The organism is Micromonospora musae, assembly GCF_003626545.1.
Taxonomy (GTDB): Bacteria; Actinomycetota; Actinomycetes; order Mycobacteriales; family Micromonosporaceae; genus Micromonospora; species Micromonospora musae.
On sequence record NZ_RAZS01000001.1, the window covers coordinates 739,268 to 794,969 of the forward strand.

General features: G+C 72.6%; 55 protein-coding genes (2 of these 55 cut by a window edge). 21 read left to right on the forward strand and 34 right to left on the reverse strand.

What is annotated here, in order from left to right; genetic code table 11:
* Window positions 1-59 carry the final stretch of a C39 family peptidase gene (locus tag D7147_RS03455; RefSeq protein ID WP_120673748.1) on the forward strand. It extends 1,303 nt beyond the left edge of the window, so 59 of the gene's 1,362 nt are visible here — the last part of the coding sequence; the start codon falls outside the window, past its left edge; the stop codon is at window positions 57-59.
* A gap of 54 nt (window positions 60-113) precedes the next feature.
* Here the strand turns inward: D7147_RS03455 and D7147_RS03460 are convergent, their stop codons facing one another.
* The 4 genes from D7147_RS03460 to mqnE form a co-directional block, all read right to left on the reverse strand.
* Window positions 114-596: a hypothetical protein gene (locus D7147_RS03460; protein WP_120673749.1), complete on the reverse strand. Its 483-nt coding sequence runs from the start codon at window positions 594-596 to the stop codon at window positions 114-116.
* Window positions 597-674: 78 nt separating this feature from the next.
* Window positions 675-959 (reverse strand): DUF4229 domain-containing protein, encoded by a 285-nt coding sequence (locus tag D7147_RS03465; protein WP_120673986.1) that lies wholly within the window; start codon window positions 957-959, stop codon window positions 675-677.
* Between the two features lie 64 nt (window positions 960-1,023).
* The gene (locus tag D7147_RS03470; RefSeq protein ID WP_120673750.1) at window positions 1,024-1,446 is read right to left on the reverse strand and encodes a hypothetical protein; all 423 of its coding nucleotides are present in this window, start codon (window positions 1,444-1,446) and stop codon (window positions 1,024-1,026) included.
* A gap of 24 nt (window positions 1,447-1,470) precedes the next feature.
* On the reverse strand, window positions 1,471-2,640 hold the full coding sequence (gene mqnE, locus D7147_RS03475; protein ID WP_120673751.1) for an aminofutalosine synthase MqnE: 1,170 nt from the start codon (window positions 2,638-2,640) through the stop codon (window positions 1,471-1,473).
* A gap of 331 nt (window positions 2,641-2,971) precedes the next feature.
* On the opposite strand from mqnE, the gene D7147_RS03480 reads away from it, so the two are divergent.
* The 4 genes from D7147_RS03480 (at window position 2,972) to D7147_RS03495 (ending at window position 8,661) form a co-directional block, all read left to right on the forward strand.
* Window positions 2,972-4,519 carry a C40 family peptidase gene (locus D7147_RS03480; protein ID WP_120673987.1) on the forward strand — a complete coding sequence of 516 codons (1,548 nt, stop codon included), beginning with the start codon at window positions 2,972-2,974 and terminating at the stop codon, window positions 4,517-4,519.
* A gap of 162 nt (window positions 4,520-4,681) precedes the next feature.
* Window positions 4,682-5,926, forward strand: coding sequence for a hypothetical protein (locus tag D7147_RS32850; RefSeq protein ID WP_158609265.1), 1,245 nt, complete (start codon window positions 4,682-4,684; stop codon window positions 5,924-5,926).
* Window positions 5,927-6,185: 259 nt separating this feature from the next.
* Complete coding sequence (locus D7147_RS03490) at window positions 6,186-7,904, forward strand: DEAD/DEAH box helicase (protein WP_120673752.1); 1,719 nt, start codon at window positions 6,186-6,188, stop codon at window positions 7,902-7,904.
* Between the two features lie 127 nt (window positions 7,905-8,031).
* Window positions 8,032-8,661 carry a putative glycolipid-binding domain-containing protein gene (locus D7147_RS03495; RefSeq protein WP_233562887.1) on the forward strand — a complete coding sequence of 210 codons (630 nt, stop codon included), beginning with the start codon at window positions 8,032-8,034 and terminating at the stop codon, window positions 8,659-8,661.
* An 88-nt stretch (window positions 8,662-8,749) separates the two neighbouring features.
* Here the strand turns inward: D7147_RS03495 and D7147_RS03500 are convergent, their stop codons facing one another.
* Window positions 8,750-9,208, reverse strand: a complete 459-nt coding sequence (locus D7147_RS03500; protein WP_120673753.1) for an Lrp/AsnC family transcriptional regulator — start codon at window positions 9,206-9,208, stop codon at window positions 8,750-8,752.
* A gap of 268 nt (window positions 9,209-9,476) precedes the next feature.
* Between D7147_RS03500 and D7147_RS03505 the strand changes: the two genes are divergently transcribed.
* Window positions 9,477-9,743, forward strand: coding sequence for a BldC family transcriptional regulator (locus D7147_RS03505; protein ID WP_120673754.1), 267 nt, complete (start codon window positions 9,477-9,479; stop codon window positions 9,741-9,743).
* An 81-nt stretch (window positions 9,744-9,824) separates the two neighbouring features.
* Here D7147_RS03505 and D7147_RS03510 read toward each other — a convergent pair whose 3' ends face one another.
* The 3 genes from D7147_RS03510 to D7147_RS03520 are packed head-to-tail and all read right to left on the reverse strand — an operon-like array spanning window position 9,825 to window position 12,846.
* On the reverse strand, window positions 9,825-10,469 hold the full coding sequence (locus D7147_RS03510; protein ID WP_120673989.1) for a UbiX family flavin prenyltransferase: 645 nt from the start codon (window positions 10,467-10,469) through the stop codon (window positions 9,825-9,827).
* A 5-nt stretch (window positions 10,470-10,474) separates the two neighbouring features.
* On the reverse strand, window positions 10,475-11,386 hold the full coding sequence (gene mqnP, locus D7147_RS03515; RefSeq protein ID WP_120673755.1) for a menaquinone biosynthesis prenyltransferase MqnP: 912 nt from the start codon (window positions 11,384-11,386) through the stop codon (window positions 10,475-10,477).
* Window positions 11,386-12,846 (reverse strand): menaquinone biosynthesis decarboxylase, encoded by a 1,461-nt coding sequence (locus tag D7147_RS03520; RefSeq protein WP_120673756.1) that lies wholly within the window; start codon window positions 12,844-12,846, stop codon window positions 11,386-11,388. Before D7147_RS03520 ends, mqnP begins: the two co-directional genes overlap by 1 nt.
* Window positions 12,847-13,007: 161 nt before the next feature.
* Between D7147_RS03520 and D7147_RS03525 the strand changes: the two genes are divergently transcribed.
* Window positions 13,008-13,826, forward strand: coding sequence for an alpha/beta fold hydrolase (locus D7147_RS03525; RefSeq protein ID WP_120673757.1), 819 nt, complete (start codon window positions 13,008-13,010; stop codon window positions 13,824-13,826).
* Window positions 13,827-13,861: 35 nt separating this feature from the next.
* Here the strand turns inward: D7147_RS03525 and D7147_RS03530 are convergent, their stop codons facing one another.
* From D7147_RS03530 to hemL, 7 genes are all read right to left on the reverse strand, one after another.
* Complete coding sequence (locus tag D7147_RS03530; RefSeq protein WP_233562888.1) at window positions 13,862-14,275, reverse strand: carboxymuconolactone decarboxylase family protein; 414 nt, start codon at window positions 14,273-14,275, stop codon at window positions 13,862-13,864.
* A 132-nt stretch (window positions 14,276-14,407) separates the two neighbouring features.
* Window positions 14,408-15,394 (reverse strand): c-type cytochrome biogenesis protein CcsB, encoded by a 987-nt coding sequence (gene ccsB / locus D7147_RS03535; RefSeq protein WP_120673758.1) that lies wholly within the window; start codon window positions 15,392-15,394, stop codon window positions 14,408-14,410.
* On the reverse strand, window positions 15,394-17,058 hold the full coding sequence (gene resB / locus D7147_RS03540; protein WP_120673759.1) for a cytochrome c biogenesis protein ResB: 1,665 nt from the start codon (window positions 17,056-17,058) through the stop codon (window positions 15,394-15,396). The genes ccsB and resB overlap by 1 nt, the downstream gene beginning before the upstream one ends.
* Complete coding sequence (locus D7147_RS03545; protein WP_120673760.1) at window positions 17,058-17,918, reverse strand: cytochrome c biogenesis CcdA family protein; 861 nt, start codon at window positions 17,916-17,918, stop codon at window positions 17,058-17,060. Before D7147_RS03545 ends, resB begins: the two co-directional genes overlap by 1 nt.
* Window positions 17,918-18,496 (reverse strand): TlpA family protein disulfide reductase, encoded by a 579-nt coding sequence (locus D7147_RS03550; protein ID WP_120673761.1) that lies wholly within the window; start codon window positions 18,494-18,496, stop codon window positions 17,918-17,920. The genes D7147_RS03545 and D7147_RS03550 overlap by 1 nt, the downstream gene beginning before the upstream one ends.
* Window positions 18,496-19,143 (reverse strand): histidine phosphatase family protein, encoded by a 648-nt coding sequence (locus D7147_RS03555; protein WP_120673762.1) that lies wholly within the window; start codon window positions 19,141-19,143, stop codon window positions 18,496-18,498. Before D7147_RS03555 ends, D7147_RS03550 begins: the two co-directional genes overlap by 1 nt.
* Window positions 19,144-19,148: 5 nt before the next feature.
* Window positions 19,149-20,486, reverse strand: a complete 1,338-nt coding sequence (gene hemL, locus D7147_RS03560) for a glutamate-1-semialdehyde 2,1-aminomutase (protein WP_120673763.1) — start codon at window positions 20,484-20,486, stop codon at window positions 19,149-19,151.
* A 139-nt stretch (window positions 20,487-20,625) separates the two neighbouring features.
* On the opposite strand from hemL, the gene D7147_RS03565 reads away from it, so the two are divergent.
* Window positions 20,626-20,961: an STAS domain-containing protein gene (locus D7147_RS03565; RefSeq protein ID WP_120673764.1), complete on the forward strand. Its 336-nt coding sequence runs from the start codon at window positions 20,626-20,628 to the stop codon at window positions 20,959-20,961.
* 151 nt (window positions 20,962-21,112) lie between these two features.
* Here D7147_RS03565 and D7147_RS03570 read toward each other — a convergent pair whose 3' ends face one another.
* Together D7147_RS03570 and D7147_RS03575 are read right to left on the reverse strand one after the other, a co-directional pair.
* Window positions 21,113-21,667 carry a response regulator gene (locus D7147_RS03570; protein WP_120673765.1) on the reverse strand — a complete coding sequence of 185 codons (555 nt, stop codon included), beginning with the start codon at window positions 21,665-21,667 and terminating at the stop codon, window positions 21,113-21,115.
* The gene (locus tag D7147_RS03575; RefSeq protein WP_120673766.1) at window positions 21,664-26,028 is read right to left on the reverse strand and encodes a HAMP domain-containing protein; all 4,365 of its coding nucleotides are present in this window, start codon (window positions 26,026-26,028) and stop codon (window positions 21,664-21,666) included. Before D7147_RS03575 ends, D7147_RS03570 begins: the two co-directional genes overlap by 4 nt.
* Before the next feature lie 181 nt (window positions 26,029-26,209).
* On the opposite strand from D7147_RS03575, the gene D7147_RS03580 reads away from it, so the two are divergent.
* Complete coding sequence (locus D7147_RS03580) at window positions 26,210-28,273, forward strand: SpoIIE family protein phosphatase (protein ID WP_120673767.1); 2,064 nt, start codon at window positions 26,210-26,212, stop codon at window positions 28,271-28,273.
* Between the two features lie 168 nt (window positions 28,274-28,441).
* Complete coding sequence (locus tag D7147_RS03585; RefSeq protein ID WP_147437324.1) at window positions 28,442-28,873, forward strand: hypothetical protein; 432 nt, start codon at window positions 28,442-28,444, stop codon at window positions 28,871-28,873.
* A 178-nt stretch (window positions 28,874-29,051) separates the two neighbouring features.
* On the opposite strand, the gene D7147_RS03590 is transcribed toward D7147_RS03585, so the two are convergent.
* Entirely contained in the window at window positions 29,052-30,404 is a 1,353-nt protein-coding gene (locus D7147_RS03590; RefSeq protein WP_120673990.1) for an FAD-binding oxidoreductase, read from the reverse strand.
* Between the two features lie 102 nt (window positions 30,405-30,506).
* Here D7147_RS03590 and D7147_RS03595 point away from each other — a divergent pair, with 102 nt between their 5' ends.
* A complete protein-coding gene (locus tag D7147_RS03595) occupies window positions 30,507-32,603 on the forward strand; it encodes a S9 family peptidase (protein WP_120673991.1) in 2,097 nt (698 codons plus the stop codon).
* A gap of 54 nt (window positions 32,604-32,657) precedes the next feature.
* On the opposite strand, the gene D7147_RS03600 is transcribed toward D7147_RS03595, so the two are convergent.
* Window positions 32,658-33,611, reverse strand: coding sequence for a threonine ammonia-lyase (locus tag D7147_RS03600; protein WP_120673769.1), 954 nt, complete (start codon window positions 33,609-33,611; stop codon window positions 32,658-32,660).
* A gap of 156 nt (window positions 33,612-33,767) precedes the next feature.
* Here D7147_RS03600 and D7147_RS03605 point away from each other — a divergent pair, with 156 nt between their 5' ends.
* Complete coding sequence (locus D7147_RS03605) at window positions 33,768-33,959, forward strand: hypothetical protein (protein WP_120673770.1); 192 nt, start codon at window positions 33,768-33,770, stop codon at window positions 33,957-33,959.
* 41 nt (window positions 33,960-34,000) lie between these two features.
* Here the strand turns inward: D7147_RS03605 and D7147_RS03610 are convergent, their stop codons facing one another.
* From D7147_RS03610 to D7147_RS03635, 6 genes are all read right to left on the reverse strand, one after another.
* Complete coding sequence (locus D7147_RS03610; protein ID WP_233562889.1) at window positions 34,001-36,145, reverse strand: bifunctional polysaccharide deacetylase/glycosyltransferase family 2 protein; 2,145 nt, start codon at window positions 36,143-36,145, stop codon at window positions 34,001-34,003.
* A complete protein-coding gene (locus D7147_RS03615) occupies window positions 36,142-36,564 on the reverse strand; it encodes a superantigen-like protein SSL4 (protein ID WP_120673771.1) in 423 nt (140 codons plus the stop codon). Before D7147_RS03615 ends, D7147_RS03610 begins: the two co-directional genes overlap by 4 nt.
* 112 nt (window positions 36,565-36,676) lie before the next feature.
* The gene (locus D7147_RS03620; protein ID WP_120673772.1) at window positions 36,677-38,206 is read right to left on the reverse strand and encodes an ABC transporter permease; all 1,530 of its coding nucleotides are present in this window, start codon (window positions 38,204-38,206) and stop codon (window positions 36,677-36,679) included.
* Window positions 38,203-38,904 (reverse strand): ABC transporter ATP-binding protein, encoded by a 702-nt coding sequence (locus D7147_RS03625; protein ID WP_120673773.1) that lies wholly within the window; start codon window positions 38,902-38,904, stop codon window positions 38,203-38,205. The genes D7147_RS03620 and D7147_RS03625 overlap by 4 nt, the downstream gene beginning before the upstream one ends.
* A complete protein-coding gene (locus D7147_RS03630; protein ID WP_120673774.1) occupies window positions 38,882-39,436 on the reverse strand; it encodes a PadR family transcriptional regulator in 555 nt (184 codons plus the stop codon). Before D7147_RS03630 ends, D7147_RS03625 begins: the two co-directional genes overlap by 23 nt.
* 58 nt (window positions 39,437-39,494) lie before the next feature.
* On the reverse strand, window positions 39,495-40,067 hold the full coding sequence (locus tag D7147_RS03635) for a TIGR03086 family metal-binding protein (protein ID WP_120673775.1): 573 nt from the start codon (window positions 40,065-40,067) through the stop codon (window positions 39,495-39,497).
* 31 nt (window positions 40,068-40,098) lie between these two features.
* Here D7147_RS03635 and D7147_RS03640 point away from each other — a divergent pair, with 31 nt between their 5' ends.
* Complete coding sequence (locus D7147_RS03640; protein ID WP_120673776.1) at window positions 40,099-40,920, forward strand: helix-turn-helix domain-containing protein; 822 nt, start codon at window positions 40,099-40,101, stop codon at window positions 40,918-40,920.
* A gap of 574 nt (window positions 40,921-41,494) precedes the next feature.
* Here D7147_RS03640 and D7147_RS03645 read toward each other — a convergent pair.
* From D7147_RS03645 to D7147_RS03670, 6 genes are read right to left on the reverse strand one after another with little or no spacing between them, the layout of a single operon-like run.
* A complete protein-coding gene (locus tag D7147_RS03645) occupies window positions 41,495-43,033 on the reverse strand; it encodes a response regulator (protein ID WP_120673777.1) in 1,539 nt (512 codons plus the stop codon).
* 1 nt (window position 43,034) lies between these two features.
* Window positions 43,035-44,393, reverse strand: coding sequence for a sensor histidine kinase (locus tag D7147_RS03650; RefSeq protein WP_120673778.1), 1,359 nt, complete (start codon window positions 44,391-44,393; stop codon window positions 43,035-43,037).
* The gene (locus tag D7147_RS03655) at window positions 44,390-45,361 is read right to left on the reverse strand and encodes a SpoIIE family protein phosphatase (RefSeq protein WP_199734071.1); all 972 of its coding nucleotides are present in this window, start codon (window positions 45,359-45,361) and stop codon (window positions 44,390-44,392) included. Before D7147_RS03655 ends, D7147_RS03650 begins: the two co-directional genes overlap by 4 nt.
* 38 nt (window positions 45,362-45,399) lie before the next feature.
* Window positions 45,400-45,819, reverse strand: coding sequence for an ATP-binding protein (locus D7147_RS03660; RefSeq protein WP_120673779.1), 420 nt, complete (start codon window positions 45,817-45,819; stop codon window positions 45,400-45,402).
* Complete coding sequence (locus D7147_RS03665) at window positions 45,816-46,241, reverse strand: STAS domain-containing protein (protein ID WP_120673780.1); 426 nt, start codon at window positions 46,239-46,241, stop codon at window positions 45,816-45,818. Before D7147_RS03665 ends, D7147_RS03660 begins: the two co-directional genes overlap by 4 nt.
* Window positions 46,241-47,098 (reverse strand): STAS domain-containing protein, encoded by an 858-nt coding sequence (locus tag D7147_RS03670; RefSeq protein ID WP_120673781.1) that lies wholly within the window; start codon window positions 47,096-47,098, stop codon window positions 46,241-46,243. The genes D7147_RS03665 and D7147_RS03670 overlap by 1 nt, the downstream gene beginning before the upstream one ends.
* A 165-nt stretch (window positions 47,099-47,263) precedes the next feature.
* Between D7147_RS03670 and D7147_RS03675 the strand changes: the two genes are divergently transcribed.
* Window positions 47,264-47,620, forward strand: coding sequence for an STAS domain-containing protein (locus tag D7147_RS03675; RefSeq protein ID WP_120673782.1), 357 nt, complete (start codon window positions 47,264-47,266; stop codon window positions 47,618-47,620).
* A 10-nt stretch (window positions 47,621-47,630) separates the two neighbouring features.
* Here D7147_RS03675 and D7147_RS03680 read toward each other — a convergent pair whose 3' ends face one another.
* Window positions 47,631-48,914 carry an MFS transporter gene (locus D7147_RS03680; protein WP_120673783.1) on the reverse strand — a complete coding sequence of 428 codons (1,284 nt, stop codon included), beginning with the start codon at window positions 48,912-48,914 and terminating at the stop codon, window positions 47,631-47,633.
* 50 nt (window positions 48,915-48,964) lie between these two features.
* Between D7147_RS03680 and D7147_RS03685 the strand changes: the two genes are divergently transcribed.
* The 4 genes from D7147_RS03685 (at window position 48,965) to D7147_RS03700 (ending at window position 50,923) form a co-directional block, all read left to right on the forward strand.
* Window positions 48,965-49,648 carry a FadR/GntR family transcriptional regulator gene (locus D7147_RS03685; protein ID WP_120673784.1) on the forward strand — a complete coding sequence of 228 codons (684 nt, stop codon included), beginning with the start codon at window positions 48,965-48,967 and terminating at the stop codon, window positions 49,646-49,648.
* A 39-nt stretch (window positions 49,649-49,687) separates the two neighbouring features.
* Window positions 49,688-50,158: a large conductance mechanosensitive channel protein MscL gene (gene mscL / locus D7147_RS03690; RefSeq protein ID WP_120673785.1), complete on the forward strand. Its 471-nt coding sequence runs from the start codon at window positions 49,688-49,690 to the stop codon at window positions 50,156-50,158.
* A gap of 81 nt (window positions 50,159-50,239) precedes the next feature.
* Window positions 50,240-50,491 (forward strand): hypothetical protein, encoded by a 252-nt coding sequence (locus D7147_RS03695; RefSeq protein WP_120673786.1) that lies wholly within the window; start codon window positions 50,240-50,242, stop codon window positions 50,489-50,491.
* 63 nt (window positions 50,492-50,554) lie between these two features.
* Window positions 50,555-50,923, forward strand: a complete 369-nt coding sequence (locus tag D7147_RS03700; protein ID WP_120673787.1) for a hypothetical protein — start codon at window positions 50,555-50,557, stop codon at window positions 50,921-50,923.
* Between the two features lie 12 nt (window positions 50,924-50,935).
* Here D7147_RS03700 and D7147_RS03705 read toward each other — a convergent pair whose 3' ends face one another.
* Entirely contained in the window at window positions 50,936-52,150 is a 1,215-nt protein-coding gene (locus D7147_RS03705; protein ID WP_120673788.1) for a benzoate/H(+) symporter BenE family transporter, read from the reverse strand.
* Window positions 52,151-52,209: 59 nt separating this feature from the next.
* Between D7147_RS03705 and D7147_RS03710 the strand changes: the two genes are divergently transcribed.
* Window positions 52,210-52,767 (forward strand): helix-turn-helix domain-containing protein, encoded by a 558-nt coding sequence (locus D7147_RS03710; RefSeq protein ID WP_233562890.1) that lies wholly within the window; start codon window positions 52,210-52,212, stop codon window positions 52,765-52,767.
* Between the two features lie 64 nt (window positions 52,768-52,831).
* Here D7147_RS03710 and D7147_RS03715 read toward each other — a convergent pair whose 3' ends face one another.
* Window positions 52,832-53,929, reverse strand: a complete 1,098-nt coding sequence (locus D7147_RS03715) for a response regulator transcription factor (protein WP_120673790.1) — start codon at window positions 53,927-53,929, stop codon at window positions 52,832-52,834.
* Between the two features lie 62 nt (window positions 53,930-53,991).
* Here D7147_RS03715 and D7147_RS03720 point away from each other — a divergent pair, with 62 nt between their 5' ends.
* Together D7147_RS03720 and D7147_RS03725 are read left to right on the forward strand one after the other, a co-directional pair.
* Complete coding sequence (locus D7147_RS03720; protein WP_120673791.1) at window positions 53,992-54,714, forward strand: PP2C family protein-serine/threonine phosphatase; 723 nt, start codon at window positions 53,992-53,994, stop codon at window positions 54,712-54,714.
* Window positions 54,714-55,702, forward strand: partial view of a GNAT family N-acetyltransferase gene (locus tag D7147_RS03725; RefSeq protein ID WP_120673792.1) — the 5' portion only. The gene runs 211 nt beyond the window's last position; 989 of the gene's 1,200 nt are visible here — the first part of the coding sequence; the start codon lies at window positions 54,714-54,716; its stop codon lies off the right edge, out of view. The genes D7147_RS03720 and D7147_RS03725 overlap by 1 nt, the downstream gene beginning before the upstream one ends.

The following is a 55,702-nucleotide window of genomic DNA, read 5'->3' on the forward strand; positions in this document are numbered from 1 at the left end:
ACCTGATCAAGCCGGTCAACAAGCCCTGGCCACGGGTGCCCGGCTCGACCAACTGGTGAGAACGAGCGAGCCCGGCGCGGTCGCAGTCGACCGTGCCGGGCTCACCGTTACGTTCAGTTCAGCCCGGTGGCGGCGAGGAAGGCCTCGTCCGTCGCCCTCCGCTCGCGGCGCCGACGGACCTCCCGCAGGATGACGATCACCCAGGCCACCGCGGCCACCAGCCCGGCGAGGGTGAGCCCGGTGACGAGCAGCCAGGTGGAGCCGCCGCTGGTGGAGAAGACGCCGTCCCCCGCGCCCGTGTCCCGGGCCGGAGCGGTCTCACCTGCCGAGAGCCCGTCCGGCGCGTCGTAGAGGATCACGTCGGTGCGCGTCGCGCCCGCGTCGGTCGTGAAGTCGCCGTACCAGGTGCAGCTACGCCGGGAGCACTCCTGGCGCTCCGCGGTGAAACTGCCGGAGGTGCCCCCACCGCCGTGCGCCTGCCACGCCGGCACGAGGTCACCGGTGCCCGCCACGAACCCGATGACGGCGATGATCGGGAGGCCGACCCAGAGGAAGAACTTGGCCCGCCAGTCACTGATCTTGCTGGAAATTCCCACGGCGGCAGACCCTAGCGGGGCGGTCCCGGTCGCGATGACCCGTTTTTCCGCCGGCCCCGCCCGACACGAGCAGCCCCGCTACCGAGGCTGGCCCTCCTGCCGCTCGCCCTCGTTCGGCTCGTCCTCGCCCGCCAGCGCGGAGCGCAGGCGCTCCTTCTCCGCCCGGCGACGCTGCGACGCGCCGGCCATCTCCTCGGCCATCTCGTCCCGCCAGCCCTTGAGCAGGAAGAACGAGAGCGCCGCGGAGAAGACCAACGCCAGCATCAGCTTCAGGAAGACGTTGATGTCGACCAGCCAGAGGGCCGCCAGCACGACGACGAACAACCCGAGCCGCCCCAGCGTGTACTTGACCGCCGCGCTCACCTGCACCACTCCGTTCTCGCTCCGCCGGTCGGTCCGGCGAACGCCTCAGCCCGCGGGGGGCGGTTCAGCCCGTCCGACGGGCCAGCCAGCGGACGCCGGTGAACCACACCACGGCGTACACCACGGTGAAGGCGGCCGCCGCCAGCGCGCCGGAGAGCAGCCCCGGCAGGCCCGCGGCCAGACCGGCCACCAGCAGCCCGACGACCACCCCGACGGCGGCGGCGAAGACTCCCGCCACCACCCGGGCCGCGCCGAACTCCCAGGCGCGGAAGTCCTCCCAGAAGAGCCAGACCGGAAGGATGATCGACAGCCACCCGTTGGCCCGCCCGAAGCCACCCGCCCCGAACGTGGCGAACGCCCAGTCGAAGAGCACCAGGGTGAGCACCCCGATCACCCAGCCGGCCAGGCTGATCCCAAGCAGATCGCCGAGGAAACGTATCCGCCCGTCGGCGTCCCGCCGAGGAAAACTGCTCTGCTGCTCCGTCATCGCCCTACGAGAGTACGTGGCCGCTCAGGCCCACACCTGCTGCGGCTCGGCACGGCGCTCCGCCAGCGTCGGCGCGGGGTCGTACTCGCGTACCACGTTGTACCGGGTGTCCCGTTCGACGGGGCGGAAACCCGCCTCCCAGATCAGGTTGAGCAGATCCTCCCGGTGCATGGTGTTCGGGGTGCCGTACGAGTCCGCGTCGTGCGTGATCTTGTATTCGACGACCGACCCGTCCAGGTCGTCCACGCCGAAGTTCAGGGAGAGCTGGGCTACCGAGAGGCCGTGCATCACCCAGAAGCACTTGACGTGCGGCACGTTGTCGAAGAGCAGCCGGGAGACCGCGAACGTCTTCAGCGACTCGGCCGGCGAGGCCATCGTCGTACGCGCCTGGATGCGGTTACGGATCTTGCCGTCCGCCGAGTCGACGAAGTCGTGCTGGTAGCGCAGCGGAATGAAGACCGCGAAGCCCCCGGTCTCGTCCTGGAGCTCCCGCAGCCGCAGTACGTGGTCGACCCGGTGTCGCGGCTCCTCGATGTGGCCGTAGAGCATCGTGGCCGGCGTCTTCATGCCCTTGCGGTGGGCCAGCGCGTGGATCCGGGACCAGTCCTCCCAGTGACACTCGTGGTCGACGATGTGCTGCCGGACCTCCCAGTCGAAGATCTCCGCACCACCACCGGTCAGCGACTCCAGGCCGGCGTCCATCAGCTCGTCGAGGATCGCGTCGGCGCTCAACCCGCTGATCTTCTCGAACCACTGCACCTCGGTCGCGGTGAAGCACTTGAGCTTGACGTTCGGCAGCGCCGCCTTCAGCTCGCGCAGCACCTTCGGGTAGTAGCGCCACGGCAGCGTCGGGTGCAGGCCGTTGACGATGTGCAGCTCGGTGAGCTGCTCGTCCTCCATCTCCTTCGCCTTGCGGACCGCCTCGTCGATACGCATCGTGTAGGCGTCCTTCTCGCCCGGCTTGCGCTGGAACGAGCAGTACGCGCACGACGCGGAGCAGACGTTGGTCAGGTTCAGGTGCCGGTTGACGTTGAACATCACCCGCTCGCCGTTGAGCTCCGTACGCCGGTGGTGTGCCAGCCGCCCGAGCCAGACGAGGTCGTCGCTCTCGTAGAGCGCGATCCCGTCCTCCCGGGTCAGCCGCTCCCCGGCGTAGACCTTCGCCTCGAGCTCACGCTTGAGTCCGGCGTCCATGGCACGTCCCTTCCACACCCGCGATCCCGATCGAGCGTACGTCGGGCGGCCGACGACTCCGCCGGCACGGTCACGAGCAGGACGACCGGTTAACCGCATTCTCAGCCATCCGTAACCCGACCACACATCGACAAGGCTGCGCCGACTGAGGTAAGACAGGGTGGGGAGGGACACACCGCACCCTTGCTCACCCCGATCGGTCCATCGTGGCCGCGGGAGGAGGCTCCGGGGCGTGGACAACGCGCGGCCACGGCCGCCCAGGGTCCACTGGTAGCGTCCCCACGGCCGCGCCTACCCCGGCGCGGTGACTGCACGGCAGATGGGGAGCGGCATGGTCGACAGCGGGCATGGGCGACGGCGACGGCGACGGAGCCCGGTGGTCTCGCCGGTACTGCGGCCACGGCTCTGGGCCGCGCTACTGGGCGCGATAGCCGCCGCGGTGCTGGCCACCCCGGTCTACGCCGACCCCGCACCGCCCGCCGCCGTGCCGGACTCCGGGGCCCGCCCCACCGTCACCGGCACCCTTCAACTGCCTCCGGGCACGTCCGGCACGACTCCCCCGACGACCGGCGTACCGGGCGGCAACCTCGGCAACGGCCCGTTGGCCAGTCAGATCTACGCCGCCGAGACCCAGGTCGGCACGCTCGGCGAGAACCTGCTCCAAGTACGACAGAAACGCACCGAAGCGCAGACGCAGCTCACCACCGCCGACCGGGAGCTGAAGCTCGCCCGCGACGCACTGGCCCAGGCGCAGGTGACCGCCGACCAGGCGGCCGCCGACGCGTTCAAGGCCGCCGCGGCGCTGCCGTCCGCCGAGTTCGCCGAGGAGCTCGACGGGCTGAGCCGGCTCCAGCGGATCACCCGCGGCGAGAAGGTCGAGGGCTCGACCACCGCGGCGACCGGTGAGCTGGCCCGGGCGCAGGCCGCCGAGCAGGCGGCCTACCAGGCCTACACGACGGCCGAGGCGCAGCTGCGCGGCGTGGCCACGGAGTTCAGCACCGGCGAGACGGCCCTGCGCACCGCCGAGACGAAGCTCCTCACGCTGCGCAAGAACAACGAGGCGCAGCTCCTCCAGCTCGAACGCCAGCAGGAGGCGAGCGAGCAGCAGCTCGGCGCCCAGTACCTGGACGGCCAGAGCGCCAACGGGCTGACCGCCCACCCGCGCGCCCTGGCCGCCGTGCGCTACGCGCTCGCCCAGCTCGGCGACCCGTACGTCTGGGCCGCGGAGGGACCGGACCGGTTCGACTGCTCGGGTCTGATGTGGGCGGCGTACCGGTCGAAGGGCGCCGACTACTTCGACCTGCCCCGCGTCTCCCGCGACCAGTACTACGCGACCCGCGGCCGCACTGTGTCGCGCAACGCGCTGCTCCCGGGCGACCTGCTCTTCTTCGCCTCCGGCAGCAGCTGGACGACGATCCACCACGTCGCGATGTACATCGGCAACGGCAAGATGGTGCAGGCGCCGACCACCGGCGACGTCGTCAAGATCTCCACGGTCTCCTGGTCCCGGCTCTACGCGGCGACCCGGGTGATCGGCGCTGTGCCGACTCCCCCGACGACCCCCCGGCCGCCGACGACGCCGACGCCCACCCCGTCGACCACGCCGAAGCCCACCGGTTCGCCAAAGCCCACCGGCTCACCCAAGCCGACCGGCTCGCCGACGCCGACCGGGTCCACGACGCCGACGCCCACCGGTTCGCCCACGACGAGCCCGACGCCCTCCACGGACCCGAGCCCGAGCGAGACGCCGGATACCACACCGTCCACCAGTCCGACGCCGAGCTCCTCGGCCTCGAACTCCCCCTCACCCAGCCGCAGCTCGGAGACGAGCGGCAGCCCGTCCGCGAGCGGTTCGAAGAGCCCGAGCAGCATCGGCTGAGAGACTGTCGGGAAACCCCGGGGCGAGCAGGGTTTCTCGACAGTCTCTGAACCGCAAGCCCGGACTCCGGGTGTCCCACCCGGGTGTGATGTGGCACCGTGACACCCAGAAACCCGGTCCCGGCCGGGTGCGGTGCGCAGGCGTGGGGGCGGAGGGGCGGAGATGGCCGAGCAGAACGATCCGGCGGAGGTGGCGGAGCCCGAGACAGCGCCCGTCGACCGGGCCGGCAGCCCGCCGGGTGAGCAGCGCGACTCCGCTCCTGCGGCGAGCCCGGTTCGGGCGCGGGCCAGCGTCGCCGGTGCCGCCGCGCCGACCTCGGGCGGGACGCCGGTGGCGAACCCGGGCCCCGGCACGACCTACCGGGCGACGAGCTCCGCCACGCCGACGGCGACCCCCTCCGGCCCGGCCGGGGAGCTGCCAAGCCAGCGGGACAGCTCGGGCGAGACCGCCCGGGCCGACGCCACCGTCCCGGAGCCGACCCGGGCCACCGCCGAGGCGGCGCCGGCCGCCCGGGCCAGCGCCGCCGTACCGACCGTGCGGGCCACGACCGACGAGTCGGCGGCCGCCCGAGCCAGTGCCGCCGTGCCCGCGACCGGCCGGGTGACGGCGTCGGAGGCGCAGGCCGCCGGCGGGGCCCGCTCCGGCGCAGCGGCGGTGTACCGGTCCGGACCGGTCGAGCCGGAGCCACCCGCGCCGGCGCAGCCGCCCCAGCCCGCACAGCCGCCGAAGCCACCGATCCCGGAACCGGAGCCGGCACCCGCGCCCACCCCTCCGCTGCCCGGGCCGACCCCGCCGTCACCCAACCCGCCGGTGCCGACGCCGGCCCCGCCGACGCCGGGCCCCTACCCCCCGGGGCCGCGCCCCGGGCCGCCGCCCGGACCGGTGCCGCCCGGACCGGTGCCACCTGTGCCGGGACCGCCCGCCCCGCCGCCGGGGCCGCCCGTCCCTCCGCCACCGCCGCCACCCGGCCCCACGCCGGCACCGCCGTTCCCCCCGCCCCCGTCGACCGCGTGGCCGACGACGTCCGCCACACCGGCTCCGGCGCAGCCCGGCTCGGGCAGTCGCACCGGCCGCGCCCCGGGAAGCGGCGGTACGGGCACGACCCACGCCGGGCGGTACGACGGCGGGCCGGACCTGGCCGGCACGGTCTACGGCGGCAACGCCACCGAGGGCGCCGGCTTCACCACGGTCGCGCTGCCGAACAACGCGGTCGAGAACTCGGGCTCGTTGACCGGGCACATCCTGGCCCAGGGCTGGGCGGAGACCCCGACCGAACGGTCCCGCAACACCCGCGTGGTGGTGGTGCTCGCCACCGCCCTCGGCCTGCTCGTGCTGATCAGCGTGCTGGTCGTACTGGTCGCCGGCGACGCGGTCGACGGTCTCATCGGCAACGTGCTCAACAGCTGACCGCCCCGGCTCTCCGCCGGTGCGCGACGGGCGTGCGCCGAACCCCTGATCGATGAGCCCGGGCCGGGGCGGCCGGACGGTGAGTCCGCCCACTGCGGTTTCCGCACGGGTGGCGACTCGCCGTGGTCGCCGTACACTTGTTGGGTTCATTCACCCGGTGCGCGCACTGCGCACCCCATGGGCGGTCTTGCGGGCGATTCGCGCGGCGTAGAGCTGCGGCGGGCCATCGCGAAGATGCGCCCCGCTCGAAAGGCACTTCTTGTCCACGTTTGCTGATCCCAGCACGTTTCCGTCCGCTTTCACCGCCCCACCCGTCGACGACCAGCCCAGCCGCGAGGAGACCGCGGAGCAGACCGCCCCGGCCACCGCCGTGCCGGACTTCGCCGCGCTCGGTCTGCCTCAGCCGCTGGTCCGCGCGCTCGCCCGGCAGGGCATCACCACCCCGTTCGAGATCCAACGCGCCACCGTCCCGGACGCGCTCGCCGGCCGGGACGTGCTCGGCCGTGGGCAGACCGGCTCCGGCAAGACCCTCGCCTTCGGCCTGCCGCTGCTCGCCCGGGTCGCCGCCGGGGACCGGGCCCGGCCGCTGCACCCGCGCGCCCTCGTCCTGGTTCCGACCCGGGAACTGGCCATGCAGGTCAACGACGCCCTGCTGCCCCTGGGCAAGGCGGTCGGCGTCTTCCTCAAGACCGCTGTCGGCGGTGTGCCGTACGACCGGCAGATCGACGCGCTGCGTCGCGGGGTGGAGATCATCGTCGCCACCCCGGGCCGGCTCGGCGACCTGATCGAGCGGGGGGTCTGCCGGCTCGACGACGTCGAGACCACCGTGCTCGACGAGGCCGACCAGATGGCCGACATGGGCTTCCTGCCCGAGGTCACCGAGCTGCTCGCGAAGACTCCGGCGGGCGGACAGCGGCTGCTCTTCTCGGCCACCCTCGACGGCGACGTGGACACGCTGGTCAAGCGGTTCATGACCGACCCGGTCACCCACTCCACCGCCCCGCCGACCGCCGCGGTCTCCACCATGGACCACCACGTGCTGCTCATCCCGCCGCAGGACAAGTTCCCGGTGGTGGCGTCGATCGCCGCCCGCAAGGGCCGGACCATGGTCTTCGCCCGTACCCAGCTCGGGGTGGACCGGCTGGTCGGCCAGCTCGCCGCCGTGGGCGTACGCGCCGGTGGCCTGCACGGCGGCAAGACCCAGCGGATGCGTACGCGCACCCTCGCCGAGTTCCGCGAGGGTCGGACGAACGTGCTGGTCGCGACCGACGTGGCCGCCCGCGGCATCCACGTCGACGGGGTCTCCCTGGTGCTGCACGTCGACCCGCCGAAGGACCCGAAGGACTACCTGCACCGGGCGGGCCGCACCGCCCGCGCGGGTGAGTCCGGCGCGGTCGCCACGCTGGTGCTGCCGAAGCAGCGCCGGACCACCCTCGCGATGCTGGAGAAGGCCGGCGTCGAGCCGGCGGAGACCCGGGTCCGGGCCGGTGACGCCACGCTCGCCGAGCTGACGGGCGCGCGGGAGCCGAGCGGGGTACCGGTGCGCGAGGAGCCGGAGGAGCCGCGCCGTCCGGGTGCTCGCTCCGGTGGCCAGCGCCGCTTCGGTGACCGTCCGGAGCGCCGCTTCGGCGAGCGCGGCGGTGAGCGGCGCTACGGCGACCGCCCGCGCGGTGAGCGCCGCTCCGACGACCGGGCGGGGTACCGCACGACGGACGGGCCTCGCGACGAGCGGCGCTACGGTGACCGGCCGCAGGGCGACCGCGGGTACGGCGAGCGGCGTCACGGCGACCGGCCGCAGGGCGAGCGCGACGAGCGGCGCTTCGGCGACCGGCCACAGGGCGACCGCCCGTACGGCGAGCGCCGGTACGCCGACCGCGCCGGTGACGCCCGGGGTGAGCGCCGGGGTGCTTTCCGGACGGAGGGCCGGGGTCGTGACGACCGTGGCTACGGCGACCGGGCACCGGCCCGCACCCACTGAACGTCGTCGAGCCGGACGGGATTCACCGCCGGCATCGACGCACCCGAACGCCGCCGTGGAGTTTCCGCTCCGCGGCGGCGTTCGCGCATGCGCTGCCGGTGACGGTCCGGTCGCGTAACGTCGGCTCATGCCGAGCATGCCGAAGTCGCTCTTCTGGACCCGGACGGACACAGCCGGGGCCGAGCACGCCCTCTTCGACGACGGTCAGGGGCTGGCGGCCAGGGGCACGATGCTCGCCGTCGACCCCGTCCCGTGGACCGGCCGCTACCAGGTCAGCACCGATCCGGCGTGGGCCACCACCCGGGTCGAGGTCGAGGTGGAGGGCACCGGCTGGCTGCGCAGCGTACGGCTGGAACGGGCGGCCGACAGGTGGCGCGTGACCACCGCCGAGCAGGGTGACCTGGACGGGGCGCTGGCGGCGGCCGGGTACGCCCCGGCCGGGCTGCCCGGCACCGACGACCCGGACCGGCTGGCCGACGCGCTCGACGTCGACCTCGGCGGCTCCCCGCTCTTCAACGCGCTGCCGGTGCACCGGCTCGGGCTGGCCGGCGCACCCGCCGACCGGTCGCACCGGATCACGGTCGCCTGGGTGCTGGTGCCGAGCCTGATGGTGGTCGCCGCCGAGCAGGTCTACACCTCGCTCGGGCCGGGACGGGTCCGGTTCGCGAGCGACACCTACAGCGCCGAGGTGGAGCTCGACGGCGAGGGGTACGTGCTGCGTTACCCGGGGCTCGCCGAACGGATCGACCCGCGCTGAGGCGGGCGCGGCGCTCCCCGGCGGGGCCGGCGTCCCCGGCGGTTCCCGCTGGGCGGGGTCAGGCGAGACGGGTTCGGGCGGGGCGGGGTCAGGCGGCGGGCGGGCTGACCGGCCGGGGGCGGTTCTCCCACTTCGTGGAGAGCGCGATGCCGGTCCGGGTGGAGGCCACGCCGGGTGTCCGGTTCAGCCGCACGATCAGCTGCTCCAGCTCGGCGATGGTGCCGACCCGCGCCTTGAGCAGGAACGACTCGACGCCGGCCATGAAGTAGCAGGACTCGATCTCGGGCATCTTCCGGAACGCCGCCAGCACGTCGTCCGTGTCGGCGCCGGAGTCCTCCACGATGCCGATGAGCGCGGTCACGCCCAGCCCGACCGCCTCCGGCTCGACGTCGGCCCGGTAGCCCCGCAACACACCGCTGGTCTCCAGCTTGCCGACCCGCTCGTGTACGGCCGGCGCGGAGAGGCCGACCTGGCGCGCGAGTTCGGCGTACGAGAGCCGGGCGTTGGTGCGCAGCAGGTCCACGAGGTTGAGGTCGATCGCGTCCACGGAAGGTGACCCTAGCTCGTCGGGCGTAACGCGAGGACTTCGGCATCCGTTGGACATGACAGTAGGTAACAGTTCACGTACGCAGGGTCAAAGGAGCGCATCGCCGGTACCATTGACTAACTTCCCACTCAGTGCGTTTTTCGCGTTTGGCGGACAGGCCAGGTCGCTGGTGCTGTAATTGCCATACGTCCCTCATGACGGCTCTGGGCTCGCACCAGCCGGGGGCAGTGTGTTCAGCCGGGGGCTTCGTCGACGCGAGGAGGGGGCTGTGGACACTGGAGATCGCCTGCTGACACCGGGTGAGGTCGCCGCGCTGTTTCGGGTAGACCCGAAAACTGTGACGAGATGGGCGGCGGCGGGCCGGATCGGCAGCATCCGGACTCCAGGCGGGCATCGCCGGTTTCGGGAATCCGAGGTGCGGGCCCTGCTTGAAGGGGAGGGCATGCTGGAGGAGACCGACGAGGCGGGCAAGCCACGCAACACCGGCCCGGCTGCCGCGACCGGTCCCGGTCCGGCGAACGCCGGCATGTACTGAGTTTGGTGCGAGGTCACAACGTGAGCCGGGGCCCGACGGTGCCCGGTTCGCGTACCACCCGCGGCCCGGTGGCCGGCGACGTCAGTCCCGGGCCGCGCCGAGCTCACCCGACCAGCGGCGGAACAGCGTGTGCGGCACGCCCAGGGCGTCCAGCACCTTTCCCGCGATGAAGTCGACGAGCTGCTGCGCCGAGGCGGACGCCCCGGCCCCGTAGAAGCCAGGGCTGGCGGGCAGCACCACCGCACCGGCGTCGTGCAACGAGATCAGGTGCTCGAGGTGGCTACGGGTCACCGGGGTCTCCCGGGGCACCACCACCACCGGACGGCGTTCCTTGAGGTTCACCTCCGCCGACCGTTGCAGCAGATCCTTCGACAGGCCGATCGCGATGCCCGCGCACGCCGCGGTGCTCGCCGGCACCACCGCCATCCCGCGCACCCGGTACGAGCCACTGCTCGGCCCGGCCGCCAGGTCCCCCGCGGGCCAGTGCCGCACGTCGGCGTCGCCGAGGTCCCGGCCGAGCCAGCCGGCGAGGTCGTCGACCCAGTGCGCGTCGCGGAACGGTCGCCCGGTCTCGTCGAGCAGCGTGAGCCGGGCGGCCCGGGACACGATCAGGTCGACCGGCTCACCCGCGTCGAGCAGCCCGGAGATGACGGCGGCCGCGTAGGGCGTCCCGGACGCGCCGGAGACACCGACAACCCAGGGCTCGCGTACGCCGTCGCGCCGCACCCCGGTCACGGCCGCAGGCCGAGCCGGACCACCAGGTCGAGCAGGGCGAAGACGAAGAGCGCGATACCGACGAACCCGTTCGCCGTGAAGAACGCCCGGTTGACCTTGCTGAGGTCGGTCGGGCTGACCACCACGTGCTGGTACGCGAAGGCGACCGCGGTCAGCGCCAGGCCGATCCACCAGAGCCAACCGAAGCCGACGAGCGCACCGAACCACAGGAAGAGCGCGAACGTCACCACGTGCGCGACGGTCGAGGCGTGCAGCGCGAAGCGTGCGCCGTACCGGGCGGGGACGCTGTGCACCCCGATCTGCCGGTCGATCTCGATGTCCTGGCAGGCGTAGATCAGGTCGAAGCCGCCGATCCAGAGGCCGACTGCCGCGCCGAGCAGCCAGGCCGGCCCGGAGCCGGCGAAGGTGCCGGTGACGGCGAGCCAGGCACCGACCGGCCCGACCGCCTGGGCGATCCCCAGGATGGCGTGCGGCCAGTTGGTGAACCGCTTGCCGTACGGGTAGACGACCAGCGGCACCACCGCGAGCGGGGCGAGCGCCAGGCAGAGCGGGTTGAGCAGCGCCGCGGCGGCCAGGAAGACCACGAGCGCGACCGCGGCGCCGGTCCAGGCCGTCCGTACGCTCACCGCACCGGTGACCAGCTCCCGCCGGGCCGTACGCGGGTTCCGCCCGTCGATGCGCCGGTCGAGGATCCGGTTGGCGGCCATCGCGAACGTCCGCGCCCCGACCATCGCGACGGTGATCAGCAGCAGGTCGAGCCAGCGCACCCGCCCGCCGTTCACCTGCATGGCGGTGAGCGCGGAGAGGTACCCGAAGGGCAGCGCGAAGACCGAGTGTTCGATGGTGACCAGGCGCAGGAACGACTTGACCCGACCCGGGCGTTCCACCGGCGCGTCGAGAACCGCCATCAGATCCCGTACTCCTTCCAGCGCTTGTCGACCAGGGAGACCACCTCGGGCGACATCCGCATCTCCTCCGGCCAGCCCCGGCTGTAGCCCTCCTCGGGCAGTTTCCGCGTCGCGTCGACGCCCGCCTTGCCGCCCCAGAACTGCTGGTACGACGAGTGGTCGAGGTGGTCCACCGGGCCCTCGGTGAGCAGCAGGTCGCGAGCGTAGTCGACATTGCCGAAGGCGCGGAACGCCACCTCGTTGTAGTCGTGCACGTCGCAGTCCTCGTCGACGATCACGATCAGCTTGGTCAGCGACATCAGGTGCGCTCCCCAGATCGCGTTCATCACCTTCTGCGCGTGCTTCGGGTAGCGCTTGCGGATCGACACGATCGCGCAGTTGTGGAAGACGCCGGCGGCCGGCAGGTCGTAGTCGACGATGTCCGGGATCAGCAGCTTGAGCAGCGGCTGGAAGATCCGCTCGGTGGCCTTGCCCAGGCCGTGGTCCTCCTGGGGCGGCTTCGAGGTGACGATCGAGTGGTAGACCGGGTCGCGCTGCATGGTCATCGCCTCGATGTGCAGCACGGGGAACGGCTCGACCGGGGTGTAGAAACCGGTGTGGTCGCCGAACGGGCCCTCCGGCAGCCGCTCGCCGGGCTCCAGGTAGCCCTCCAGCACCACCTGCGCGTTCGCCGGCACCTGGAGCGGGACGGTGAGGCAGTCGACCATCTCGACCCGCTCGCCGCTCAGGAAGCCGGCGAACAGGTACTCGTCGATGTCGCTGGGCAGCGGCGCCGAGGCTGCGTACGACACCACCGGGTCACAGCCGATCGCGACCGCGACGGGCAGGCGCTGGCCGAGCCGCTCCGCGACCGCGTGGTGCGCGGTGGAGTCCTTGTGGATCTGCCAGTGCATGCCGAGCGTGTTGCGCGAGTGCTGCTGGAGCCGGTAGAGGCCCAGGTTGCGCTTGCCGGTCTCCGGGTGCTTCGTGTGGGTCAACCCGAAGTTGTGGAAGATCCCGCCGTCGTCGGGCCAGACCTGGAGGCCGGGGAGCCGGTTCAGGTCGACGTCGTCGCCGCGGTAGACCACCTGCTGGCACGGCGCGGTCTTCACCTTGCGCGGCGGCAGCGACTTGAGCTGCATGACCTTGCCGAGCCCTTCGCGGATGCCCGACCAGCCGACCGGCAGCTCCGGCCTGATCAGCTCGCCGATGCGGGCGCCGACCTCGTCGAGCGACTCGACGCCCAGCGCCATCGCCATCCGCTTCTCGGTGCCGAAGAGGTTGATCGCCACCGGCATCTCACCGCGCGTCGGGCGTTCGAAGAGCAGCGCCGGCCCGCCCTCACGTACCGTCCGGGTGACGACCTCGCTGATCTCCAGGGTCGGGTCGACCGGGACGCTCACCCGCCGTAGTTCGCCCGCGCGCTCCAGCGCCGCGAGGAAGTCCTTGAGGTCGGTGTACGGGAAGCCACGAGCCGCCATGCCCGCCAGTCTCCCGCACCGGCGCTCCGACCGCCGCCACCGGGTCGGTGATGTCGCCGCCCCGGTGTGGGCTCCCCCACATCACAGCGCCGAAGGGGGTGATCATGTCGGTGCGCCCCGGCACCATACGGTGCCCCGTAGCCGAGCGAAGGAGAGTCACGATGCCGCGTCGCACGTCCGTCTCGCTGAACGTCGTCGAGCGAGGCGCGGGTGTCCCGGTGCTGGCGCTGCACGGCTGGACGCCCGACCACCGGCTGATGCTCGGCTGCCTCGAACCGGTCTTCGCCGCCCGCCCCGGCTATCGCCGCCTGTATCCGGACCTGCCCGGCATGGGCAAGTCACCGGCTCCGCCGGAGATCGCCGGCTCGGACGACGTGCTCGCCACCCTCCAGGACCTTGTGGACGACCTCCTCGGCGACACACCCTTCCTGCTCGTCGGTGAGTCCTACGGCGGTTACCTCGCCCGCGCCCTGACCCGGTCTCGGCCGAGGCAGGTGCTGGGGCTGGCGCTGATCTGCCCCGTCGGCACGGCCGTGGAGAAGGAGGAGCGCCGGGTGCCGCAGCCCACGGTGCTGCGGCCCGACCCCGACCTGCTCGCGGCGACCGACGCCCGGACGGCGGGCGAGTTCGCGGACCTGGCGGTCGTGCAGACCCCGGAGACGCTGCGCCGGTTCCGTGAGGAGGTCCTGGCCGGTCTCGACGTCGCGGACACCACGGCGATGGCCCGCATCCGGCAGCGGTGGACGCTCACCGAGGACCCGGAGGGCGGCGCGCCGTTCACCCGCCCGAGCCTGATCCTCACCGGGCGGCAGGACCACGCCACGGGCTACCTCGACCAGTTCGCGCTGCTGCCGCACTACCCACGGGCGACGTTCGCGGCGCTCGACGTCGCGGGTCACAACCTCCAGATCGAGCAGCCCGCGCTCTTCGACGCCCTGATGAGCGAGTGGCTCGACCGGGTGGCGACCGAAGCCGGCTGACCGGCCCGCTCAGCGGCCCTCGACTCCGTCGAGGCCTAGGCCGAGGCCGTTGGTACGGGATCGGCCGGCGTCCAGGCGTACGCGGCCAGCGGCGGGTCGAGCGGCGCGTCGACGAGCCGGTTGGCGAAGGTCGAGATGGTGTACGTCCCGACGCCGAGCACCACGTCCAGGGCGTTGCGAGGCAGGTAGCCGGCGGCCAGGAAGGCGGTCAGCTCCTCCTCCGGGACGCCGCCCCGCCGGTCGAGCGCGGCGAGCGTGAAGCGCCGCAGGGCCTCGAGCCGGTCGCCGGGCAGGGCGGTGCCGGCGCGCAGCGCGGCGATCAACTCGGGGGCGGCGCGGTGCCGGGTCAGGGTGGCGGTGTGCATGGCGAGTCGGCCTCGGCGGTCGATGATCGACTCGGGTTCCTTGAAGTCGGGGTGTCCCGCCCACCGTGATGCCACGACTTCCATGAAGTCGAGTCGATCAAGCCCCGCGCGGACCGACCCAGCCCCGCGCGGACCGACCCCCTACGGATCGACGAGCTGCTCAGCAGGCGCGGCGGCCGATCACGTGGCCGCCACCCGCCCGCGTAGCGCCTCGGTTCAGAGGCCGCCGTACGAGTGCAGGCCGGTGAAGAAGATGTTCACCCCGAACAGGTTCATCAGCATGGTGAAGAAGCCGAGCACGGCGATCCAGGTCGCCACGTTCCGCTTGACGCTCGGGGTGGCCCGGGCGTGCAGGTAGCCCGCGTACACCACCCAGGAGATGAACGCCCAGGTCTCCTTCGGGTCCCAGCCCCACGGGCGGCCCCAGGCCGCCTCGGCCCAGATCGCCCCGGCGATCACCGCGAAGGTGAAGATCGGGAACGAGAAGGCGTGCAGCACGAAGGTGAGCCGCTCCAGCGCGGCCGCCGCCGGCAGCCGCTTGGCCAGGGTGTACGGGAAGCTGCGCTTGCCCGCCTCGTACCCGCGGCGCATCAGGAACGCCACCGCCGGCACCACGCCGAGCAGGAAGATGCCGGAGCTGAACACGATGGTCGAGACGTGGACGACGAACCAGTACGAGTTCAACGCCGGGACCAGCGGCACCACCGGCACGTAGAGCACCAGCTCGGCGGTGGCCACCAGCAGCACCATCACCAGGGTGAGGAAGAGGCCGAGCTTGCGCAGCGACGGCCGCTTGACGAGCACCACCAGCCAGGCGGCGACACCGATGAAGGTGACCGTGAGCACGAACTCGTACATGTTGCCCCACGGCATCCGGTCTGCGGCGAGGCCGCGGGTGACCAGTGCGACGAGGTGCAGCACGGCGGCGACCGCGGTGGCCACCACGGCAACCAGACCGGCCAGCCGGGCCCGACCGGCGGCGCGGTCGGCCACGGGCGTCACCGGCGGCGTCGGCTCGGCGGACTTGACGATCATCCCACCGGGCGCGCCGGCACCGGCGCCCACCAGCTCCCGTTCCCGCTGGGGTGCCGCGGCGGCCCGGACCCGGCCGTTGCCGAGGGCGAACTCGACGGCGTGACTGATCATCGCGACCAGGTACGCCAGGATCGCGAACGTCACCAGCTGGTCGGAGAGTGCGGACATCAGTCGGTCCCTTCCCGCATCCCGGCCCGATCGCTTCCGTCGCGATCCGTGCCGGCCCGCTCGTCCGGCCGCCCGTCACCGCTGACCGCGGCGACGAGCTGCGCGAACTCGTCGACGAACCCTGGATAGTCGGTGCGCGGCAACCCACCGGCCTCGACCAAACTACTACCGGCCGTCGGAGTTTCGCCTGTGGGGTCCGCGGATCCACCGGACGTCACCCGGAAGAAGACCCGACGTCGCCGTCCGAAGAGCGACCCCATCAGCCCGGCCAGCAGGAAGCCGCAGCTCACCAGCAGTACGCCCGAGCCGGGATCGTGCCGGACGGAGAGCGTGATGTAGCGCCGGGTGCCGAGGAACTCGACAGTGCTGCCGTCGTCGAGCTTCCAGCTCTCGCCCTGCTTGAGCACCTTGTCGCCGACCTGCTTGACCTTGCCCATCCGGACCTGCCGCTGGTCGAGCTGGTAGACCGAGCCGGGGATGCCGGCGTCCAGGCCGAGGTTGCCCCGGTAGGCGACCAGGTTGAGCAACGGGTTGCGCTCGGTCGGATACTCCGAGCGCACGTACGGCGGGGCGTCCGGCGCGGTCGGCAGGTAGAGACCGGTGAAGGCCACCTGCTGGTTCGAGTCCTTCTTGCCGGTCTTCGGGTCGAGGTTGGCGTCCGGAAAGGCGGCCAGCCCCTCACTGGTCAGACCCATGTCACCGGTGGTGAGGAAGGGCTCCACGCTGGTCTGGCTGCGCCCGTACCGGTCGGTGTAACGGATGATCGGGGCGTACCCGTGACCGAGGAGGTACAGGTTGGCGCCGTCGAGCCGCAACGGCGAGTTGACCGAGAAGTCGGCGGTCCGGGTCGACTTACCGGGCTCGTCCACGGTCACCGTGGCGTTGAAGGACGACGGCTGCCCCGATTCGAGGAACCGGGCGTGGAACTCGTCCAGGGTCACGCAGAAGCCGGGCAGATTCCCGGTGTCCACCCGCGGGCCGAGCTTCGCCTCGGCGTACTGCTGGCGGGTGTTGCAGAAGGACTTGTCCTCGCCGGCGACGAGCAGCCGGTTGCCGCTCCAGCCGTACCAGTGGCCGAGCGCGACGCCGACCAGGACGACCAGCAGCGAGGTGTGGAAGATCAGGTTGCCGGTCTCCTTGAGGTAGCCCTTCTCGGCGGAGACCTCGTTGCCCCGGACCGTCACCCGCCAGCGGCGGCGGCGCAGCACCTCGGCGATCGCCGCCACGCCCCCGGCCGGGAGGGTCAGCACCGAGTGCTGCGGCAGCCGGTCGAGTCGCTTCGGCGCGGCCGGCGGCTTCGACCGCAGGGCCCGGAAGTGGTCGCGCAGCCGCGGCGTGATGCAGCCGATCAGCGAGGTGAAGAGCAGCAGGTAGATCGCCGAGAACCAGACCGAGCCGAAGACGTCGAAGCCGCCGATCTGGTCCAGCCTCGGTGCCAGGTCGGGGTGCTCGGTGAAGTACTCGTTGACCTTCTCCGGGCTGACGTTGCGCTGCGGGAGCACCGAGCCCGGAATCGCCGCGATCGCGAGCAGGAAGAGCAGCACCAGCGCCGTACGCATGCTGGTCAGCTGCCGCCACGAGTTGCGCAGCAGGGCCAGCAGACGGTTCGGGCGGCGACGCGGCGCCTCGGCCGGGGGAGCGGGCCGCTCGTCCAGGACGGTCATCAGATGCTCACCTCACCAACGCCGACGGTGGTCTGCAGCCAGATCACGACGTTCGTCCAACCGCCGGTGACCAGCGCGAGGCCGATCACGATCAGCAGTGCGCCGCCGACCCGGGTGACCCAGCGGCTGTTCCGGCGGATGGCGCGGAACACCCCGAGCAGCCGCTGGAAACCCAGCCCGAAGACGACGAACGGGATGCCCAGCCCCAGGCAGTACGCCACGGCGAGCACCACGGCCCGGTCGACCTGCCCGCTGACCGTGGCCATCCCGGTGACCGCGGCGAGCGTCGGGCCGACGCACGGCACCCAGCTGAGCGCGAAGACCGCGCCGAAGACGGGCGCCCCGAGCAGGCCGGCGGCCGGCAGCCGGTGGATCCGGAACTCGCGCTGCATACCGGGGACGATGCCGACGAAGGCGAGCCCCATCAGGATGATCAGCGCCCCGATGACGATCTCCAGCGTCCGCTCGTACTCGAAGAAGACCTTCCCCACGCTGGCGAAGAGGACCGCGGTGGCGGTGAAGACCACGGTGAAACCGGCGATGAAGAGCATTGTCCCGGCGAGCACCCGGCCCTTGACCGCGGCCACCGCGCTGCGGGGGGTCGCCAGGCGGGGCGCCGCGACGGCGACCCCGCCGCCGGAGCCGCCGCCGTCCGGCACGTCGACGCCACCCACCGGCGGCGTCTGCCGCGCCCGGCCCTCCAGGTCGGCGCCGGCCAGGCCGGTGACGTAGGAGAGGTAGCCGGGGACCAGCGGGAGCACGCACGGGGAGAGGAAGCTCACGACGCCGGCGAGCACCGCCGCGCCGATGGCGAGCAGCAGCGGCCCGGAGAGGGCTACCTGCCGGAACGTCTCGCCCATCAGTTCGGACCGCTGGTCGGCTGCTCGGCGGCGATCCGCTCGACTATCGGCTTCAGGCCCTCCTGCTTGACCGCGGCCCGGATCACCACCGCGATCCGGCCCTCACGATCGAGCACCACCGTCGCCGGGATGGTGTTCGGCGGGATGTCCAGAGCGAGCGCCATCCGGCTGGCCGGGTCGAAGAGGCTCTGGTAGGTGACCCCGAAGCTCTGCTCGAACGCGAGCGCCTTGTCCTTGTTGTCCTGGACGTTGATGCCCAGGAAGGTCACTCCGCTGGCCTTGGTCGCCTGGTAGGTGGCCTCCAGGTCGTCGGCCTCGGCCCGGCACGGCGCGCACCACGAGCCCCAGAAGTTGAGTACGACCACCTGGCCCCGGGCCTGGGAGACGTCGTAGTTCCCACCGGTGAGCAGCTCACCGGCGACCTTCGGGGGTGCCGACCGCTGGTCGGGCGCGCACTCGATGACGCCTTCCGGGCTGGTACCGCAGGCCTTCTCCTCGCTGGGCGAGGTGCAACCGGCGAGCGCCACCGCGGCGACGGTGGCGAGCAGACCGGCGGTCCACCTCCGGGCGCGCGTCATCAGGCCCCCTTGGCCGTCCGGGCGGTCGGCGACATGGCGACCAGGTGCGCGGCGGGTTCGGAGTAGCCGATGCCGGCCACCTTCGCCCCGTCGAAGTGGAAGGAGGTGAGGCTGGCCAGGGAGCACTGCCGCCGGCGCGGGTCGTGCCAGAGCCGCTTGCGCTCGACGTACCGGCGCAGCGTCCAGATCGGCAGCTGGTGCGAGACCAGCACCGCCTCACGCCCCTCGGCGGCGATTCGGGCGGCGTGCAGCGCGGCGAACATCCGCTCCGCGATCGCCTGGTACGCCTCGCCCCACGAAGGGGTGATCGGGTCGCGGAGCACCCACCAGTTACGCGGGTCACGGAACGATCCGTCACCCGGGGAGACCCGCTTGCCCTCGAACCAGTTGGCGCTCTCGATGAGCCGCTCGTCCACCCCGACCGGCAGCCCGAACTGCCCGGCGATGGGCTCGGCGGTCTGCTGCGCGCGCTCCAGCGGGCTGGCGACGACGTGCACCACGTTCCGCTCGGCGAGCCCCTGCGCGGCGGCCTTGGCCATCTGCACACCGAGCTCGGAGAGGCGGTAACCGGGCAGCCGCCCATAGAGGATCTTGTCCGGATTGTGCACCTCACCGTGCCGGAGCACGTGAACGACCGTACTGCTCACCGCACCTACCCCCCGTGACCCGCCGCTGCCGCTGCCCGCGCCGCGCTCGGCAACGCCGAGGCGATCTGTTCCAGGGCGGCGTCGTCCAGCGCCGCCGAGACGAACCAGGACTCGAACGCGCTCGGCGGCAGGTAGACACCCGCGGCGAGCATGGCGTGGAAGAACGCCTTGAACGCCGGCACGTGCTGAGTCCGCGCGCTGTCGTAGTCGACCACGTCGGCGTCGGTGAAGAAGATCGAGAACATGCTGCCCGCGTACGACAGCCGGTGCGCGACCCCCGCGGCGGCCAGCGCGTCGGACGCCAGCTTGCCCACGAAGGCGGCCGTGTCGTCCAGCTTGCGGTAGAGCGCGTCGTCGGCCAGCCGCAGGGTGGCCAGGCCGGCGGCGCAGGCCAACGGGTTACCGGAGAGCGTGCCGGCCTGGTAGACCGGGCCGGCCGGGGCGAGCCGGGCCATGATCTCCGCACGGCCGCCGAACGCCGCCGCGGGCAGGCCGCCCCCCATGACCTTGCCGTACGTCCAGAGGTCCGCGTCGGACGGGTCGAGGCCGTGCCAGCCGGAGCGGGAGACCCGGAACCCGGTCATCACCTCGTCGACGACGAGCAGCGCGCCGTGTGCGTGCGCGATGCGGGCCAGCTCCTGGTTGAAGCCGTCACGCGGGGCGACCACGCCCATGTTGCCGGCGGCCGCCTCGGTGATGATCGCCGCGATGTGCTGTCCCTCGGCGGCGAAGGCCTCCTCCACCGCGCGCAGGTCGTTGTACGGCAGCACGATGGTCTCGCTCGCCGCCGCGCCGGTGACGCCGGGCGAGTCGGGCAGGCCGAGGGTGGCCACGCCGGAGCCGGCGGCGGCGAGCAGCGCGTCCACGTGTCCGTGGTAGCAGCCGGCGAACTTGACGATCTTGGATCGGCCGGTGAAGCCCCGGGCCAGCCGGATCGCCGACATGGTGGCCTCGGTGCCGGAGTTGACCAGCCTGACCTGCTCGACCGGGGTCCGGTCCACGATCTCGGCGGCCAGCTCCACCTCACCCGGCGTCGGCGTGCCGAAGCTGGTGCCGAGGGCGGCGGCGGCCTGCACGGCGGCGACCACCTCCGGGTGGGCGTGACCGAGGATCAGCGGGCCCCAGGAGCAGACCAGGTCGACGTAGCGCCGGTCGTCGGCGTCGTAGAGCCACGGGCCCTCCCCCCGGACCATGAAGCGCGGGGCGCCCCCGACCGCGCGGAAGGCGCGCACGGGGGAGTTCACCCCGCCCGGCACGATGGCGCGGGCGCGGTCGAAGAGGGCCTCGGAGGCCGGAGCGTCGGCCGGGTAGCGGCCGGATCCGGCGGAAAAGGTATCGGTCACGATGCCGTCATTGTGTCAGCGCCGGCAGGTGAACCGGCAGGCACCCCGGCCCGGGGTTACCCGGCTCACCCGGGAAACGGATGGCGGGGCGACGACTCCTCGGCGGGCCGGGTCGATCAGATCGGGTTAGGCTGGGCCGGTGGATCGCGCCGAACTGTCCATCACGCTACACCGGGCGGGTGACGAGGCCGTGCTGCGCCTCGCCGGTGAGATCGACATGCTCACGGCCGCCCAGCTATCGACCGTCGTGAACGAGGTGCTCACCGAGCCGCCGGCCCGGATCGTGCTCGACCTCGCCGGGGTCACCTTCTGCGACTCGCAGGGGCTGGGCACGTTGGTCGTTCTCAGCCGCAAGGCGAGTCACGCGCAGAGCCTGCTGATCCTCACCCACGTGGGCGATTTCCTGCTCCGCGTCCTGGACATCACCGGCCTTCGCTCGGCCCTGATGATCCGCAACGACCAACCCGCCAGCTAACCCCAGCCCGCCCCTCCCCGGCCTTGGCCCCGGCCGATCTCTCGGTTGATCATGAAGCTATTGCCGCTCGATGCCCGACATGTCGGCAATAACTTCATGATCAACAAGTCGTCCGGCCCCCGAGTGGGGGTGTGGGCGTGGGGTGGGTGGGTCAGGTGGGGGTGCCCCAGCGGGCTTGTTCGAGCAGTTCGACAGCGCGGTCGCGGGCCTCCGGGTCGTCACCGCGCAGCAGCGCCGTCGCCTCGTCGACCGCGTCGGTCAACAGCCGCCACTGCGTGTCCCGCTCCCGCACCAGATCGGACTGGGCGGCCAGCTGGCGGGTCTTGACCCACAGCTCCACGAAGACCGAGACCTTGGCGCGCAGCACCCAGGGGTCGAACGGCTTGGTGAGGTAGTCGACCGCGCCGACCTGATAGCCGCGCAGGGCCAGCTGGGCGTCCCGGTCGGCGGCCGTGAGGAAGATGATCGGTACGTGCCGGGTCCGCTCACGCCGCTTGATGTGGCCCGCCGTCTCGAAGCCGTCCATGTCCGGCATCTGGGCGTCCAGCAGGATCACCGCGAAGTCGTCCACCAACAGCTGCTTGAGCGCCGCCTCACCGCTCTCCACCGCCACCGCCTGGACCGGCAGGCCCTGGAGGATCGCCTCCAGGGCCATCAGGTTCTCCCGACGGTCGTCCACCAACAGCGCCTTGGCCATCTGGGTCACGAGCTCTCCTCGGTCCGGCTGCCGCTGATCCAGGACGACATGAGTTCGATCAGCTCGTCCAGGTCGACCGGCTTGGTGATGTAGTCGCTGCCACCGGCCGCCAGGGCGGACTCCCGGTCGCCCGGCATCGCCTTCGCGGTCAGGAAGACGATGGGCAGGTCCGCGAACCGGTGGTTCCGGCGGATCTGCCGGGTCGTCTCGTACCCGTCCTGGTCGGGCATCATGGCGTCCATCAGCACGATGTCCACCTCCGGGTGCTCGGCGAGCAGGCGGACGCCGTCCGCCCCGTTGTCCGAGTACAACACGGTCATCCCGTGCAGTTCCAATGCGCTCGTCAGCGCGAAGACGTTCCGGACGTCGTCATCGACGATCAACACGGTCGCCCCGTCGAGCCGTCGGCTGACCGGGGCCGCAGCCGGCTCCGGCAATTCCAGCGGCGGCATGAGCAGCGACGACGGCAGTCCGGCCCGGGCCGGCGACGGCGGCAGCGGAGCCACCACCGCGTCCGGGGCGAGTACGTCCGGAACGAAGAGCGTGAAGGTCGAGCCCTGCCCCGGCGCCGACGTGACGGTGATGGTGCCGCCGAGCAGGCGGGCCAGGTCACGGCTGATCGACAGGCCGAGACCCGTACCGCCGTACCGGCGGCTGGTCGTGCCGTCCGCCTGCTGGAACGCCTCGAAGATGATCGACAGCTTGTCGTCCGAGATGCCGATGCCGGTGTCGATCACGGTGAACGCGATCACGTGCTGCGCGTTGGTCAACGTCGGTACGTCGAAGACCGCGCTCTCGGCCGCCGGGGCGATCCGCAGCGTCACCGCGCCGTTGTCGGTGAACTTCACCGCGTTCGAGAGCAGGTTGCGCAGGATCTGCTGCAACCGCTGCGCGTCGGTGACCACGGACCCCGGCAGGTCCTTGCTCACGCGTACCTGGAAGTCGAGGCCCTTCTCCTCCGCCTGCGGGGCGAACGCCTGCTCGACGTAGCCCCGGATGTCGCCGAACCGGACCTCGGTCGGCTCGACATCCATCCGGCCCGCCTCGATCTTGGACAGGTCCAGGATGTCGTCGATCAGGGAGAGCAGGTCGGAGCCCGCGCCGTGGATGGTCCGGGCGAACTCGATCTGCTTCGGGGTCAGGTTCTGCTCCGAGTTCTCCGCCAGCAGCCGGGCCAGCAGGAGCAGCGAGTTCAGCGGCGTACGCAGCTCGTGGCTCATGTTCGCGAGGAACTCCGACTTGTACGCCGAGGCGCGGGTGAGCTGCTGGGCCTTCTCCTCCAGGCCCAGCCGGGCAAGCTCGATCTCCCGGTTCTTGACCTCGATGTTGCCCTTCTGCTCGGAGAGCAGCGTGGCCTTCTCCTCCAGCTCCGCGTTGGTCCGCTGCAGCTCCGCCGACTGCTCCTGGAGCTCGTGCGCGAGCCGCTGCGACTGCGCCAGCAGCTCCTCCGTACGCCGGTTGGCCTGGATGGTGTTGACCGCGATGCCGATGGTGAGCACCAGCCGCTCCAGGAACGACAGGTGCAGCTCGGAGAAGGGGACGACGCTGGCGAACTCGATCACGCCGAGCAGCTCGCCCTCGAAGAGCACGGGGAGCACCACGAGATCGGCCGGGGGCGTGCTGGCCAGCCCGGAGCGCAGCGTCAGCGAGCCGTCCGGGGCGGTGCTGACCCGGATGGTCCGGCGGGAGAGCGCCGCCTGGCCGACCAGCCCCTCACCCGGCCCGAACGTGACGTCGTGCCCGCGGGCCACGTACCCGTAGGAGGCGGTGAGCCGCAGCCGCATGCTGCCGTCGGAGTTGTCCACCAGGAAGAACGCGCCGAGCTGCGCGTCCACCAGCGGAGTCACCTCCACCATGATCATGCGGCAGACCTCGCCGAGGTCGCGCTGCCCCTGGAGCAGGCCGCTGATCCGGGCGAGGTTCGAGTCCAGCCAGCCCTGCTCGGCGTTCTTCTTCGTCGTCTCCCGGAGGGTGACGATCATCTGGTTGATGTTGTCCTTCAGCTCGGCGACCTCGCCCTGCGCCTGGACGTTGATCCGCTGGGTCAGATCCCCCCGGGTGACGGAGGTGGAGACCTCGGCGATGGCCCGCAGCTGGGTGGTGAGCGTGGAGGCGAGCTGGTTCACGTTCTCGGTGAGGTCCCGCCAGGTGCCGGAGACCCCCTTCACCTGCGCCTGACCACCGAGCTTGCCCTCGATGCCGACCTCCCGGCCGACCCGGGTCAACTCGTCGGCGAAGGAGGAGAGCTGATCCACCATCGTGTTCACGGTGTTCTTCAGCTCCAGGATCTCGCCCTGCGCGTCCACCGTGATCTTCTGGCCGAGGTCGCCCTTCGCGACCGCGGTGGTCACCGAGGCGATGTTCCGCACCTGCGCAGTCAGGTTCGACGCCATCGAGTTCACGTTGCCCGTCAGGTCCCGCCAGGTACCCGAGACTCCCTTCACCTGCGCCTGACCACCGAGCTTCCCCTCGGTACCCACCTCGCGGGCCACCCGGGTCACCTCGTCGGCGAACGACGACAGCTGATCCACCATCGTGTTCACGGTGTTCTTCAGCTCCAGGATCTCGCCCTGCGCGTCCACCGTGATCTTCTGCGACAGGTCACCCTTCGCCACCGCCGTCGAGACCTGGGCGATGTTGCGCACCTGCGCTGTCAGGTTCGAGGCCATCGAGTTCACGTTGTCCGTCAGGTCCCGCCAGGTGCCCGCGACGCCGCGCACCTGGGCCTGACCGCCGAGCTTCCCCTCGGTGCCCACCTCACGGGCCACCCGGGTCACCTCGTCGGCGAACGACGACAACTGGTCCACCATCGTGTTGACCGTCGACTTCAGCTCCAGGATCTCGCCCCGGGCGTCCACCGTGATCTTCTGCGACAGGTCACCCTTCGCGACCGCGGTGGTCACCGAGGCGATGTTCCGCACCTGGCTGGTCAGGTTCGACGCCATCGAGTTCACGTTGTCCGTCAGGTCCCGCCAGGTACCCAGAACACCCTTCACCTGCGCCTGACCACCGAGCTTCCCCTCGGTGCCCACCTCACGCGCGACCCGGGTCACCTCGTCGGCGAACGACGACAGCTGATCCACCATCGTGTTCACGGTGTTCTTCAGCTCCAGGATCTCGCCCTGCGCGTCCACCGTGATCTTCTGCGACAGGTCACCCTTCGCCACCGCCGTCGACACCTGTGAGATGTTCCGCACCTGCGCCGTCAGGTTGCCGGCGAGCTGGTTCACGTTCTCGGTGAGGTCCCGCCAGGTGCCAGAGACGCCGCGTACCTGCGCCTGGCCACCGAGCTTCCCCTCGATGCCCACCTCACGGGCCACCCGGGTCACCTCGTCGGCGAACGACGACAGCTGATCCACCATCGTGTTCACGGTGTTCTTCAGCTCCAGGATCTCGCCCTGCGCCGCCACCGTGATCTTCTGCGACAGGTCACCCTTCGCCACCGCCGTCGAGACCTGGGCGATGTTGCGCACCTGCGCCGTCAGGTTCGAGGCCATCGAGTTGACGCTGTCGGTCAGGTCCTTCCAGGTGCCCGCCACGTTCGGCACTTCCGCCTGACCACCGAGCTTCCCCTCGGTGCCCACCTCACGGGCCACCCGGGTCACCTGCTCCGCGAAGAGCCGCAGCGTGTCGGTGAGCGAGTTCATGGTGTCGGCCAGCTCGGCGACCTCACCGCGCGCCCCGACGGTGATCTTCTGCGACAGGTCGCCCTTGGCGACCGCCCGCGCCACCTGGGAGATCGACCGAACCTGACCGGTGAGGTTCGACGCCATGGTGTTCACCGAGTCGGTGAGGTCCTTCCAGGTGCCCGCGACGCCCCGAACGTCGGCCTGGCCACCCAACTTGCCCTCGGTGCCCACCTCGCGAGCCACCCGGGTCACCTCGTCGGCGAACGACGACAGCTGATCCACCATCGTGTTGACCGTGCGCCCGATGCGCAGGTACTCACCGCGCAGCGGTCGCCCGTCGATCTCCAGCGCCATGTGCTGGGAGAGATCGCCGTCAGCGACCGCGACGATCACCCGGGCGATCTCGGTGCTCGGCCGGCCCAGGTCGTCGATGAGCGAGTTGACCGCCCGGTTCCCCTCGGCCCAGGAGCCGTCCAGCCCCTCCTCGTCCAGGCGCTCGGTGAGCCGGCCGTCCCGGCCCACGACCCGGCTGATCCGCCGCAGGTCGAGATACTGCCGCTCCTGGAGCGAGACCACCTCGTTGAAGGCGTCCGCGACCTCCCCGACCCGCCCGGCGCGTCGGGGCAACCGCACCTTGAGATCACCGCGGCGCACCCGCCGCAGCGCCTCGGTCAGTTCATCGAGGAGAGCCTCGTGGTCGGGCGCGGAAGAGTCCGCCACCGACTGCTTCACCGTGGTCATTCTTCCTCGTCTCAGCTCGGGGGCCACCGGCTCGTGCCGAGATGCCGGCCATCCCATATTGTGCCCGCGGACGCGCCGTTGCCAGGGCGCGTGGCCGCCCGCCACGCCCCGAGAGCACGGTGAGCGGTGCCGATGTGGGTGCGGGTTGGCAGTCGCCCGGGTGGCGGTGGAGGATACGAGAGTGTCGGCGGAGACGAGGCCCGCTACGGCCGGGGGCCCGGACGGGCACGTCCGGCGCGTGCGCCTGCCCGCCGATCGGCGTACGCCCGCGGCGGCCCGCGCCCTCGTGCGCTCGGTGCTGACCGAGGCACACCTGGACGAACTGCTCAACGAGGCCCTGCTGCTCACCACCGAGCTCACCACGAACGCGGTGGAACACGCCGGCACGGACCTGGACATCGAGGTCACCGCGGATGAGATCGGGCTGACCGTCACGGTCTCCGACTTCGCGTCCGGTCCCGTCGAGGAGCTGATCGTCGGCGTACGCAACGAGGCCGACGAGATCACCGAGGTGGCCGAGCGCGGCCGGGGGCTGCTGCTCGTCGACCACTTCGCCAGCCGGTGGGGCACCACCTACCTGCCCACCGGCAAGGGCGTCTGGTTCCGGCTCGACCGGTCGGGGGATGCCGACGCCGGGTCGGAGCACGCCGCCCACGGCACACCGAGCGGCGACCCGCAGCCGGCCACCGCCGCCCCGAGCGCCGCTGCGGTGAGCGAGCTGATGAAGATCAGCCCCGACGCGTACGCGGACGATCCGCTGCCGGACTTCGCCACCCACCTGCTCACCGGGGTGGCCGAGATGGTCGGCGCGGCCGGCGGGCTGATCCGGTTGGACCGGGGCGACGGCACGGGCCCCCAGGTGCTGGCCCGCTACGGCCGGCAGCCCCGAGCGGGGAACAAGCTGCTCCACGTGCCGTTGACCGTGCACCGCCCCTACGCCGGTGAGCTGGAGCTGGACGCCGCGCCGTCGGCGTACGCCGGGCCGCTGGCCGTGCTCGCGGCCGAACGGTTGTCGCTGCACCTGGAGAACGACCGGCTGCGCCGCGCCGACGTACGCCGGCAGGCCTGGCTGACGTTCCTCGCCGAGGCGAGCGAGCTGCTCGCCCAGTCGCTGGATGTCGAGTTGACCATGGCGCTGATTCCGCAGCTGGTGGTGCCCCGGCTGGGCCAGTGGTGCGCGGTGCACACGACCGACGAGTGGGGGCGCCTCCGGCTCGCGGCGGCCAGCCACGCCGACGAGTCGGTCCTGCCGCAGCTGCACAAGGTGCTCGCCGAGACCGGCCCGGACTCGGTCCAGGCCCGGCTGCGCGAGGCGACCCGCAGCGCCGCGCAGGTGCCACTGGGCGGGCCGATGGAGGGCTTCGCCGTACCGCTGATCGCCCGCGGCCAGCGGCTGGGGACCCTGGCCGTCGGCCGGCACCAGCGGCACCGGCACGACCCGGACGAGGTCGCGGTGCTGGAGGACGTCGCCCGGCGGGCCGCGTTGGCGATCGAGAACGCCCGGATCCACGCCGAGCGCCGCCGGGTGGCGCAGACGCTGCAACAGTCGCTGCTGCCGCCCGTGCTGCCGGTGGTCGAGGGGATCGGCTTCGCGGCCGAGTACGTACCGACCGGGGGCGACGCCGACGTCGGCGGCGACTTCTACGACGTGGTGCCGCTGCCGGACGGGCGGTGGCTCGTGGTGATCGGGGACGTCTCCGGCAAGGGCGTGCAGGCCGCCGCGGTCACCGGGCTGGTCCGGGACGTCATCCGCGTGCTGGTCGGCGACGGCAAGCCGCTGCCCGAGGTGCTGGCCCGTCTCAACGAGACCCTGGTCGAGCGGGGCGGCGGCCGGTACTGCACGTTGGCGCTCGCGGCGGTCGGCCCGGTCGTCGGCGGCCGGCTCGACGTCTCCCTGCACCTGGCGGGCCACGACCGGCCGGTGCTGCTGCGCGGCGGGGGCGGGGGCGGCTTCGTCGGCACCGGCGGCACGGCGCTCGGCCTGCTCGACCGGATCAGTACCCCCACCGCCGAGGTGCCGCTCGCCCCGGGCGACGCGCTGGTCTTCTACACCGACGGCGTCACCGAACGGCGGCGCGGCCGGGAACTCTTCGGCACCGAGCGGCTCCGCGAGGCCGCCGCGCCGCTGGCCGGTTACTCGGCCGACGTGGTCGCCGCCCGGCTGCGGGCCACCGCGCTCGGCTTCTCGGTCGAGGCGCCGCGCGACGACATCGCGATCCTCGTCCTGCGCAACGAGGCCGCCTGACCGGGCGCCAGCGCGCGTGGCTTGATCAACTCGTCTTCATTGAAGTCGGGGTGTCCGCTGCTCACGGACGCCCCGACCTCAAGGATCCCGAGTCGATCAAGGACCGGGGTCGCTCCACGGGCTCGACGCGGGCACCGCGGACGGGCGGCGGGCCGTAGGTTGGCCCGTATGTCGACTGCCGTGAATGCTGTCGCCGGCGTGCCGCGACTGGTCCGTACCGTCCTGGTCGCCCAGTTGGCGGTGGCCGTCGCCTTCGTCGTGGTCGCGGCGCTCTACGTCGGACGGATGGCGACCGCCGGAGTCGGCCCGGCCGAGATGCTGACCGGGGCGTACGACCCGAAGGATCTTGTTCCGTACGGCCTGCACGCCGCGAACCCGTTCTTCTGGCTGTACGCCGCCGTCTCGCTCCTGTACGTGGTGGGCGCAGTGCTCACCCTGCCGATGGCGGTCTACGCCGCGGCGGTGGCCGCCCGGGACGCCGACCTGCTCTCCCGGCGCGTCCGGACGCTTCTGCTGGTCGGCGCGGGCGTCACGACGCTGCTCCTGATCATCCGGTTCACTCCGGTCGCCGCCGACATGCACCGCTGGTGGCTCGACTGACTCCGCCGGGCAAATCCAGGACGGAACTCGCCCGTCCATGACGGGAGCCGGCCCGGAAGTGCGGCTCGCCCGCGCGGCTTGATCGACTCGTCTTCCCTGAGGTCGGGGTGTCCGGGTCGTACGGACAGCCCGACTTCAAGGATCCCGAGTCGATCAAGGACCAGAGTTCACGGTGGGGTCAGCCGCCGCCGGGGAGGCGGCCGGGGGCGAGCCGGTGGTGCGGGTCGAGGTGCGCCTTCGCGGCGCGCAGCCGGGGCAGCCCGGTCAGCTCGCCCCAGAGGTCGACCGCGCGGCGCACCGGGGTGGGCGCCGACAGGACCACGCACCGCCCCTTGCGCGCCAGCAGCACGCCCCGGACGGCGGCCAGGATCGAGGCGATCCGGTCGGCGGGGAGCGAGCCGGGCAGCGCCGCGTGCACCACGCCGAGGCCGGCGGAGCCGCGTACGGGCACCGGGGCACCCGCCGCGTCACGCAGTGCGTAGACGGCCGCATGCAGGTCGGTGATCGGCACCTCTATCCGCAACGCGGTGTCGCCCGGCCCGAACGGGTAACGCCGCCACCACGGCGGGGCCGAGTGGGTGACCAGGGCGCCGTCGAGAAGGGACACCAGGCGTTCGGCCCGCTCGACGGCCTCCGCCGGACCACCTTCGAGCAGCACCACGACGCTGCCCGCCCGGGACGGGGCGTCCGCCCGCCCGCCCATCGAGGGGTGGCGAGCGCGGGCCGCAGCGGCCGGACCGGTCGGGTCGATCGGGCGACGGGGCCGGGGCAGGGCGGGTAGGTCCAGCTCGATCGCGGCCGGATCGAGGCGCGCGGCGAGGATCGTGCGCACCAGGTCGTGCACCTCGAGCGGCGTCCAGACCGGACGGGAGACCCAGAGTCGGGTGGCCGGCACGGCCTGCACCCGCAGGGTGGCCGAGACCAGCACGCCGAGCGCCCCCTGCGATCCGCAGAGCAGGCGCGCCAGGTCGAGCCCGGGCGCGCCACCGCCGGCGCTCACCAGCTCGCCGTCGGCGGTCAGGTAGCGCACGCCGACCAGCTGGTCGCAGGGCGTGCCGTGCCGGTGCCGCAGCGGCCCGGCCTCGCCCGCGGCGAGCACGCCGCCCAGGGTCGCACCGGGCGAGGGCGCGTCGACGGCGAGCCGCTGGCCGGTGCGGTCGAGCGTCGCCTGCACCGCCCGCAGCGGTGTGCCGGCCCCCACCTCGGCCACGGCCGCGCCGACCGGCTCGTGGCCGATCCCGGCGAGCCGGCCGGTGTCGAGCATGATGTCGACCTGCTCCGGTGCCGCACCCCAGTCGATCTTGGTGCCGGCACCCCGGGGAACCACCGTGAGACCGTGCCTCGCCGCGAGCCGGAGCACCTCAGCCGCCGCCTGCGGGCCGCCCGGCACCGCGACCCAGCGGGCGGCGCGCCCGGCCACCTCGTCGGCCGGGCCGGCGAACCGGGCGAACGGCGGGCCGCAGATCTCCGTGAGCCGTTGGGTGATCTCGAGCGCTCCGGACCTGTCGATCGAACTCGCTGCAGCCGCCATGCCGGTCATCGTACATGCGTTCGAATGCCGTGGTGGGGAATCGCGGCGGAGGCGGTGCGCGTACCCGGCGACGATCGGTGCTCGGCCGGTAACGTGGCGGCCGTGACCACCGACACTTCCCCGCCCCAGGCCAAGCGGGTGCCCGCGGAGCGCAAGCACCACGGCGACACCGTCATCGACGAGTACGCCTGGCTGGCGGCCAAGGACGACCCCGAGACGATCGCCTACCTGACGGCCGAGAACGACTACACCGAGGCGCGCACGGCACACCTGGCCGAGCTCCGCGAGCAGCTGTTCGAGGAGACCCGGCGGCGCACCCAGGAGACGGACCTGTCGGTGCCGACCCGCAAGGGCGGCTACTGGTACTACGCCCGCACGGTCGAGGGGCAGCAGTACGGCGTGCAGTGTCGGCGCGCCGTTCGCGACGGCGAGACCGAGCCGCCGGTGAGCGTCGACGGCGCACCGCTCGACGGCGAGGAGGTGCTGCTCGACGGCAACCAGCTGGCCGAGGGGCACGACTTCTTCGCGCTCGGCGCGTTCGACGTGAGCCCGGACGGACGCTGGCTCGCGTACTCGACGGACTTCTCCGGGGACGAGCGGTTCACCCTGCGGGTCAAGGACCTGACCACCGGCGAGCTGCTCCCCGACGAGGTGCCGGACACCTTCTACGGCTCCGCCTGGTCGAGCGACGCGTCGGTGCTCTTCTACGTCACCGTGGACGACGCCTGGCGGCCGTACCGGGTCTGGCGGCACACCATCGGCTCGCCCTCCGCCGAGGACGTGGTGGTGCACCAGGAGGACGACGAGCGGTTCTGGGTCGGCGTCGAGCTGACCCGTTCCGAGAAGTTCATCGTCATCGACATCCACAGCAAGATCACCAGTGAGGTGCTGGTGATCCCGGCCGGCAACCCGACGGGGCTGCCGGCCGCCGTCGCGCCCCGCCGGCAGGGCGTCGAGTACACGGTGGAGCACCACGGCCACCGCTTCCTGATCCTGCACAACGACGGCGCGGAGGACTTCGCGCTGGCGTACACCTCGGCGGACACGCCGGGCGACTGGGTGCCGCTCATCGAGCACTCCCCCGGCACCCGGCTGGAGGCGGTGGACGCGTTCGAGAACCACCTGGTGGTCTCGCTTCGTACGGACGGGCTGACCGGGCTGCGGGTGCTGCCGATCGGCGGCGGCGACGGGTACGACATCGACTTCCCCGAGCCGCTCTACAGCGTCGGCCTGGACGCGAACCCCGAGTACCGGACGGGGCAGATCCGGCTGCACTACTCCTCGCTGATCACCCCGGACTCGGTCTACGACTACGACCTGGTGACCCGGCAGATGGTGCTGCGCAAGCAGAAGCCGGTGCTTCCCGGGCCGGACGGGCGGCCGTACGACCCGGACGCCTACGAGCAGCACCGGGACTGGGCGCTCGCCGACGACGGCACCCGCATTCCGATCTCGCTGGTCCTGCGCAAGGGCACCCCGCGCGACGGCTCCGCCCCCTGCGAGCTCTACGGCTACGGCTCGTACGAGGCGAGCATGGACCCGTGGTTCTCGGTGGCCCGGCTCTCCCTGCTGGACCGGGGAGTCGTCTACGCGGTGGCGCACATCCGGGGCGGCGGCGAGCTGGGCCGGCGCTGGTACGAGCAGGGCAAGCTGCTGGCCAAGAAGAACACCTTCACCGACTTCGTGGCCTGCGCCCGGCACCTCGTCGAGTCGGGCTGGACGGCGGACGACCGGCTGGTGGCGCGCGGCGCGTCCGCCGGCGGGCTGCTGATGGGCGCGGTCGCCAACATCGCCCCGGACGCCTTCGCCGGGATCGTCGCGCAGGTGCCCTTCGTGGACGCGCTCACCTCGATCCTCGACCCGTCGCTGCCGTTGACCGTCACCGAGTGGGAGGAGTGGGGCAACCCGCTCGACGATCCCGAGGTGTACGCGTACATGAAGTCGTACACGCCGTACGAGAACGTGACGGCCGTCGACTATCCGGCGATCCTCGCGGTGACCAGCCTGAACGACACCCGGGTGCTGTACCACGAGCCGGCGAAGTGGATCGCGCGACTGCGGGCCACCGCGCCGCAGGGCGACTACCTGCTGAAGACCGAGATGGGCGCGGGCCACGGCGGCCCGAGCGGACGGTACGACTCCTGGCGCGAGGAGGCGTTCATCAACGCCTGGATCCTCGATCGGCTCGGTCGCGCCTGACGTGCGGGGAAGGGGCCCTCGCCCGAGGGCCCCTTCCCGATGCCACAGTCGCCGTCAGCCCGGCCCGTCGGTCAGCACCCCGGCCAGCACGCTCGGGTCGGCGTTCCCGCCGGTGACCACGACGGCCGTGCGGCCCTGGGGCAGTTCGTCGCGGTGGAAGAGCCGGGCGGCGAGCGCGACCGCCCCGCTCGGCTCCGCCACCAGCCGGGCGTCGCGCACCAGACGCCCCATCGCGGCCGCGATCTCCTCCTCGGTCACGGTCACGATGCCGTCGAGACGTTCCCGCAGGTGCGCGAAGGTCAGCTCGGAGAGGTTCGTGCGCAGCCCGTCGGCGCTCGTCCGGTGGGTCCGCTCGACGTCCCACACCACCACCGAGTCGACGGCGAGCGATTCCCGGGCGTCGGCGGCGAGCAGTGGTTCGACGCCGATCACCGCGGCCGACGGGCGCAGCGCCTTCACCGCCGTGGCCACGCCGGAGGCGAGCCCACCGCCGCCCACCGGCACCAGCACCACGTCCACCTCGGGAAGGTCCTCGACGATCTCCAGCCCGACGGTGCCCTGACCGGCGATGACGTGCGGATCGTCGAAGGGCGGCACCAGCGCACCGCCGGTCTCCGCCACGATCCGCTCCGCCTCGATGAGCCGCCGGGCGGGCGGGACGAGCACGACCTCGGCGCCGTACGCCCGGATCCGGTCGACCTTCACGAGCGGCGCGCCCTCCGGAACCACCACCGTGCAGGGCGCGCCCGCCGAGCGGGCCGCGTACGCCAGCGCCTGCCCGTGGTTGCCGGACGAGTGGGTGACCACGCCGCGGGCGCGGACCACCGGGTCGAGCCGGGTGACCGCGTGTGTGGCGCCGCGCAGCTTGAACGACCCGACCGGTTGCAGGCTCTCCGGTTTGAGCCACACCTGGGCGTCCCACGGCGCGGGCAGCAGCGGGGTACGGGTCACGGTGCCGGCGATGTCGGTCGCGGCGGCCCGGACGTCCTCGATCGAGATCAGCTCCATCGCCCCATGTTGCCCCTACCGCTGATCGCCCGCTGCCCGCCGCGAACGCACCCGCCCCAGAGAAACCCGACCATCCCGGCGGAGACCAGCTCCACCACCCGGGCGCGATCATCCGACCTCGGCGTGCCGCAGCCGTGCGCCACCTAGACTGCCTCGGTGAGCGAGGCCGACGAGCAGCCGGACGGGGCCGACGTACCCGCGGAAGGGGCGGAACCCGGAGCCGCCGGACGGCGGCCGGCGCTGGTCATCCTCGCGGTGGTCGTGGCCGCCGTCTTCGTCTGCTGCTGCTCGGCGTTGGTCGGTCTGCTCATCTCCTGGTCGGCGGGGCTGTTCCACCCACCGGCCTGAGCACGTCGGGGCCGACGACGAGCGCCCGACGTCGGGACCGGTCAGCCCGAGCGGCCCGTGGTGAGCAGGGCTGCCGCCTCGCCGGTACGCACCATGCGATGCCAGCGCAGCCGGTTGCCGATCACCGCGGTGACCACGGACTGCACCACGACGAGATACATCACCTGGCGGTAGACGACCTGCTGCAGCGGCAGCGCCCACAGCGGGCCGAGGCGTTCGCGGTCCAACCGCAGCGCGTAGCCGGCGGTCAACGCCTGGAGCAGCAGCAGCCCGAACCAGGACAGGGCCAGCGTCGACCAGGGCAGGAAGAGGAGGCCGTAGAGGGCGAAGACGTCGACCGCCGGAGCGGTCAACGGCAGTAGGAGCTGGAAGACCGTGAGGTACGGCAGGCCGCGCCGGCCCAGCTTGCCGCCTGCTCCTGGCTCGTGCAGCGCGTGGCGGTGCTTCCACATCGCCTGCATCGTGCCGTAACACCAGCGGTACCGCTGCCGCCACAGCTGCCGCAGCGTGGACGGCGCCTCGGTCCAGGCGATCGCGCTCTCCTCGTAAACCACCCGCCAACCTGCCCGCAGCACCTTCATGGTGAGGTCGGTGTCCTCCGCCAGGGTGTCCCCCGGCACCCCGCCCACGGAGCGCAGCACATCACGGCGGAACGCGCCGATCGCGCCGGGAATCGTCGGCATGCACTCCAGCACGTCGTACATCCGGCGGTCGAGGTTGAAGCCGATCACGTACTCCAGGTGCTGCCAGCGGCCGAGCAGCCGTCGGCGGTTGGCCACCTTCGTGTTGCCGGAGATGGCACCCACCGTCGGGTCGACGAACCCCTGCACCAGCCGGCGCACGGTGTCCGGCTGGAACACCGTGTCTCCGTCCACCAGGACCAGCAGTCCGGCGCGCGCGGCCCGGATCCCGGTGTTCAGAGCCGCCGGCTTGCCGGCGTTCGACTGCCGGATGACCCGTACGTCGCGCAGCCGCATCCGCTCGACGATGTCCGCGGTGCCGTCGGTGGACCCGTCATCCACCACGATCACCTCCAGCGCCGGATAGTCGCTCGCCATCAGCGACCGGACCGTCGCGGCGATGTTCGCAGCCTCGTTGTAGGCCGGCACGATCACCGAAACCGGTGCACGCACCTCGGGCCGGTCTCGGTGATCGGCGCGCCGGCGCACCCGGCGGACGTGCCGCTGGGCGCAGAACACCTGGACGGCGAGCCGGACCACGCCGAGCACCAGTGCGATGCCGAGCAGCAGGTTCATTCCGCTGGCCACCCAGCCGGCCGCAACCTGGGTCCAGCGCACCAGTGTGCCGCTGATCCGAGTGCCGGGGCCCGCCGGAACGGCCGACTCGGGCGCGTCGATCCCCGCAGAGACGGTGGTGAACCGGTACCCCTGACGGGTGAGCTCCGGCAGCAGCCGGTCCAGCGCGGCGACCGTCTGATCGCGGTCGCCTCCCCCGTCGTGCATGAGCACCACCGCACCACGGCCGCCGGCCGGTGTGGCCGCCTCGACGATCTGCGCGGCGCCGGGGCGCTGCCAGTCACGCGTGTCCAGGTCGGCGAGCACGGCGACATGGCCGCTGCCGGCGGCGGTACGCAGCGCGTCGTAGTCCGCCCCGGTCAGCGCCGACGGGACCGAGGAGAAGGGGGGTCGCAGCAGGGTGACCTGCTGCCCGGTGGCGCTGGCGATCGCCTTGCGGGTCAGGGAGAGTTCCAGCTCCCGGCGCCAGGCGGGCGCGGCGGCGAGATCCGCGTGCGTGAAGGTGTGCGAGCCGATCTCGTGTCCCTCGGCGAGAATCCGCCGCACCAGCTCGGGGTGCTCGTTGACCCGGGCGCCGACGACGAAGAACGTGGCGTGGGCGTGATGCCGCCGCAGCACATCCAGCACCTGTGGCGTCCAGCGCGGGTCCGGCCCGTCGTCGAAGGTGAGCGCGATGGTCCGGTCCGGCATCGCCCGGCTGACCGGTTCGGGCCGATCCAGCCGGAGCACCGGTCCGGCTCCCGTGACGCTCTTCGGCGGGGCCATCCGGTCGGTCGTGCTGTCCTGGACGGTCCGGCCGGAGCCGCCACCGAGTCCGGTCACCAGACCGTGCACGGTGAGCGTGGCGAGCAGCATCAGCACGCCGAGCAGGAGGAGGAACCAGTGCGCCCGGGGGTCCCGTCGGGCCGCGTGTCGAGGGGGCGGAGTCACTGCGGCTTGCCCGGGGACCTGTTCGGCTTCGCCGTGCTGCGGTGCTCGTCACCCTGACCCGGATGGTCGGTCCGGGCGGGCTGGGCGGTGCGCGGGGTCGTTCCGGTGGCGTCCGGACTCACCGAGCGGGCGGGCGTCGGAGCGGGTGCGGTCGAGGGGGTGATCGGAGTGGGGCTCACGGAGGGGGATTCCCCGAGGCCCGCACGGTCGTCCAGCCCCGCCTCGACGGGTTGTGCGGGCCGCGAGTCCGGCCAGCCGGGCACCGGCACGGGGGCGTCGAAGAAGAGACCGGCGAGGATCAGCGCGATGCTGGTGAGCAGACCCAGGCCCATGGCTGTACCGGCGATCACCGTCAGCCGACGGCGGCGACCGCTCCGGTCGACGAACACCGGCGGCGCGGCACCCGGCTGGTTCTGCATCTGGTGAACTCCCACGGCCGACTGCACCGAGGCCCGTCCGACCCTCGGTGAGAGGCCCGACATCCCGGGCCCCGAGGCTCAAAGCGCCCCCCGGAGTCGGGGTGTTACACCGTCAGGTGGCCCGGAGTTCCTCTACCGCGGTGCTCGGTCGCAGGAAGAGCAGACCGACCAAGACCGTGGCGAGCACCGCGGCGAGGGCGCCGCCCCCGAGCAGCGCCAACTGTTCCAGCGGTACGTCGGGCACCGCGTGCACCGCCGGGCTTTCGGTTATCCGGGTGTACTGCTCCCGCGTCGCCGGGTCGGCGCAGAGCTGCGCGCCGGCGTCGCAGACGGAGGTCGTCGACGGGCCGCGGTCGGCGTCGCCGAAGAGGGCCCGGGCCAGGACCGCACCGACGGTCAACGCCAACAGGATCGCCGGTACGGCGGGGAGCACCGCCTGCCAGACGAGCGACCAGGCCAGCGTGGTTCGCGGCACACCGGTCGCCGTCAGCGCGGCGTACGCTCGCCGCCGCGCCACGACGCCCTCGACGACGGCGACGAGCAGACCCGCGGCGGCGATCAACACCGCGACGGTCACCGCGAGGTCCACCAGGCTGATCGTGTTCAGGTAGAACGGATTCGCGCCCGCCTCGACGCCCGCGAGTCGGTTCTGCTGGCGTGCCAGCCGGTCCTCGGTGACGAAGTGCGAGCGCAGCCCGGCCGCTCCGGCGCCGAAGGTCACCGCCGCGAGCAGGGCGGCGAAGGCACGGCTGCCGGCCCACGGATCACTCATCAGCCGGCCGGCGGCGAGCAACGGGGCGGGGTGCCGGGCGTACCGGCGCAGCAGCCGACCGGTGGTGTGCGAGATCCAGCCGGTACCCGTCACGGTGCCGAGGATGGCGGCGAGCCCGCCCGCGGCGATGAGGAACAGCGCGAGTCCGACGAACGGCCCGTCCACGGTCCGTCGCAGGAGGACCGGCCACCCGAGGATGAACGCCGCCACGCCGACGACGATCAGCACTCCCGCCCATGGGCCGGGACCGCGTTCCCGAGCCGCCCGGCGCGTCACGCCCAACGGCGTGGTGATCACTCGGCGCAGCATCAGTGCGGTGGCGAGCCCGGCGACCAGCGGCAGGCCGACCACGACCGCGGCGAGCGCGCCGGCGTGCGGCAGAACGTCGGTGGGGAGGGCGAGCTGACCGCGCTCGTCCGGCCGGTGCAGCAGCTCGCGGCCGACCAGGTAGAGGGCGAGCCCGCAGAGTGTGCCGAAGAGGCCGGCGACGCCGGTCTCCAGCATCGCGAGCCGGGTGACCTGTCCCGGGGTGGCGCCGGCGAGCCGGAGCGCGGCGAGCCGGCGGTCCCGGGCCGGGGCGCCGAGCCGGGCGCACTGCCCGGCCAGGGCCAGCACCGGAACCATGAGCAGTACGAGGGCGAACGCCGTGCCGCCCCGCAGCCCCGGCTCCCGCAAGAGCGCGTTGGAGTACTGCTCGGACCAGCGGACCATGTTGTCGGCGGTGGCCGGTGGCGTCGGGATGGCGAGCACGGTGAGCGCCGCGAACGCGGCCAGCGCCGCAAGCGCCGCGCTGAACGCGGTGAGCAGCACCCGTACCGTGTCGGTGCGGGTCCCGGCCAGGGCGAGCCGGAGCAGCGCGGACGGTCTCACCGGGCACCGCCGGTCGACGGCACGTTCAGCTCGAGGCCGCTGTGCTCGACCGCCCCGTCGCGGAGTGTCACCTCCCGGTCGGCGTACGCGGCGATGCGCGGCTCGTGCGTGACCAGCACGACCGAGGTGCGCTGCTCCCGGGCCAGCCGGACCAGTGTGGTGAGCACCTGCTCGCCGGTGAGCGTGTCCAGCGCGCCGGTCGGCTCGTCGGCGAAGAGCACCCGCGGTCCGGTGACCAGCGATCGGGCGGTGGCGCACCGCTGCTGCTGCCCGCCGGACATCTCACCCGGCCGGACGTCGGCCAACTCCGCCACACCGAACCGCTCCAGCCAGCTCAACGCCGTCTCCCGTGCCGCTCGCCGCCCCGTGCCGGCGAGAAGCAGCGGAAGCGCGACGTTCTCCGCCGCGGTCAGCTCGGCCACGAGCTGACCGAACTGGAACAGCACACCGAACTCGGTGCGGCGCAGCCGCGACCGGTCGGCCTCGGGCCTGGTGTCGAGCCGCTCACCGCGCCAGATCACCTCGCCGGCGTCGGGCCGCAGGATCCCCGCGAGGCAGTGCAGGAGGGTCGACTTGCCGCAGCCGCTCGGCCCGGTCACCGCGACGATCTCTCCCTCGTCGACGTCGAGCGTCACGCCGCGCAACGCGGGTGTCCGCCCGTACGACCTGGTCAGGTCACGGGCCTGGAGCTGGCTCATGCCGCACCTCCCGGTGCCAGTCGGCGACACGGCTCAACGTGGTCGCCAGCCACTTGAGGTCGGCGTCGAGGTGAGCGATGGCGAAGTCGGCCGCCACGACGTCGTCGAGGGTGGCCGACGGGGCGTGCTTCAGCACGGTAAGTTCGCGCAGCCGCGCGGTGTGCGCCTGGCGCTGGGCGGCGAGGCAGGCGCGTACCCGGTCCACGTCGGCGACCAGCAGCGCCACCGCCATCTTGGCGAGCAGCGTGCTGGTCACGTACGGGTAGGGCGGTTCGACGTCGTTCAGCCACCGGTCCAGCGCCGCCCGTCCCTCGCCGGTCAGCGCGTAGGTGGTCCGGTCGGGCCCGCCGTCGCGCTCCTGACCGGCGACGGTCACCAGTCCGTCGCGCTGCATCCGGCTCAGGGTCGCGTAGACCTGGCCGAAGGCCAGGGGTCGGGCCTGCGGAAGCCGCTCGTCGTGGGCACGCTTGAGCTCGTAGCCGTGCTTGTCGCCCGTTGCGAGCAGCCCGAGCAGAACGTGCGGCGTGGACACCCGTCCACTATTCACTCGGTGAATAATCCGTGTCAACGGGCCGTGCCCGGTGCCGGCGTCAGCCGACGGCGGTCCAGCGGGGGTCGCGCCCGGTGAGGCCGAGCAGTCGGTCCAGGTCGGGCACGGCCGGACCGGTCGGCACCGGTTCGGCGAAGACACCCATCTGCCGGGCTGTCGGGCCGAGCTCTTCGGTCAGCTGCTGCAGCGCCACTGTGGCCTGTGGCGCCGGGGCGTACGGCCGGCCGGTGGCGACGGCCAGGTCCCAGCCGTGCACGGTGAAGTCCAGCAACACCATGCCGCCCACCATGGTCTGCGGCATGCCCATGCCGGGCGAGACGCCCTCCAGGCTCGTCGGATCGGCCCAGGCGGCGATCAGTCGCTCGGTCTCCACCTCGAACCGGCTCCGCCAGTCGTCGGTGAGGAAGTCCTGCTTCTCCGCCCAGGTCACCGGGCGCTTCGCCGCCAGGTCCCGGAAGTTGACCACCACCTCGAAGAGGTGGTTGAGCAGATCACGTACGGAGTAGTCGCGGCACGGCGTCGGCAGGTGCAGCTGGTCGTCGGCGACGCCGCGCACCACCGCGATCGTGGGCGGCGCCGCAGCCGCCAGCAAATCACTAGTCTCTGTGGCCATAGACCGAGCTTATGAGGGTGGTCTTGAAAAAATGCGACAGCGACCGCGTGGCGACAGCCGGGGAATCCTCGCCCCCGACCGGATGCTGCGACAGGTCCGGTTCCGCCGGCATCTGCCGGCGGCGCTGCTGCGTCCGTGGATCGAGCACTACTGGTTCGTCGACTGGGAGCTCACCGAGCCGTTCGCGCAGCACGTCGTACCACATCCCGCGGTGAACCTGGTCTTCCGTCGCGACGGCGACGGTCCGGCCTGCGGTGAGGTCGCCGGGGTCGGGCTGGCGCTCTTCTCGATCACTCTCACCGGAGTCGGCCGGGTCAGCGGCGTCCAGTTCCGGCCCGGCGGCTTCCACCCGTTCTGGCGCGGCTCGGTCGCCGAGCTGACCGGCCACCGCCGGCCCCTCGCCGAACTCGCCGAGCGCTGGCCGCCGGCCCGCGAACCGACCGGCGACACCTGCGACGGTACGGACGCCGACCGCTGCCGCCGCCTCGACGCGCTGCTCACCGGCTGGGCGCCGCAGGCCGGGGCGGACCCCGTCACCGAGGAGGTGATCCGCCTGGTCGAGGAGATCCGCACCGACCGCACGGTGCTTCGGGTGGACGCGTTCGCCCGGCGGCACGGCCTCACCACCCGCCGTCTGCAACGCCTCTTCCTGGAGCGGGTCGGCGTCGGTCCGAAGTGGGTGATCCGCCGGTACCGGATCCAGGAGGTCATCGAGCAGGCCACCGGCGGGCCGCCGCCGGACTGGGCGCGACTCGCCGCCGATCTCGGCTACAGCGACCAGGCGCACCTCGTGCGGGAGTTCACCGCGGTCACCGGAACTTCCCCCGCCGCCTACGCCCGCTCGCTCGCCTGATCCGGCCCCCGCCCGACCCCGCCCGCCCCGCACCGGCCTGCGCGTCGCTCGATCGGAACCGCAGACCTGTCGCCCGGGCCCGCGCGCAGCCCGCACGCCGGTCGGCCCGGGCCCGCACGTCGGTCGGACGCCGCCGGGGCCTGCATCTCGGCCCGCCTGGGCCGATCAACGCCGGGGAGCGTCCACCACGGGGGCAGCCTGCGCGAGCGCGCCCACGTTCCCTGGCGCGGACCTCACCCTGCGTGATATCGGCGCTCCGGCGGACACACCCCTGTGGACGCTTTGCTCTGCACCCCCATACGCGCCAATAACCGAAAGTAACTGCCGCTCGCGGTCGGACGCTCAAGGTCCCCAGAGGATTCGCAGCTCAGCTTGGTGGTGCGTATAGGGGTGCAGAGCAAAGCGAGCGAAGGGGTAGTAGCCGCCCCATGCCGAGAGTGACGCTGCGTATTCGGCGCGCGATGGTCACCCTGCGCAATCAGCGACCCGAGACAATCAGCGAGTCGGCACGATCAGCGGCTTCGGCACGATCAGAGGCGCGGCACGATCACGAACACCGGCACCGAGCGCACGGTCATCTGCGACGCAGCACGACCACTGCGACGTCGTCGTTGATCTCGGGCGGGGTGAGTTGCACCAGCAGTCGCTCACAGAACCGGTCCAGGTCCTCGTCCACCTGCGCGGCGACGTCGGCCAGCGCTGCCAGCCCCTCGTCGATGGTCGCGTCCCGGCGCTCGATCAGGCCGTCGGTGTAGAACACCAGCGTCGCCCCGGGCGGGAGCACGAACTCCAGATCCGCCGGGCGTTCGGCGCGGACCCCGAGCAGCGGCGCCGAGTGCTGGACGAACTCGACCTTGCCGTCGACGTTGAGCACCGGCGGCAGATGACCGGCGCTCGCCAGCCGGACCCGCCCCGTCGTCGGATCCAGCAGCAACACGCAGAGCGTCGCCGACTCGTTCGGCAGCAACGTGCGCATCAGCTCGTTGACCCGATGCAGGATCGCGCCGGGCTGGTGGCCCTCCACCGCGTACGCCCGGACGGCGTGCCGGAGCTCGGCCATCACCGTCGCCGCGTGCAGCGAGTGCCCTGCCACGTCGCCGACGGCGAGCAGCAGGTGCCCGTCGAGCATCACCAGCTCGTAGAAGTCGCCCCCCACCTCGGTCCGCGCGCTGGCGGGCTCGTAGCGCACCGCGAGGTCGAGACCGTTGATCTCCGGGATCCGCTGCGGGAGCAGGCTGCGCTGGAGCGTCACCGCGATGCGGTGCTCCTCGTCGTACGACCGCTGGGCCTCCACCGCCGCGGCCACCGCCTGCACCAACTGCACGAGCGCCGGCGTACGTTCGGTCTGGGTCTTGGTGGGGACCACGACGTAGAGCGGCGGCCGGTCCTCCCGCAGCCGGGCGGCGGCCACCGTCACCGTGTCGCCGGCCGGCCAGTCCAGCAGCGCCCACTGCGCCGGGTCGGTGACCCGGACCGTGGTGCCGACCGGCACCGCGCTGTCGTCTTCGACCGTCCACGGCACCGTCGACGCGCCCAGCCCCTGACCGGCAGCCACCCCGGCGAGACGCTCGCCGTCGGCCGTCTCCCCGACCACCACCGCCGGGCTCTTGAAGATCTCGGCGGCACCGGACGCCGCCGCCTCGAGCAGCTGCCGGAACGTCGACGCGGCGTGCGCCGCGACCGTGGTGTCGGCGAGCGCGAGCATCCGAGCGGCGAGCAGCTCGGCGCGCTGCCGGGCCTGGTAGTAACGGAGTACCGCGTGCGCGGTGGCGATCAGCTCGTCCGGCTCGATCGGCTCGGCGAGGTACGCGTCCGCGCCCCGGGTCAGCCCCTGGGTCCGGTCCACGACGTCCACCGCGTGCGCCGACACGTGGATCACGGGCATGGCCGGGTGCCGGCTCTTGATCTGCTCGCACACCTCGAAACCGCTGGCGTCGGGGAGCCGCACGTCGAGCACCACCAGGTCCACGTGGTCATCATCGACCCGGGTCAACGCGTCGGCGCCGTTCTCCGCCTCGATCACCTGGAACCCGGCCCGGGTCAACCAGCTGACCAGCAGGTATCGCTTGGTCCGGCTGTCGTCGACCACCAGCACGGTCGCCTGGGCGGGCACCTCAGGCTCCGCCCACCGGCAGGGTGACAGTGAAGGTGCTGCCCCGACCCGGCTCGCTGGTCAGCTCCAGGGTGCCGCCGAGCAGCGTGGTGAGACGGCGCGCGTACGGCAGCCCGAGGCCCGTGCCACCGGCCCGGGTCACCCCCGGCACCTGGTAGAACTCCTCGAAGATGCGGTCGTGCAGCTCGGGCGCGATGCCCGGGCCGGTGTCCGTGACCGTCAGCACCCAGCGGTCGTCCCGAAGGTGCGCGCGCAGCCGCACCTCGCCGCGCTCGGTGAACTTCAGCCCGTTGTGCAACAGGTTGCGCAGCACCTGGCCGAGCAGCACCTCATCGGTACGCAGCGTGGCCGACGGCGGCTCCTCCACCTCCAGCTCCACCGGGCGACCGGCGGCGAGCGCGCGCAGCGTGCCGCGCAGCTGCCCGAAGATCGGCCGCAGGTCGACCTCCGACCAGTTCACCTCGATCCGCCCCGACTCCGCCTTGGCCAGGTCGAGCAGTTCGTTGACCAGGGTGAGCAGGTCGGCCGCCGACGAGCGGATCAGCTCCACCTGCTGGGCCTGCTCCCGGGTGAGCGGGTCGGACGCCGAGTCGGCGAGCAGCCGGCCGAGACCGATGATCGCCGTCACCGGCGCCCGCAGCTCGTGGCTGACGTTGGCCAGGAACCGGCTCTTCGACTCGCTCGCCGCCCGCAGCTGGGCCGACTTCTCGTCCAGCTCGGCGTAGAGCGCCACCACGCCCCGGTTGGTCTCCTCCAGCTCCTCCGAGAGCTGCCCGTAGAGCGCGAGCACGCCCCGGTTCGTCTCCTGCAGCTCCTCGTTCAGCACCGCCAGCTCGTCGCGCTGCTCCCGCACCTCGTCGAGAGTCGCGATCAACTGCTGGTTCTGCGCCGCCAACTCGTCCAGGGCGCTGCCCGGGGTGCTCTGGCCGAGCTCGGTCCGGAGCTCGGCGAGGCGCTCCGGGGTCAGCGCCTGCGCGGTGACCGGGACACGTCGCGACATCCTCACGACCGTATCCCGGCCGACCCCGATCGTGCCCAGGCTGTCCACGAGCCGTGCCACCGCGCCGGACTGCGGCTCGTACCGGCCGGAGGGCAGCGGTCGGACCGGAAGCAGGTCCACCCGCAGGTGGCGTCGGCCGTCGGGGGTCTCGTCGAGGTGGAACGTGACATCCGCGCCGCCGACCATGCCCAGCAGGTCCCGGGCCACCTCGCTGAGCGCAGTGGCGACCCGCACCTGGTCCTGGTGCTCCAGGCCCACCGCCGCGGCGACCTCCCGGCCCCGCTGGCGCACCACGAAGATGTCGTGCTCGACGCGCAGCGCCATCTGGAGCAGCGGCGGGCGGTCGGGCACCGTGCTCATGCCGACGCCCTCGCCACCAGCACGCAGGCGTCGTCCCGGCGGGTGCCCGCGTCCCGCAGCAGTGTCGCGGCGACCACCAGCGGGGAGCGGTCGACGAGCCCCGGCAGGTCGTCGAGCCGCCAGCGGTCGACCACGCCGTCGCTGTGCATCACGAGCAGAGCGTCCGCCTCGAAGGGGTACTCGTACTCGCGGATCACGGGACGCTGGTGGCCGGCGATACCCGGCAGGGAGACGAGGCCCCGCTGCCGCCCGTCCGGCGTGACCACCTGCGCGGCGATGTTGCCCAGGCCGGCGTAGCGCAGGACGCCTGTCGACGGCGGCAGCTCGGCCACCGCCAGCGCGGCGCCCCGGGTGTGCGACATCGATCGGTGCAGGTGCTGCACCACCGCCGCCGGGGAGCCGGGCGGGGCGGCGTGGAAGGCGGCGATCGCGGCGTCGCTCGCCACGCAGGCCAGCGGGCCGTGGCCCAGCCCGTCGGCGACCAGCACCTGGGGGCGACCCTCGATCGTCCGGACGGCGTACCCGTCCCCGCTGACCGGCTCACCGCTCAGCGGCCGGGTCAGCCCACCGGCCCAGGGTGTCTCGTCGATCTCCGAGGGCCAGATCTGGACGGCGAGAACTGTGCCCCGGCCGGGTCGCGAGTAGCCGTCGAACCAGTTGGCCTGCCGGACTATCGCGCCGAGGCCGATGCCGAGCGTGCCGACCGTCGAGTGTCCGTCCTGGGAGGAGATGGCGAGGTCCGCCATGCCCGGCCCGGAGTCCACGGCGATCAGCTCCACGCCCGCCTCACGCTCGCGGCGCACGGGGCGGAGCAGCAGCGCGCCCTCCTCGGCGTGCTTGACGAGGTTGCTGGTCAGCTCGGCGGCGACGATGGCCAGGTCCGCCGTCCGCGTCTCGCCCAGCTCGAGCCGCTTTCCGAGGCGCTCGGCGGCGCGGCGTACAGCGCTGCCCGTGCTCCCCGACTCCATCCGGAACCAGACGCCGCGGTCACCGACCGCGTCGTCGGTCACCGAGCCCACTTGATGACGGTGATCCGGGTGCCCTTGCCGACTCCGGTGTCGATGTCGAACTCGTCGACCAGCCGGCGGGCGCCGCTGAGCCCCAGGCCGAGCCCGCCGCCGGTGGTGTAGCCGTCGGTGAGCGCCAGGTTGAGGTCGGCGATCCCCGGACCGGAGTCGGCGAAGATGATCCGCACCCCGCGGCGTCGCCCGTTGTCCACAGTCGCGACCTCGACGCCGCCGCCCCCGCCGTAGACCAGCGTGTTGCGGGCCAGCTCGCTCGCCGCGGTGACCAGTTTGGTCTGGTCGACCAGGGAGAGCTTCGCGGCCACCGCGACCGTACGGACCAGCTGCCGGACGCGTACCACGTCCTCGTCGCTCCGGATCGCCTGCGCGTGCGGTTGATCCAGGTCGATGCCTGCGGTCACGGTGAGCTCGTCGTCTCGGGATCGTCGTCGGACCCGTCGGCGAGCTCGTCGTCGTACGGGAACTCGTCGGCGCGGGCGTCGGCGACCAGCTCCATGCCGCGCTCCACGTTCAGCGCGGTCCGGATGCCGTTGAGCGACAGCCCCAGCTCGACCAGGGTGATGGCGACCGCCGGGCGCATCCCCACCACGACGGTCTCGGCGTCGAGCACCTTGGAGATCGACGCGATGCTGGAGAGCATCCGCCCGACGAACGAGTCGACGATGTCCAGCGCCGTGATGTCGATGATCACGCCGTGGCAGCCGGTGGCGACGATCCGCTCGGCGAGGTCCTCCTGGAGCTGGAGCGCCGTCTGATCGGACATGTCGAGCTGGATCGAGACCAGCAGGATCTCACCGATCTTGAGAATCGGCACCCGCTCCATCAGGCCCCCCTGCGCGAGCGGCGGGTGGTCTCGACGCCGGTGAGGCGCAGTACGTGGCGCAGCGCGTCGGCGAGGCTCGCCTTGGTGGCGATGTCGCCGAACTCGATGCCGAGCGCCACGATCGTCTGGGCGATCTGCGGGCGGATGCCGGAGATGATGCAGTCCGCACCCATCAGCCGCGCGGCCACCACGGTCTTGAGGATGTGCTGGGCGACCTGGGTGTCCACCGCCGGCACGCCGGTGATGTCGATGATCGCGTACGGCGAGCCGGTGTCGACCAGGGTCTGGAGCAGCCGCTCCATCACCACCTGGGCCCGGGCGGAGTCGAGGGTGCCGACCAGCGGCACGGCGACGACGCCCTCCCAGAGCTTGACGACCGGGGTGGAGAGCTCGAGCAGCTGCTCCGCCTGGTCGGCGATCAGCCCCTCCCGGGTGCGTACGTAGCTCTCGAAGGTGAACAGGCCCATCGTGTCGATCAGGGCGGAGAACGCCACATAGTCGCGGAGGGTGCTCTCGCCGCCGTGGGACTCCAGTAGCTCCAGCAGCACCTCCTTGAGCGCGAAGACGCTGATCGCCGTCTCGGTGGCGGAGAAGCCCTGCCGGGCCCGTCCCCGGGACAGCTCGGCGAGCACGGCGCGCAGCTCGGCGGCGTACTCGGCGTCGAGGTCGACGATCCCGTTCTCGGCCGTCGTGACGATGGCCTGGCGGAGTTCCTGGAGCTGCGAGCGCAGCTCGACCTGGCTGAGCCGGCCGCGCAGCGACGCCGCCACCGTCTCCGTCCAACGCTGCGTGACCTGGTCGACGTGCTCGCTCAGCAGGGCTGCGAGCCGGCCGCTCTCCTCGGCAGTCAGTGCCATTATCAAACCCCCCTCGACCCGGACCGGGCGGACTCTATCACCGGAACCTGCCCAACTACTTGCCGCAAGGCAACGGAATGATGATGGCCACCAGATGGCCGCGCCCGTTCTGCGCACGGCCAGGATCGTGGGATACCGTTCCACCGATAACAGGAGGTCTGGCGAATGTCCCTGACGGTGCAGACGGAACAACGCGGCGACGTGGTCGTCGTGTCGGTCGCGGGCGAGTTGGACATGGCGACCGCACCGCAGCTGCAGGACCAGATCACCGACCTGCTCGACAAGGGGCGCAGCCGTCTGGTGTTCGACCTGGCGGAGGTCTCGTTCTGCGACTCCACCGGGCTGTCGGTGTTCGTACGGGCCAAGAACAGCAGCGACGAGGTCGGGGGCGTGGTCCGGCTGGCCGCGCCTCAGCGGGGCGTGCTGCGCATCCTCGAGGTCAGCGGCCTGGTCGAGGTGCTCCAGACGTACCCGACGGTCGACCAGGCGGTCGCCGGGGATCCGACGCCCGCCTCCTCCTGACCGCTCTCGTTCATCGCTCGTCCTCGACGTGCCGGGGACGAGCGATGATCATGCCTGCGGCCGTCTGCACGACGAGCGCGACCGCCAGGAAGCCGATCGGCACGGTCCAGCCCCCGGTCGCCTGGTAGAGAATGCCGACCAGCAGCGGGCCGATGGCCGCGATCAGGTAGCCGGTGCTCTGGGTGAACGCGGAGAGCGCCACCGTCCCCTCCGTCGTCCGGGCCCGCATCCCGATGATCGCCAGCGCCAGCGGGAACGCGCTCTGCCCGATCGCCAGCAGCACCACCCAGAGCAGCGCGCCGCGGTGCGGCGCCAGCGCCACGCCGACGTAGGCGATCGCCATCGCGGCGGAGAGCGCCAGCATCAGCGGGCGCAGTGAGCGGAGCCGACCGGCGAAGGTCGGCATGAGCAGCGCGATCGGCACACCGAGCGCGGTCACCCCGGCGAGCAGCAGACCGGCCTGCTCCGGCTGGAAACCGGCGTCGCGGAAGAGCTGGGCCAGCCAGCCCATGATCGCGTACGCGCTGAGCGACTGCGTCCCGAAGTAGACGGCCATGGCCCAGCCGAGCCGGGTTCGCGCCGGGCGGACCCGGGCCGGGGTGGGCTCGGTCGTGGTGGCGGCCCGCCGGGTCGTGCCGCGCCGCAGCGCCAGGGGCAGCCACGGGAGTACGGCCACCGCGGCCAGCCCGGCCCAGACGGCGAGCCCGGCCCGCCAGGAGCCCAGCAGGTGGGCGATCGGCACGGTGGTCGCGGCGGCGGTCGCCGCGCCGGCGGTGAGCGTCATCGAGTACGCCCCCGTGACCAGCCCGATCCGGTGCGGGAAGTACTGCTTGACCAGCAGCGGCAGCAGTACGTTCGCCACCGCCACCCCGGCGAGCGCGGCGGCGCTGCCGACGAGGAAGACCACCGTGGAGGTGGTGCCGACCCGGACCAGCTGCCCGGCGGCGAGCAGCACCATCGCCGCCGCCAGCAGTCGCGGGGGCGAGTAGCGCCGGACCAGCCGGGGGGTGAGCGCGCCGAAGACGCCGAAGGCGATGGCGGGCAGGGTGGTGATGACGCCGGCCATCGCCCCGGAGAGCCCCATACCGTCGCGGACCTCGTCGAGCAGGGCGCCCAGGCTGGTGATCGCGGCGCGCAGGTTGAGCGCGACGAGCAGCATCCCGACCAGCACCAGGGCGGCGCCGGCCACCGGGCCGCTCGGCCGGGTCGGCGTCGAGCGCGGGCCGGCCGGCGCGGTGTCGGCGGGAACGACTGTCGGCTCGGCGGTGCTGGTAGGGGGTGGTGGCGGAGTCATACCGTCGAACCTACAATCATGGGATGAATTTCGGGCCGGTGATGTAACCAGTGCCACGGTCGGCGAATTCCCCACCGCCGCCCCCGCGCGGGCAGCGGATACGCGAGACGATCGCCCAGCTCAGGGAGCGGATCCTGGCCGGCGAGTGGCCGGTCGGCAGCCGCATCCCCACCGAGCCGCAGTTGGTCGCGGCGCTCGGGGTCGGGCGCAACACGGTCCGCGAGGCGGTCCGGGCGCTCCAGCACGCCGGTGTGCTCGAGTGCCGGCAGGGCTCCGGGACGTACGTGGTCTCGACCGACGAACTCGCTCCCGTGGTGGCCCGTCAGCTCACCGGCGACCGGGTGACCGAGGTGATCGAGGTCCGCCGCGCCTTCGAGGTGGAGGCCGCCCGGCTCGCCGCGCTCCGGCGTACGCCCGAGGATCTGGTCGCCCTCGACGACGCGCTCGCGGCCCGCGAGGCGGCGTGGCACGGCGGCCGGGCCGACGAGTTCGTGGAGGCCGACGTCGTGCTGCACACGGCGGTGATCGCCGCCGCGCACAACCGTCTGCTCGCCGAGCTGTACGCCTCGTTCGGCGCCGCACTGCGCAGCAGCCTCGTCGAGACGATGGGCGGGGCGCTCACGGCGGAGCAGTACATCGACCACGCCCGCATGGTGGAGGCCATCCGGGCCGGCGATCCGGAGCGGGCGGCCCGCGAGGCCGGGGCTTACCTGGAGGCAGCGCCCAGGGCTTAGGTTGTCCCGGACGGAAAACCGGACAGCGCGGGAGTACGGATGCTCAAGGGCTTCAAAGACTTCATCATGCGGGGCAACGTCGTCGACCTGGCGGTCGGCGTCGTCATCGGCGCCGCGTTCACCGGCGTGGTGACCCAGCTCACCGCCTCCTTCCTGAAGCCGCTCATCGCGTTGATCACGCTTGTGATCACCGGTCGCGAGGACGGCCTCAAGGGCGCCATGTGGACCATTCGGGGCGTCGACTTCGACTGGATCGCGTTCATCAACGCGCTGATCACGTTCCTGCTCACCGCGGCGGCGCTGTACTTCCTGGTCGTCTACCCGATGAACAGGCTGGCCGAGCGACGGCGGCGGGGCGAGGAGCCGCCGCCGGCCGCGCCCAGCGAGGAGGTCAAGCTGCTCACCGAGATCCGCGACGCGCTGGTCGCGGCGGGTCACCGGACGCCCGCGCAGCAGCGCGGCGCGCTCGACGACGTGCTCGGCCGGCAGGAACCGCCCACCGCGCGCTGAACCCGGCAGCGGCACATCGGCCCCCACGGGATTCCCGTGGGGGCCGCACATTCTCGTACGTATGTTCGATAGAGTCCGCGCATGGAGCAGCGGAAGCACTGGTGGAACGGGAAATGGGGGCGGCTGGCGCGGCGGGACGTGTTCCTCCGCGTGGACGGCGACCGGTGGCACATCGAGCAGCGGGCCGGCGGCGCCGAGGGGGTCTCCCGTTTCTACGAGTACGACGGTGCCGACGAGGCCGAGGCGACGGTCCGCGCGCTGCTCGAAGGGGCGGACGGCTGGCGGGAGTTGTCGCCCCGCCCGCCGGGTGGCTGGGGGGCGTCGAACGGCTGATCCGCACGGCGGGTCGGCCCGGGGCGGCGTTTAGCGTCGCGCCGCCCCGGGAACCGCGTCGGAATGAGGCAGCAGGGCGACCAGCAGACCATTTCCCGGATCACCACCGGGATGCCGGTGATCGACGCCGACGGAGTCGAGATCGGCACGGTGGATCTCGTCCAACGGGGTGACCCGAACGCGGTGACGGTGCAGGCGCCGACCGCCGACCCGGGCAGCAGCCTGGACGAGCTGATCGAGTCGACCGCGGTCGAGGAGCCGGGTGTTCCGGCGGATCTCGCCGCCCGCCTGCTGCACGGCGGATACCTGAAGGTGAGCGGCGGGCTCGCCGACCTCGGCGCGGTCTACGTACCCGCCGACTGGATCGCCACCGTCGCCGACGGCCGGGTACGCCTCGACGTGCCCGCCGCCGACCTGCCCGCCGAGGAGTGACCGGCCGCCGGATCAGCGCCGGGTCAACGCCGGTTCGGCCTCCGGTGCCGGAGCCGGCTCGGCCCGGCGGCGGCGGAAGAGCAGCAGCATCAGGCAGCCCGCGACCAGGCCCCAGAATGCGCCGCCGACGCCGAGCAGGGTCACCCCGGAGGCGGTGACCACGAAGGTGACCACGGCGGCCTCGCGCCGCTCCGGCTCGGCCACGGCCGAGGTCACCGCCGAGGTCAGCGCGGTGGCCAGCGCGCCGAGCAGCGCCAGCCCGGCGACCGCCTCGATCAGCACCGGTGGCGCGATCGCCACCAGCGCGGTCGCCGCCCCGGCGCCCAGCCCGAGCAGGGCGAGCCCGATCCCCGCCGTCACCGAGGCGATCCAGCGCCGGTCCGGGTCCGGATGGGCGTCCGGACCGGCGGCCAGCGCGGCGGTGATCGCGGCGAGGTTCACCGCGTGGCCGCCGGCCGGGGCGGCGAGCAGACCGGCGACGCCGGTGGCCCGCAGCGCGGCGGTGAACGGCGGGCGGTAGCCGTAGCCGACCAGCACCGCCATGCCGGGCACGTTCTGCGCGGCCATGGTGACCAGGAAGAGCGGTAGCGCGACCCCGATCAGGGCCGGCACGTTCCAGGAGGGCGGAGTCAGCTCGACCACGGGGCGCAGCCCGACCGCGCCGAGGCCGGCGCCGGCCGAGGTCGACGCGAGCGCCACCACCGCGACCACCAGCGCTCCGGGCACCGCCCAGGGGCGGGCGTACCGGTGCAGCAGCAGCCAGGCGACGACGACCGGACCGGCCAGCCGGGGCACCTCGACCAGGGCGCGTACCGGCGCCACGCAGAGCGGCAGCAACACCCCGGCGAGCATCGCGCCGGCGATCGGCTTCGGGATGGCCGCCACCGCTCGGCCGAGCGGCGGGACCAGCCCGGCCGCCACGATCAGCACGCCGGAGACGAGGAAGGCCCCGACGGCGGCGGGCCAGCCGCCGGGGAGCGGCCCGGTGGCGACCAGCAACGCCGCGCCCGGGGTGGACCAGGCGACGCTCATCGGTATCCGGTGGCGCAGGCCGAGCCAGGCGGCGGCGAGCCCGGACGCCACGCAGAGCGCCAGCAGCCCCGAGGCGGCCTGGCCGGTGTCAGCCCCGACCGCTCGCAGGCCGGCCAGCACGACGGTGAACGAACTGGCGAAGCCGACCAGCGCGGTGACCACGCCCGCCAGCACCGGTTGGAGTCGTCCCGCCACACCCGCCCCCTCGCACGCCGTTCCGTTTACGGAACGATGGTTTGTAGCACCATAGCGGGGTGCCCCAGCCACCACCAGGCCGCCGCCGGCTCGACGCCGACCCGAGCATGATCGGTGCCCGGGTACGCGGCCTGCGCGAGGAGAAGGGCATCTCGCTCTCCGCCCTGGCCCGGCTCGCCGGCGTGGGCAAGGCGACCCTCTCCGGGCTGGAGAACGGCGTCCGCAATCCCACGCTGGAGACGCTCTACGCGATCACCGCCCAGCTCGGCGTGCCGCTGACCGCGGTGCTCGCCGAACCGGCCGCGACGCCGACCGTGCACGGCGCGGCGGTACACGCCACCCTGCTGGAGGTCTTCACCGACACCGACGCGACCTACGAGCTCTACCGGATGCGGGTCCGCCCGGGGACCGGTCAGCTCTCCCCGGCGCACCAGCCCGGCGTCACCGAGCACGTCACGGTCTTCTCCGGGGTGCTGCGGGCCGGGCCGGCCGACGCGCCGTCGACCGCCCCCGCCGGCGGGTACCTGCGCTGGGTCTCCGACGTGCCGCACAGCTACGCGGCGGTCGGGGACGAGGAGGTCGACGCGAGCCTGCTGCTGCGCTACCCACGTCGCTGAGCGCCGCGCGCCGGCTCAGCGCTCGACGGGCGCGAGCACCCGCCGCTGAGCGCCGCGCGCCGGCTCAGCGCTCGACGGGCACGGGCACCGGAAGCCGCCGCTGTACGGCCCAGAGCGCGACCTCCGTCCGGGAGGCCGCCCCGGTCTTGCGCAGCAGATTGGACACGTGCACGGTGACGGTGCGCACCGAGATGCCGAGCGCCTTCGCGACCTGCTTGTTCGACATCCCGGCGACCAGGCAGCCGAGCACCTCGACCTCCCGACCGGTCAGCTCCGCCTCCCGTACGCCGGACGTCGCGACCGGATGGCCGGCCCGGAGCGCGGGCCGAGCCGACTCCGCCGCGCGGCGGGAGCCCGCCGAACGGGTCGACTGCCGAGGAGCGGGGGTGGGCAGCGGCCGGATCAGCGCCTCCAGCGGGTGACCGGCGTGCGCGGCGAGCAACTCCGTCAACGCGAACGGGTTGCCGCCGGTCCGCCGCCAGACCGCGCTCACCAGCCGCCCGGACGGGCGCGCACCGGGGTACACCTGGCTCAGCAGCTCGGCGACCTCGGCGGCGCGCAGCGGCCCGAGGTGCTGGCGCACGACGCCGCGTACGCCGCAGAGCCGGGACAGCGCGCGGACCGCGAGATCCGGGGCGACGGCCTCCCCGGCGGGCCGGGTGGCGACCACGAGCAGCGCGGGCAGCTCGGCGGCGGTGGCCAGCTCGCCGATCAGGTTCAGGCTCGCCGGGTCGAGCGCGTGCAGATCCTCCACCACCAGCACGGCCGGTCCGGCGCCCACGAGCAGCCGCACCGTCCGGACGGCGAGACGCAGCAGGGCGCCGGGGGTGTACCGCTCCCGGGGCGAGGTCGGATGCTGGGCCAACCAGGCCAGCGCGTCCGGCGGCAGGTCGAGGTCGCTGGTGTCCCGTCCGCTGAGCACCGCCGCCAGCCAGTCGTACGGGGCGGGGCTGTGCACCCGCGCGGCGCCGGCGAGCACCACCGCCGGACGCGGGGTCAGCGCCTCCAGGGCCGCGGCGACGAGCAGGCTCTTGCCCACTCCGGCGTCTCCGGTGACCACCGCCACGGTCGGCGCCGCCCGCCGCCCGGCAACCACGGTGGACCAGGCCCGGTCGAACTCGGCCAGCTCACTGGCCCGTCCGACCAGGGACACCGGCATCATTCCTCAACCCTACGCAGTAGTGCGTAGAGACGCGGGCGGGGTGTTCTTGGCAAGCTAAGCGCATGACGCTCATCCTCCGCTCGGCCATCCTCAACGACATCGGCCTGGTCCGGACCAACAACGAGGACTCCGCCCTCGCCGGTGACCGGCTGGTCGCCGTCGCAGACGGCATGGGCGGCCTGCCCGCGGGGGAGGTGGCGAGCGAGATCGTCATCCGGATCCTGGACGAGCTGGCCCCGCCGACCGAGCCGGAGGCGGCCACGGACGCGCTGCGGGCCGTGGTGAGCACCGCCAACCAGCGCATCCACGCGGCCATCACCGTCGACCCGGCCCGCGACGGCATGGGTACGACGTTGACGGCCGCCCTGCTCGCCGGTGAGACGCTGGTGCTGGCGCAGGTCGGTGACTCGCGCTGCTACCTGCTGCGGGACAACAAGCTGACGCAGCTCACCCGGGACGACACGTTCGTGCAGGCGCTGGTCGACCAGGGGGCGCTCACCCCCGACCAGGCCCGGCACCATCCGCAGCGCTCCCTGGTGACGCGCGCGGTGCAGGGCGCGGACAGTCCACCCACGATCGGCACGCTGACCGTCCAGGCCGGCGACCGGCTGCTGCTCTGCAGCGACGGCCTCTCCGACTACGTGGAGAAGGAGGCGATCGCGGTGGCCCTCGGCGCGTACGGCGACCGGCAGCTCTGCGGTGAGCAGCTGGTCAAGCTCGCCCACCAGGCCGGCGCGCCGGACAACGTGACAGTGGTGGTCTCCGACGTCACCCTGGTGGCCTGATGGGAGCCATCCGCCGGATCAGCTCCGAGGAGCGTCTGACCACCAGCTTCGTGCTCAGCGCGTACGCCTTCGAGGCGTCGCCCTCGCGCCGGGTCGACGAGTTCCCCCGCTACCTGCCCTACCACGAGGGCAACCGGACGCTGATCGTCGAGGCGGAGGGGGAGACCCTGGCCGCCGCCACCAGCATCCCGATGCGGCAGAACCTGCGCGGCGCGGTGCTGCCGATGGCGGGCGTCGCCGGGGTGGCGACCCACCCGCTGGCCCGCCGGCAGGGGCACGTCCGGACGCTGCTGCACCAGCTCCTCGACGAGGTGCGCGAGGAGGGGCACGCGCTGACCGCGCTCTACCCGTTCCGCCCCAGCTTCTACGCCCGCTTCGGCTACGTCGGGCTGCCCAAGCCGCGCACGGTCACCTTCTCCCCCGCCGACCTGGCCCCACTGCTCCGCGCCGAGCTGCCCGGCGAGGTGGGTTGGGAGCGGATCGGCACCGGCTACCCGGCGTGGCGCGAGTTCACCGAACGCTGCCTGCGGGAACGGCACGGGTTCGCGGTCTTCCCCGACTACCGGGACGTACGGCTGCGCGACGACGACGACCGGTGGCTGCTCACCGCCCGCGTCGACGGGGCAGTGACCGGGGCGGTGACGTACCGGATCGACGACCACGGTGGCGAGCTGATCGCCGACGACCTGCTCTTCACCGACCCGTACGCCCGGTCGCTGCTGTTGCAGTTCTTCGCCCGGCACGTCGACCAGGTGGAGCGGGTCAGCGTGCGGCTGGCCGCCGACGAGCTGCCGGAGCTCTGGCTCACCGACCTGGCCGTGCACGTGCAGGCGCTGACGGCCCGGCCGGGCTCCTCGGCCCCGATGGGCCGCCTGCTCACGCTGGACGCGCTGTCCGGGCTGCCGGCCGGTCCGGGGCGGGTCCGCGTCGAGCTGACCGACGACCGCTGGCTCGCGGGCACGCACCTGCTCGACGGCACCACCGGCTC

Excerpts from the sequence above, each read along its gene's own strand:
- D7147_RS03720 (WP_120673791.1), top strand. The coding sequence starts at position 53,992 with ATGACGCTCATCCTCCGCTCGGCCATCCTCAACGACATCGGCCTGGTC.
- D7147_RS03480 (WP_120673987.1), top strand. The coding sequence starts at position 2,972 with ATGGTCGACAGCGGGCATGGGCGACGGCGACGGCGACGGAGCCCGGTG.
- D7147_RS03635 (WP_120673775.1), bottom strand. The coding sequence starts at position 40,067 with ATGGCCACAGAGACTAGTGATTTGCTGGCGGCTGCGGCGCCGCCCACG.
- D7147_RS03695 (WP_120673786.1), top strand. The coding sequence starts at position 50,240 with ATGGAGCAGCGGAAGCACTGGTGGAACGGGAAATGGGGGCGGCTGGCG.
- D7147_RS03470 (WP_120673750.1), bottom strand. The coding sequence starts at position 1,446 with ATGACGGAGCAGCAGAGCAGTTTTCCTCGGCGGGACGCCGACGGGCGG.
- D7147_RS03600 (WP_120673769.1), bottom strand. The coding sequence starts at position 33,611 with ATGGAGCTGATCTCGATCGAGGACGTCCGGGCCGCCGCGACCGACATC.
- D7147_RS03530 (WP_233562888.1), bottom strand. The coding sequence starts at position 14,275 with ATGGAAGTCGTGGCATCACGGTGGGCGGGACACCCCGACTTCAAGGAA.
- mscL (WP_120673785.1), top strand. The coding sequence starts at position 49,688 with ATGCTCAAGGGCTTCAAAGACTTCATCATGCGGGGCAACGTCGTCGAC.
- D7147_RS03675 (WP_120673782.1), top strand. The coding sequence starts at position 47,264 with ATGTCCCTGACGGTGCAGACGGAACAACGCGGCGACGTGGTCGTCGTG.
- D7147_RS03520 (WP_120673756.1), bottom strand. The coding sequence starts at position 12,846 with ATGGCGGCTCGTGGCTTCCCGTACACCGACCTCAAGGACTTCCTCGCG.
- mqnE (WP_120673751.1), bottom strand. The coding sequence starts at position 2,640 with ATGGACGCCGGACTCAAGCGTGAGCTCGAGGCGAAGGTCTACGCCGGG.
- D7147_RS03640 (WP_120673776.1), top strand. The coding sequence starts at position 40,099 with ATGCGACAGCGACCGCGTGGCGACAGCCGGGGAATCCTCGCCCCCGAC.
- D7147_RS03715 (WP_120673790.1), bottom strand. The coding sequence starts at position 53,929 with ATGATGCCGGTGTCCCTGGTCGGACGGGCCAGTGAGCTGGCCGAGTTC.
- D7147_RS32850 (WP_158609265.1), top strand. The coding sequence starts at position 4,682 with ATGGCCGAGCAGAACGATCCGGCGGAGGTGGCGGAGCCCGAGACAGCG.
- D7147_RS03625 (WP_120673773.1), bottom strand. The coding sequence starts at position 38,904 with ATGAGCCAGCTCCAGGCCCGTGACCTGACCAGGTCGTACGGGCGGACA.
- D7147_RS03700 (WP_120673787.1), top strand. The coding sequence starts at position 50,555 with ATGAGGCAGCAGGGCGACCAGCAGACCATTTCCCGGATCACCACCGGG.
- D7147_RS03655 (WP_199734071.1), bottom strand. The coding sequence starts at position 45,361 with ATGGAGTCGGGGAGCACGGGCAGCGCTGTACGCCGCGCCGCCGAGCGC.
- mqnP (WP_120673755.1), bottom strand. The coding sequence starts at position 11,386 with ATGGCGGTTCTCGACGCGCCGGTGGAACGCCCGGGTCGGGTCAAGTCG.
- D7147_RS03495 (WP_233562887.1), top strand. The coding sequence starts at position 8,032 with ATGCCGAGCATGCCGAAGTCGCTCTTCTGGACCCGGACGGACACAGCC.
- D7147_RS03585 (WP_147437324.1), top strand. The coding sequence starts at position 28,442 with ATGTCGACTGCCGTGAATGCTGTCGCCGGCGTGCCGCGACTGGTCCGT.
- D7147_RS03590 (WP_120673990.1), bottom strand. The coding sequence starts at position 30,404 with ATGGCGGCTGCAGCGAGTTCGATCGACAGGTCCGGAGCGCTCGAGATC.
- D7147_RS03670 (WP_120673781.1), bottom strand. The coding sequence starts at position 47,098 with ATGGCACTGACTGCCGAGGAGAGCGGCCGGCTCGCAGCCCTGCTGAGC.
- D7147_RS03680 (WP_120673783.1), bottom strand. The coding sequence starts at position 48,914 with ATGACTCCGCCACCACCCCCTACCAGCACCGCCGAGCCGACAGTCGTT.
- D7147_RS03550 (WP_120673761.1), bottom strand. The coding sequence starts at position 18,496 with ATGACGCGCGCCCGGAGGTGGACCGCCGGTCTGCTCGCCACCGTCGCC.
- D7147_RS03545 (WP_120673760.1), bottom strand. The coding sequence starts at position 17,918 with ATGGGCGAGACGTTCCGGCAGGTAGCCCTCTCCGGGCCGCTGCTGCTC.
- resB (WP_120673759.1), bottom strand. The coding sequence starts at position 17,058 with ATGACCGTCCTGGACGAGCGGCCCGCTCCCCCGGCCGAGGCGCCGCGT.
- ccsB (WP_120673758.1), bottom strand. The coding sequence starts at position 15,394 with ATGTCCGCACTCTCCGACCAGCTGGTGACGTTCGCGATCCTGGCGTAC.
- D7147_RS03665 (WP_120673780.1), bottom strand. The coding sequence starts at position 46,241 with ATGGAGCGGGTGCCGATTCTCAAGATCGGTGAGATCCTGCTGGTCTCG.
- D7147_RS03615 (WP_120673771.1), bottom strand. The coding sequence starts at position 36,564 with ATGCAGAACCAGCCGGGTGCCGCGCCGCCGGTGTTCGTCGACCGGAGC.
- D7147_RS03575 (WP_120673766.1), bottom strand. The coding sequence starts at position 26,028 with ATGACCACGGTGAAGCAGTCGGTGGCGGACTCTTCCGCGCCCGACCAC.
- D7147_RS03525 (WP_120673757.1), top strand. The coding sequence starts at position 13,008 with ATGCCGCGTCGCACGTCCGTCTCGCTGAACGTCGTCGAGCGAGGCGCG.
- D7147_RS03650 (WP_120673778.1), bottom strand. The coding sequence starts at position 44,393 with ATGAGCACGGTGCCCGACCGCCCGCCGCTGCTCCAGATGGCGCTGCGC.